The organism is Mycobacterium sp. (genome assembly GCF_050701515.1).
Classification (GTDB): Bacteria; Actinomycetota; Actinomycetes; order Mycobacteriales; family Mycobacteriaceae; genus Mycobacterium.
This window is the reverse complement of sequence record NZ_JBOGDB010000104.1, coordinates 1-53666: the sequence shown is the minus strand read 5'-3', so window position 1 is coordinate 53666 and position 53666 is coordinate 1. Positions and strand designations below refer to the sequence as shown.

The following is a 53666-nucleotide window of genomic DNA, read 5'->3' as shown; positions in this document are numbered from 1 at the left end:
CAGTGGGCGCTCGGCTATCGCGAGCCGCTCAATCCGAACGAACAGTTCAAGAAGGATGACGACGCCCTCAACGTGCGGGCCCGCGTCCTCGACATCTACTCCAAACGGGGCTTCGACAGCATCGACAAGCAGGACCTGCGCGGCCGGATGCGCTGGATGGGCCTGTACACCCAGCGCGAGCAGGGCTACGACGGCACCTGGACCGGTGATGAGAACGCCGACGTTCTGGAGGCCAAGTACTTCATGATGCGGGTGCGCTGCGACGGCGGGGCGCTGACCACCACCGCGCTGCGCACGCTCGGCGAGATCTCCACCGAGTTCGCCCGCGACACCGCCGACATCAGCGACCGCGAGAACGTGCAGTACCACTGGATCCGCATCGAGGACGTTCCCGAGATCTGGGAGCGACTCGCCGCGGTCGGCCTGCAGACCACCGAGGCCTGTGGCGACTGCCCCCGGGTGGTGCTGGGTGGGCCGCTGTCCGGCGAGTCGCTCGACGAAGTGCTGGATCCGAGCTGGGCGGTCGACGAGATCGTCCGCCGCTACATCGGCACGCCGGAATTCTCGAACCTGCCACGCAAGTACAAGACCGCGATCTCGGGCCTGCAGGACGTCGCCCACGAGGTCAACGACGTCGCGTTCATCGGCGTCAACCACCCCGAGCACGGTCCAGGGCTCGATCTGTGGGTGGGCGGTGGCCTGTCCACCAACCCGATGCTGGCCCAGCGGGTCGGCGCCTGGGTGCCGCTGGAGGAGGTACCCGACGTCTGGGAGGGCGTGACGTCGGTGTTCCGCGACTACGGCTACCGGCGACTGCGTTCGAAGGCCCGGCTGAAGTTCCTGATCAAGGACTGGGGTGTCGAGAAATTCCGCCAGGTTCTCGAAGAGGAATACCTGAGGCGCAAACTGATCGACGGCCCCGCTCCCGAGCCGGTCAAGCACCCGATCGACCACGTCGGCATCCAGAAACTCAAGAACGGGAAGAACGCCGTCGGCGTCGCCCCGATCGCGGGCCGGGTTTCCGGAACCATCCTGACCAAGGTCGCCGATCTGGCCGAGGCCGCGGGTTCTAACCGGGTGCGGTTCACGCCGTATCAGAAGCTGATCGTCCTCGACGTTCCCGACGACAAGCTCGACGAGCTGGTCGCCGGCCTGGACGCGCTGGGGCTGCCGTCGACGCCGTCGCACTGGCGCAAGAACCTGATGGCCTGCACCGGCATCGAGTACTGCAAGCTGTCGTTCGCCGAGACCCGCGGCCGCGCGCAGGTGCTGGTGCCCGAGCTGGAGAAGCGGCTGGAGGACATCAACGCCCAGCTCGACGTGCCGATCACGGTGAACATCAACGGCTGCCCCAATTCGTGCGCCCGCATTCAGGTCGCCGACATCGGATTCAAGGGCCAGATGATCGATGACGGCCACGGCGGATCGGTCGAGGGCTTCCAGGTGCATCTGGGCGGCAGCCTTGGCCTGGACAGCGGCTTCGGTCGCAAGTTGCGCCAGCACAAGGTGCTGTCGACCGAGCTGGGCGACTACATCGACCGAGTTGTTCGCAACTTCGTGAAACAACGAGAGCACGGAGAGCGTTTCGCTACGTGGGCGGTACGAGCAGACGAGGCGGACCTGAGGTGACGATGACCGAGACAGAGCTGCAGCAGCTGGCCGAGCGTGGCGCGGCCGAACTCGAGGGCGCCAACGCGGACGACCTTCTGCGCTGGACGGACGAGAACTTCGGCGGCGATTACGTGGTGGCCTCCAACATGCAGGACGCGGTGCTCGTGTCGCTGGCCGCCAAGGTACGACCCGGGGTGGACGTGCTGTTCCTGGACACCGGCTACCACTTCGTCGAGACCATCGGGACGCGCGACGCCGCCGAAGCGGTCTACGACATCAACGTGGTCAATGTGACCCCGGAGAACAGCGTCGCCAAGCAGGACGAGCTGTTCGGCAAGGACCTGTTCGCCCGCGAACCCAACGAATGCTGCCGGATGCGCAAGGTCGAGCCGCTGGGCAAGGCGTTGCGCGGATACTCCGCGTGGGTGACCGGCCTTCGTCGCGTCGAGGCGCCCACCAGGGCCAACGCGCCACTGATCAGCTGGGACAAGGCGTTCGATCTGGTGAAGATCAATCCCATCGCGGCATGGACCGATGAGGAGATGCAGGCCTACATCGACGCGAACGACATCCTGGTCAATCCCCTTGTGTTCGAAGGCTATCCGTCGATCGGATGCGCGCCCTGCACTGCCAAGCCCGCAGAGGGCGCCGACCCGCGCAGCGGCCGTTGGGCCGGTCTGACGAAGACGGAATGCGGGTTGCACGCTTCGTGAAGCCACTCGTCCTGACGGCGCACGGCAGCGCCGATCCGCGATCCCCGGTAACGGTGCACGCCGTGGCCGAGGAGATCCGCAGGCTGCGCCCCGAGCTGGACGTGCGCCCGGCGTTCTGCGAGCAGACGTCGCCGAATCTGCGTGACGTGCTCGCCCGTGCGCCCGGTGCCGTCGTCACGCCGCTGCTGCTGGCCAGCGCCTATCACGCCCGGGTGGACATCCCGGCGCTGATCGCCGATGCCGGAGCGCATGTGCTGCAGGCCGATGTGCTGGGTGAGGACGAGCGGCTGGTGCAGGTCATGCATCAGCGGCTCGCCGCGGCCAGCGTCTCGCACGACGATCCGGAACTTGGCGTGCTGGTGGTCGCCGTCGGCTCGTCATGGGACGCGGTCAACGCGCGGACGGCGCGCATCGCACCGGCGCTGGCGGCCGAAACCCGTTGGGCGGGCGCGATCACCGCATTCGCCACCGGGCCGCGACCGTCTATTGCAGCCGCCGCGCATCGGTTGCGCCGCCGTGGCGCCAACCGCCTTGTAATTGCGCCGTGGTTCCTGGCGCACGGGCGGATCACCGACCGGGTGGCGAACTTCGCGCACGCCAACGGGATTGCGATGGCCGAACCGTTGGGCGCGCACCCGTTGGTGGCCGAAACCGTGTTGGATCGCTTCGATCAGGCGCTGGCCGCCCGGTCGGCGGCCTAACCTCCCGCGTTCGTCAGCGCCTCGTCCTCGTCGGCCGTGTCGGCCTTCGGTACGTCGCCGCCGCCCGGCAGCGACGGCACCCGGGTGGCCCGAACGTAGACGGTGTCACCTTCTTTGAGGCCCAGCGCCTCGGCGTCGCCGCGGGTGATCTGCGCGGTGAACTGCGTGTTGTTCGTCGCGCTGGTGAGCTCGACGCGAACCTCGAAGCCCAGCATGACAATTCGGTCGATGCTGGCCCGGAGCACGCCGGTCTCCTGTACCGAACCGTCGCTGGCCGCGATCGCCATGTCGGGGGTGCGGCCGACGCGAATGTCGTGCGGCCGAACCAAGTTGCCGTTGAGCGACGACACCGCACCAAGGAAAGACATCACGAACGCGTTGGCCGGTTTGTCGTAAACGTCTGTCGGGGAACCGATCTGCTCGATGCTGCCCTTGTTCAGCACCGCGATCCGGTCGGCGACGTCGAGCGCTTCGGACTGGTCGTGGGTGACCAGCACGGTGGTGACGTGCACCTCGTCGTGCAGCCGGCGCAACCAGGCCCGTAGATCCTGGCGGACCTTCGCGTCCAGCGCGCCGAATGGTTCGTCGAGCAGCAGCACCTGTGGGTCGACCGCGAGCGCGCGCGCCAGCGCCATGCGCTGGCGCTGGCCGCCCGACAGCTGGTTCGGATAGCGAGTCTGGAAACCACTCAGGCCGACCACCTCGAGCAGGTTGTCCACCTTCTCCTTGACCTCGGCCTTCGGCAGCTTGCGGATGCGCAGACCGAAGCCGACGTTGTCCCGGACCGTCAGATGCTTGAACGCCGCATAGTGCTGGAACACGAAGCCGATGCCGCGCCGTTGCGGCGGAATGTGCGTCACGTCGCGGCCATTGATGGTGATCGTCCCGGTGTCGGGCTGATCCAGGCCGGCGATGGTGCGCAGCAGCGTCGACTTCCCCGACCCGCTGGGACCCAGCAGTGCGGTCAGCGAGCCGGACGGCACGTCGAAGTCGACGTTGTCCAGCGCGGCGAAGTCCCCGTAGTGCTTGTTCGCGCCCCGCACCGTGATCGCATTCGTCATGTCAGCGTTCTCCTGAGGCCTAATTGTCCGTTTTCGGGCGGCGGGCGTCGAGGACCACCTGGACGATCAGCACGATCACCGCCACCGTCATGAGCAACGTTGAGATGGCGTACGCGCCGTATTCGTAGCCGCGGTTGTGCCGATCCGACACCAACAGCGTCAGGGTCTGCGACGTCCCCGGCAGGTTGGATGACACCATGATCACGGCGCCGAACTCACCGAGGGTGCGTGCGACCGTGAGCACGACGCCGTACATCAGGCCCCACCGGATGGACGGCAGGGTGATCCGCCAGAACGTCTGCCACCAGCTGGACCCCAACGTCGCGGCGGCTTCCTCCTGGTCGGTGCCCAACTCGTGCAGCACCGGTTCGACCTCGCGAATGACGAACGGCACAGTGACGAAGATGCTGGCCAGCACGATGCCCGGAAAACCGAAGATGATCTTGAACCCGAGGTCGTTCTCCACGAACCCGAGGGCGCCTGCCGATCCCCACAACAGGATCAGAGCCACGCCCACGACGACGGGTGACACCGCGAACGGCAGGTCGATGACCGCCTGCAGCAGGGTCTTGCCGCGGAATCTATTGCGCGCCAGCACAAGCGCGGTCGGCACACCGAACAGCACATTGAGCGGTACCACAATCGCGACCACCAGCAGCGACAGGTGTAGCGCCGACACGGCGGCCGGGGTGCTGATGGACTCGAAGAACACGCCGACCCCGGGCGAGAACGTGCGCCACAGGATCAGCCCAACCGGAACGATCAGCAGCAGGAGCAGGTAGCCCAGCGCGACGTAACGGGCGAGGTAGCGAACGGCTGGCGATGGGTTCACTGCGCCAATTCCTCACGCTTGGCCGCTCGCGACCCGATGCTGCGCAGTATGAACAGCACGGCAAACGAAATCGCGAGCAGCACAATCGAGACAGCGGCGGCGCCGGTGCGGTCGTCGTTCTCGATCAACGTCCGGATCCACTGCGACGACACCTCGGTCTCGCCGGGGACGGCGCCACCGATCAGCACGACCGAGCCGTACTCCCCGATGGCGCGGGAAAACGCCAGGCCCGCACCGGAAAGCAATGACGGCAGCAACGCCGGAAGGATCACGAGGGTGAAGATGGTGCGGTTGTTGGCCCCCAACGACGCCGCGGCCTCCTCGATCTCGCGGTCCAATTCGAGCAGCACCGGCTGCACCGATCGCACCACGAACGGCAGGGTGACGAACAGCAGCGCGATGCCCACGCCCCACTTGGTGTGCTGCAGGTGGATCCCGACCGGACTGCTGGGCCCGTAGAGGGCCAGCATCACCAGGCTGGCCACAATTGTGGGCAGCGCGAACGGCAGGTCGATGATCGCGTCCACCAGCGGTTTGCCCGGGAACTCGTCTCGCGTCAGCACCCAGGCCACCAGCAGGCCGAAGAACAGGTTGATCACCGCGACCGAGAACGAGATGGTCAGCGTGACCCGGAACGACGCCAGCGACGCGTTCGACGTCACCGCGTCGACAAACTCGTGCCACCCCCCGCCTGCGGACTGCCACACGATCGCGGCCAACGGCAGCAGCACGATGATGGAAAGCCAGGTGGTCGCGACACCGACCCGCAGCGACGTGCTGCCGTATCGGCTCTTGAAAAAGCCCCGAGGCCCCTCGGGATCCAGAGCAGCTATCATCCAGTCGCCTGCTTGTAGATCTTCGCGATGCTTCCGTTGTCCTTATCGAACAACGCAGGATCGACAGCACTCCATCCGCCGAGGTCGGCGATGCTCCACAGCTTCTGCGGCGTCGGGAAATCCGTCGCGAAGTCCTCCGCAACGGACGGGTCGACCGGCCGAAACCCCGCCTGCGCCCAGATCTTCTGACCCTCGGGGGTGTAGAGGAAATTCTTCAGTGCGGTCGCCTGGTCCAGGTGGGCAGTGGAGGTCACGATGGCGACCGGGTTCTCGATCTTGAACGTCTGCGGGGGGATGACGTGCTCGACCGGCTTGCCCTGCCGCTCGACGTAGATCGCCTCGTTCTCGTAGCTGATCAGCACGTCGCCGGTGCCCTGCAGGAACTGATCGGTGGCTTCCCGTCCCGAGCTGGGGCGCGTCTTGACGTGCTCGGTCACCAGCTTGTTGACGAAATCCAGTCCGGCCTGCTGGTTCTGGCCGCCGTTGCTCTTCGCGGCGTAGGGCGCCAACAGATTCCACTTGGCCGAGCCGGAACTCAGCGGGCTCGGGGTGACGACTTCCAGCCCCGGCTGCAGCAAGTCGTCCCAATCTTTGATGTTCTTCGGGTTGCCGTCGCGGACCACCAGCGAAACCACCGACCCGAACGGGATGCCCCTGGTGACATCGGCGTTCCAGTCCTCGGCCACCTTGCCGGCCTCGACCAGGCGGGTGAGGTCCGGTTCCACCGAGAAGTTGACGATATCGGCGGGCTTGCCGTCGACGACGGAACGTGACTGGTCACCGGAGGCGCCGTAGGAAGCGGTGACCGCGACGTCATTGCCCTCCTCCGTGGCGGCGAACGCCGGAATGATCTTGCTCCAGCCCGGCTGAGGCACGGCGTAGGCGACCAGCGTCAGGGCGGTTTCGGCACCCGACTGAGGGTCGGCCCCGGGAATGTCGCTGGAGCCGCCGCCGCAGGCGGCCAGCAGGGCCGCGGTGGTGGCGAGGGCGGCGGCATGAAGCCATGTCTTGCGGATGTTCATTGGTGGCCTTTCCTTGCCGGAGAACCGATGGGTATAGGTCCCATCACGACGGCAAGGCGAAGTATCAGTACTTGAGCGCACGGAGACAGCCGCTACCGACACCAAACCGCGGACGGGTGTGGAGTCAGCGACAACAGTCGACGTCTGCAACAGCGCAATTACCCACGGCAATGAGTGCCAAGATATGGCCCTCGGTGCTGCCGGACGCTGCGTGCATGGCGCGAAGAATAACAGAGTCACCGAGTATCGCTGAGTTGGGGCTTAGCCGACTTAACGAGTAATCAGCCACATGACGATCACCAAGATCACCAGGATGACCAGCACCAACGTCACCCGTGATCGGGGCATCCCGGTCACCCGCGGTCCTGGTTTTGGCGCCGGATCCGACGCAGCAGCCGGATCCCGTTGCCCAACGCCCCGTCGAGCAGCACAGCCATCCCGTACGCCAGTGCCAACACCACCGGCATCACGACCGCGGTCTGGGCGATAAACGGCAGGCCGGAGAGCCAGAGCTCAACCCCGTCCCACCAGTTGAGGAACCCATCCACCCGGCCAGACTATTCGATGCGAAGATGGCCGAATGCCGGACGAGGCGGACAGAACCACTTGTGTCGTCGCGGGCGGCGGTCCAGCGGGAATCATGCTCGGCCTGCTACTCGCCCGCGCCGGCGTCGGTGTAACGGTGATGGAGAAGCACGCCGACTTCCTACGTGACTTTCGCGGCGACACGGTGCATGCCAGCACGTTGCGGCTACTCGACGAGCTGGGCCTGGGCGGTCAGTTCGCGCGACTGCCGCACCGGGAAATCGATACGCTCGGGTTCAAAATCCAAGGCGCACCGGTCAATATCGACCTTAGTCGGCTCCCGGGAGCGCACAAGCACATCGCGTTGGTACCGCAGTGGGACTTCCTCGAGCTGTTGGCGACAGCCGCAGAGGCCGAACCGACGTTTCGATTGCTCCGCAGCACCGAGGTGCTCGCGCCGATTCGCAGCGGGGACAGGGTGATCGGCGTCAGCTACCGGGATGCGGCGGGAGAAACCCAAACGATGCACGCCGATCTGACGGTGGCCTGCGACGGTCGCTCTTCGACCCTGCGCACGACTACGGGCCTGCAACCGCGCAGCTTTGGCGCGCCGATGGACGTGTGGTGGTTCCGGCTGCCGCGCAATCCGGAGGACCCGCACGGCCTTTCCGGTGTGCTTGGCACCGGGCACGCATGCATCGCCATCGATCGCGGCGACTACTTCCAGTGCGCGTATGTGATCCCGAAGGGCCGCGACGCCGCGCTGCGCGCCCGCGGCATCGACGAGCTTCACCGCGGGGTGGTGTCATTGGTGCCGTGGCTGGCCGGCCGGGTGGACGCGTTGACATCCTTCGACGACGTCAAACTGCTCGATGTGCAGCTCAATCGGCTGAGGCGGTGGTACGTCGACGGAATGCTGCTGATCGGGGACGCGGCGCACGCGATGTCGCCGGTGGGTGGGGTCGGCATCAACCTCGCGGTAGCCGACGCGGTCGCGGCTGCCCGGATACTCGCCGGACCGCTGCAGGCCGGACGGGTATCGAGGCGGCGGCTGGCCCGGGTCCAGGCGCGCCGGTGGGGCCCGGCCGCCCTGGCGCAGGGCGTCCAGCGCATCATTCACGCCAAGGTCATAGCGGTTGCCGTCTCCGCTGATAGAGACGTTAAACCGCCGCTGGCGGTGCGGATGGTCAGCAAAATTGCCGCGCTGCGGCGGCTCGTCGGGTACGCGATCGCAATCGGACCTTTGCCGGAGCGCGTGCCCGGGTATGCCCGCCGCTGAGTCGGCAATCCCGGACACGCCCGGCGACAAGTAGACGCCGGGGCGGTCGGGAGCCGATGATGTCCGCATGGTCCTGCAACAGACCGAACCCGCCGACGGGGCCGACGCCACGTCGTTCACCGTGACGGCACCGGTGCCGTACGCGCCGAGCGGGTCGTTGCGGAACCCGTTCCCGCCGATCGCCGATTACGCATTCCTCTCGGACTGTGAGACCACTTGCCTGATCTCGTCTGCCGGTTCGGTGGAGTGGCTGTGCGTGCCGCGCCCGGACTCGCCGAGCGTTTTCGGCGCGATTCTGGACCGCAGCGCCGGACACTTCCGGCTGGGGCCCTACGGCGTCTCGGTGCCGGCCGCCCGTCGCTACCTTCCCGGCAGCCTGATCCTGGAGACCACGTGGCAGACCCATACCGGCTGGGTGATTGTGCGCGACGCGTTGGTGATGGGCCCGTGGCATGACATCGAATCGCGGTCGCGCACCCACCGCCGCACCCCGATGGATTGGGACGCCGAGCACATCCTGCTGCGCACCGTGCGATGTGTCAGCGGCACAGTCGAACTGGTGATGAACTGCGAGGCCTCGTTCGACTATCACCGAGTGAGCGGTACCTGGGAGTACTCCGCCCAGGCATACGGCGAGGCGATCGCACGGGGGAGCAAGGATCCGGACTCGCACCCGACGATGCGGCTGACCACCAACCTGCGCATCGGGTTGGAGGGCCGCGAGGCGCGGGCGCGTACGCGAATGAAGGAAGGCGACAACGTTTTCGTCGCACTGAGCTGGTCCAAGCACCCGGTGCCGCAGACCTATGACGAGGCGGCCGACAAGATGTGGCAGACCAGTGAGTGCTGGCGGCAGTGGATCAACATCGGGGACTTCCCGGACCACCCGTGGCGGTCCTACCTGCAGCGCAGTGCGCTCACGCTGAAGGGACTGACATACTCGCCAACCGGCGCCCTGCTGGCGGCGCCGACCACATCGTTGCCGGAAACCCCGCAGGGCGAACGAAATTGGGATTACCGCTACGCGTGGGTGCGCGACTCCACATTCGCGCTGTGGGGTTTGTACACACTCGGGCTTGATCGCGAGGCCGACGACTTCTTCGCGTTCATCGCCGACGTATCCGGTGCCAACAACGGTGAACGCCATCCACTACAGGTGATGTATGCCGTTGGCGGCGAACGCAGCCTGGTCGAAGAGGAGTTGCACCACCTGTCCGGCTATGACAACGCCCGTCCGGTGCGGATCGGCAACGGTGCCTACAACCAGCGTCAGCACGACATCTGGGGCACCATGCTCGACTCGGTGTACCTGCACGCCAAGTCGCGCGAGCAGATTTCCGACACCCTGTGGCCGGTGTTGAAGCAACAGGTGGAAGAAGCGATAAAGCACTGGAAGGAACCCGACCGCGGGATCTGGGAGGTGCGCGGCGAACCGCAGCACTTCACCTCGTCGAAGATCATGTGTTGGGTGGCCCTGGATCGCGGCTCCAAGCTGGCCGAGCTTCAGGGCGAGAAGAGTTACGCCCAGCAGTGGCGCGCGATCGCCCAGGAGATCAAGGCCGACGTGCTGGCCAACGGCGTCGATTCCCGCGGCGTGCTGGTCCAGCGCTACGGCCACGACGGGCTGGACGCCTCACTGCTGCTGGCGGTGCTGACCCGGTTCCTGCCTTCCGACGACCCGCGGGTGCGCGCCACCGTGCTGGCCATCGCCGACGAGCTCACCGAGGAAGGGTTGGTGCTGCGCTACCGCGTCGAGGAGACCGACGACGGGCTCTCCGGCGAGGAGGGCACCTTCACCATCTGCTCGTTCTGGCTGGTGTCGGCGCTGGTGGAGATCGGTGAGGTGAGCCGGGCCAAGCATCTGTGCGAACGTCTGCTGTCCTTCGCCAGCCCGCTGCATCTGTACGCCGAGGAGATCGAACCACGCACCGGCAGGCACCTCGGCAACTTCCCGCAGGCGTTCACCCACCTGGCCCTGATCAACGCGGTGGTGCACGTCATCCGCGCCGAGGACGAATCGGACAGCTCCGGGGTGTTCCAGCCCGCCAACGCGCCGATGTAGGTCACACCTGTCACGTCTGCTTACGGGCGACGACGCGTTCAATCAATCCGAGCTTGAATCGTTCGGCCCGCTCGATGGTGAAGGGCCGCCGCTCGAGCTTGGACAGCGGACGGCGCAGAAAGTGCTCGCTGGCCATCGGAACCGTGACGACTTCCAGGGCACGTTGCACACCACGGGCCACCCTCGACGAGCTGGCGACATGGTCGACCAGAATCAGCCTCCCGCCGGTCCTCAGCACGCGGGTCATTTCGTCGAGCGCCGCGTCGATGTCGGGGATGGCGCACAGCCCGAATGTGCACACAACGGTGTCGAAGGTGGCGTCACCGCAGGGCAACGCATGTGCGTCGCCCTGCCGCAGGTCGACCTCGCGCCCGAGTTCGGCGGCGCGGGCGCGGGCGATTTCGAGCATCTGCTCGCTGAGGTCGATTCCGGACAGCCGTACCTCCGCTGGGTACGCGTCGAAGTTGAGCCCGGTGCCGACGGCGACCTCGAGAACGTCGCCGCTGGCTTGCGAGCAGGCCCAGCGCCGGGAATCGCCGAAGAGCGCTCTCTCCATGAACCGCATTTCGCGGTCGTACGAGCGAGACTTCTTGTCCCAATACCGATGCCACCGCTCGGTGCGAGCTTGTGTCTGAACCATCTTGTCTCCTTCTCCCACAACGTGTTCGGGCGTCTAGATATGAGTGGAAATGCGGATTCTCGGTGTGATGGCGATGCGGGCCCGCCCGCGTGGAACGTTGGTGATGTTGCGGACCCGGCCGCGTTCGAGTTTATCGCCGGCCGCAAGCACATAGCGGGTAAGGATCTCGCGCAGGACGGCGGTGCCCTCCATGATCGAAAACCCAGCGCCGATGCAGCGACGCACACCGCCACCGAAAGGCAGCCAGGTATTGGGTTCGACCTCGTTCTCGAGGAACCGGCTGGGCCGGTACGTCCAGGTGTCCGGGTAGTTGTCAGCACGTTGGTGAGCAAGCAGGATCGACGTCGTGACGACGATGCCCGCCGGTAGGTGCCAGCCACCGATGACTTGGTCGCGGGTGAGTTTGCGTGCGGCGGCGGCAATCACGGGATGCAGGCGCATGCTCTCTTTGAGAGCGGCCTCGAGGAACTTGTCGTCGTTGTCACGGGCAGCGACGTACGCCATATCCTGCAAGTCGGGATGGTTGGCAAGTTCATACAGCGTCCACGCCAACGCGGCTGCGGTGGTTTCATGCCCGGCCAGGAGCAGGGTGACCAGTTGGTCGCGAAGCTCGCTATCGGTAAGCGGTGCATCACCAGTTTCACTGCCGTCGTGTAGCAATCGGGACAACACGTCGGTGCACTCATGGAGGTCCGGCGCCAACCGGCGTTGGGAGATCTCGGCGTAGAGCAGCTTGTCGATCTCGGCTTGGTTGTCGAAGAAGCGTTTCCACGGCCCGAAGCGGTTCAGGCTCGGAATCACCCAGCCCAGTAACACGATTGGGCTGATGTCGACGATGCGGCAATCGAGGCGTGAGCTGCTCGCGGGTGCGCTCGTCGGTCACGCCGAACACGACCCGCATGATCACCTCGAGGGTCAGCGCGTTCATCCGGTCGAGCGCAGGCACTTCCGTGGCGGCAGCCCACCGGTCGACCTCGGCCCGGGCGATTTCAGCGACGAGGTCGCGGTATGCACGTAACGATGCCCCGTTGAACGCCGGCATGAGCAGGCGGCGGGCGCGAGCGCCGCCACGTCGTCGCGCAGCATCGCGGGCGCGGCGGGGCTGAACGTCGCCTCGATCAATTACCACTTCGGTGGCAAGGATGCGCTGGTCAACGAGGCCTTGGGGCAATGTTTCGGGATGTGGAATCAGAGGGTCGAGAACGCATTCGAAATGGCGGCCGGCCTGGCCGCGGGCGATCAACTCTCCGCGATTCTGCACGCCGCGATCGACTCCTTTGGCGAACTGCGGTCGTCGGTGCATGCATGCATCGAGTCGTATGCTCCCGCGTTGAGGTCGGATGAGCTGCGAGAACGGCTGGCCGCCGGATATGCCGGGGTGCGTGAGTCGGCCGTGCGCACGGCTACCCAACACATGAACGACATCGGCATGTCCGTCCCCGACAACCTCGCCGCGATCGCATCGGTGCTGATGGCAGTGTGCGACGGGTTGATGCTGCAGTGGATCGCCGATCCGGAGGCAACCCCGAACGCGGACGACACACTCGACGCGCTGGCCGCTCTCGGGGCGCTGGCATCAATTCGGTCGCAGGGCTAGCGGCACGTCAGTGCGGGCCTGATGCGACCGGCAAGCCGGCCCGTGCCCACTCCGGGAAGCCATCTTCGAGCCGCAGCGCGCGACGTCCGCGGGCGGCGAGGGCACGGACGGCCTGGTCGGCGTAGACACAGTACGGACCCCGGCAATACGCGACAATCTCGCGATCGTCGGGCAGCGCCGCCAGCAACTGCTGCAGCTCGCCCGGCGGGATCTGACGGGCACCCTCGATGTGCCCCGCGCGGAACTCCGCTTCCGGGCGCACGTCGAGCACGACGATGTCGTCGCGTCGCAATCGCTTCGCCAGCTCCGCGCGGCCGATCGTCTCCAGGCCGTCGCGGTCGCCGAGGTAGTCCGCAATCAGACGCTTCATATCGGCCAGGTAATCGACTGCGAGCGCGCTCAGCGTGGCCCACGCCTGACCGACCTCGGGACTGGTCAGGCAGTAGATGATGCGCGAACCGTCGCGACGGCTCCGGACCAGACCCGCGTGGGCCAGCTGACGCAGGTGCTGGGAGGTGTTCGCGGTGCTCTGCTCAATCGCGGCGGCCAGATCCTCCACCGACCGCTCGCCCTGCTGCAGCACATCGATGATCTCCGCGCGCCGACCACTCGCAAAGCCCTTCGCCACCGCGGCGAATCCGTCATAGAGCGCATCCTTGGCCGCCCGATCCGCCATCACCGGACCTTCCCCGAGATTCCTGTTGACTTCAGCATTCCATCGTTCTAGTGTTCAAGCAATCTATTAAACACTATAACACCGCCAGACGATCTCAAACGGCATGGACAACGGAGGACACGATGAACCGCATTCTCACGATCAGTTACGGCGCCGGCAGTTACCTTGTCTTTCTTGCCGCATTCCTCTACGCGATCGGCTTTATGGGCAACCTTGTGGTGCCCCGCAGCATCGATAACGGCGTCGCCGCGTCGATTGGGGTAGCGGTGGTCGTCAATGTGTTTCTGCTCGGGCTGTTCGCCGTGCAGCACAGTGTGATGGCGCGGCCGGCGTTCAAGCGTCAATGGACGCGGTTGGTACCCAAGACAATTGAGCGCAGCACCTATGTGCTGATATCGAGCCTGCTGCTGTTCCTGCTGTTCTGGCAGTGGCGCACGATGCCGACCGTCGTCTGGGACGTGACGTGGGCGCCGGGCCAGATCATCCTGTGGGTCCTGTTCGGACTGGGCTGGACGATGGTCCTGTTGTCGACGTTCATGATCAACCACTTCGATCTGTTCGGCGTGCGCCAGGTGTACCTGGCTTGGCGCGGCCAGCCGTACACCGAACTCGGGTTCCGCACGTCGCTGCTCTACCGCGTCGTGCGCCATCCGATCATGCTGGGCTTCTTCATCGCGTTCTGGGCCACGCCGAAGATGACCGCAGGCCATCTGCTCTTCGCCGTCGCGACAACGGGTTACATCCTGATCGCGCTGCAGCTCGAAGAGCGTGACCTCGCGGCGGCGCTCGGCGATCAGTACCACGACTATCGCCGCCGAGTCCCGATGCTCGTACCCGGGCTCCATCGGCACGGCGGCCAGGCCGTACCCGACGGCACTCCCCCACCGGCCTGATCGAAAGGGAGTCGGACATGACTGTCAACCCGACCGTTCGGAGTCGCCTTGAAGCTCAAGGCTTTTGCGGACTCGACGATGAGATGCTCGAGAGTCTGGCGCCGTGGTTGCGGTGGACGTACACCCTCGGCACACTGGTCACGGTTATCGGTGTCGCGCTGATGTCACCGGGGGTGCTATGGGTGCTCGCGGCGATCACGTCCGTCGGCATACTCCTCCCGTTTCACCCGTTCGATCTGCTCTACAACTACGGGTTTCGCTACCTGACCGGTACGGGGCCGTTCCCGAAATCGGGGCGACAACGACGATTCGTCTTCGGTGTCGCGACGGCGTGGGTGTTGGCGACCGGTTGGGCGTTTTCCCTCGGTTCCAACATCTTGGGTTTGGCGCTCGGCGCGGCGCTCATTCTGGTGGGCGCGCTGGCCAGCATCACCCACTTCTGCATTCCATCGTTCATCTACAACACTGTTCTTGGCCGGCGTCCTCAGCCGACATACGGAGGGAGGAAATGACAGTTTCCGGTATCGACTTGGTCCCACTGGTCGATGAAGGGCTGGGCAACACCGCCTATCTCGTCGACCTCGGTGACGGTCGGGCGCTGGCGGTCGACGTGAGCCGAGACCTGCGGTCCGTCCATGCGGCCGCTGCGCGGCGTGGCCTGACCGTGGCGTACGCCGCCGACACACATCTGCACGCCGACTTCCTCTCCGGCGCATACCAGCTCAGTGCGACGGGCCAAACCCGGTTGCTCGCGTCGGCGCTCGGCGACCGCGAGTTCGCCCACACCGGGCTGCACGACGGCGACGAGGTCGACCTCGGCGGCCTGCGCTTGCGCGCCCTGCTCACACCCGGCCATACCCACGAGCACCTCGCGTTTCTGTTGCTCGACGGCGACCGCGAGGTCGGAGTGTTCACCGGCGGGTCGTTGATCGTCGGGTCTGCGGCCCGCACCGACCTGGTGTCCAATGAACGCACCGAGGAGCTCACCCGGGCCCAGTACGTTTCCCTACGCCGACTGGCCGCCCTGCCCGCTCACGTCGGGGTATGGCCGACGCATGGCGCCGGGTCCTTCTGCTCGGCACCGTCCGGCGTGGAACGCACCAGCACGATCGGCCACGAACTCGCCACCAACGCGCTGCTGCGAGCGCCCGATGAAAATGCCTTCGTCGCAGAGCTTCTCGGTTCGCTGGGCAGCTATCCGCCGTATTTCCGCCGGCTCGGCGAGATCAACCGCGTCGGCCCGGCTCTGCTGGACGGCGAACCCACGCTGGCCCCGCTGAGTGTCGATGCGGTTCGGGCGCAGCTTGTCGACGGTGCTGTACTCATTGACGCACGCCCCATCGACCGGTTCGGTGCCGCGCATATACCGGGCGCCATCTCGAACCCCTTACGTTCGGTGTTCGCCAGCTGGCTGGGCTGGCTGGCGCCCGCCGAGCGTCCACTTGTGATCGTGCGCGACTCCGACCAGGACGCCGCCGAGATCGCTTGGCAAGCAGCTAAAATCGGCTACGACAACGTCGTCGGCGAACTCGACGGATCGATGGCAGCGTGGACCGCGGCCGGCCACGAAACGACCCATATCGCGTTGACTCCGCCAAACCTGCTCAACGGTCGACTTGTCCTGGACATCCGGCAAGATTCTGAATACCTCGGCGGCCACCTGCCGGGCGCCATGCACATCGAACTCGGCGAGATCGCCTCCCGGGCCGACGATCTGCCCGACCAGCCGACCGTCGTGATGTGCGGCCACGGGGAACGCTCGATGAGCGCGGCCAGCCTGCTGCAGCGAGCCGGACACCGCGATCTGGCGGTGCTCGACGGCGGCCCTCAGGACTGGGTCCGGGCCACCGGCGGTCGACTAACAACTGGCGCATGAGCACAACCCCTCCACAGCTTGGATTGCGCGCCAACCTGGCTCAATTCAGCCTGCTCGTCGCGGTCAACGCGCTCGTCGGCGGAATGGTCGGTCAGGAACAAACCGTGTTACCGCTGCTGGCCGAGCAGCACTTCCACCTGACCGGCTATACCTTCCTGCTCACCTACGTGCTGGCATTCGGGATCACCAAGGCCGCCACCAACTACTTCGCCGGCACATGGTCGGATCGATTTGGCCGAAAGCCGGTGCTGGTGGTGGGCTGGCTGATCGCGATTCCTGTTCCGCTGCTGCTGATCTGGGCGCCATCATGGAGCTGGGTCGTCGCCGCCAACGTGTTGCTGGGGATCAACCAAGGACTCACCTGGTCGACCACCGTCGTCATGAAGATCGACCTCGTGGGTCCGCGCCAACGCGGCCTGGCCATGGGTTTCAACGAAGCCGCGGGTTACGGCGCCGTGGCCCTGACCGCGGTTGTCGCCGGCTACCTCGCCGCCCACCACGGCTTGCGGCCGGCGCCGTTTCTGCTCGGCCTTTCCTACGCCCTGATCGGCCTGGGCCTGAGCGTGGTATTCGTCCGAGAGACTCGCGGGCACGCGCGCCTGGAGGCCGAGCAACACGCGGCAAGCCATGGCGGGCCGTCGAACCGGGAGATCTTCACCCGCACAAGCTTCACCGAGCCGGCCCTTTCTTCGGCCAGTCAGGCCGGTCTCGTCAACAACCTCAACTTCGGAATGTCGTGGGGCCTGTTCCCGATCTTGTTCGCTACCACCGGTATGTCCGTCGAACGCATCGGGATTCTGGTGGCGGTGTACCCGGCCGTTTGGGGGGCGGGACAAATCGTCACCGGTGCGCTGTCCGACCACTGGGGCCGCAAGCACCTCATCACGGCCGGGATGCTCACTCAGGCCGCGGCGCTAGCGCTGATCGCCAGCGTCGACGCCTTCACCGGTTGGATCGCGGCCTCCGCCCTGCTGGGCGCCGGCACCGCCATGGTCTACCCCACACTGTTGGCCGCGATCGGCGATGTGGCCCATCCGCTCTGGCGGGCCCGCGCCGTCGGGATCTACCGACTGTGGCGCGACAGCGGTTATGCCGCCGGCGCGATCGTCGGAGGCATCGCCGCCGACCTCTGGGGGCTGCGCGCCGCGGTGTGGGCCGCCGCCGCCATCACAGTGGTCTCCGGCCTTATCGTTGCCGTGCGGATGTATGAAACCCACTCGCAAGAGATGCACAGTCCCGACGAGTAGCGCACGTTCACCACCGCACCGGGAGTTCTGTCAGTCCGCCGGCCAATTCGTCGGCGCGCACCGTCAGTGCCGCCACGTCGACCGCGAGCCGCAGTGTCGGAAAGCGGGAAACCAGTTGGGAGAACACCACTCGCAGCTCTATCCGGGCCAGGGGCGCGCCGAGACAGTACCGAGCGCCGTAACCGAAGGTCACGTGGCTCGTGGCCGGTCTGTTGATGTCCACTCGTTCAGGTTTCTCGAAAACTGCCGGGTCATGGTTGGCCGCGCCGAGTTCGAGCAGCACCAGATCGCCTGCCTTGATGGTGACTCCGCCGATTTCGAAGTCTTTCCGCGCGTAGCGCGGCATCTGACCGCCGCCTCTGCGCGAAGCCCGCAGCGTTTCCTCGACCGCGTTCGGCACTAACTCCGGCACGTCGACCAGCGCCTGCCACTGGCCGGGGTTGGCCAGCAAAAGCATTGCGGTGAGACCGATTTGGACAACAGTGGTCTCGTGTCCGGCGAACAGCAATACCATCGAAAGCTCGGCGACTTCGTCGTCGGAGACGCCCTCGGTTGCGCACAGACGGGAAATCACGTCGTCGCCGGGCTCGCGCCGCTTGTCGGCGACGAGCCGCTGCCCATAGGCATACAGCTCGGCCAACCCCTGTTCGGAGCGGGTGTGGTCGCGGGTGTTGGCGGCGTCGTAGCTCCAGCCGCGGAACTGCTTGCGGTCCTCATACGGCACCCCGAGCAGCTCGCAAATGACCAGTATCGGCAGCGGCACCGCCAGGGATGCATGCAAATCGGCAGGTGGTCCATGTTGGGTGAGCTCATCGAGCAGGCGCGTGGTGAGGGTCTCGACTCTCGGGCGCAGTGCCCGCATGTGCTTCGGCGCAAAGTGCGGCTGCAGCAGGGCACGCATCCGCGCGTGGTCGGTGTGTTCGGTGGCGAAGTTGCCCAACGGCCCGCCGAACAATGCCGACTCGCCCGACCTGGCCGCGGTCTCCGGTGCGGGATGAGCGCGTCCGAGTCGATCGTCGTCGAGCAGCCGCCGGACATCCGGATGACCGGTAACCAGCCACGCCGGATCGCCCACCTCGGTGCGAATGCGGTGGACCGTGCCTTGCGCCTGCAGCTGATGTAGCCGGGGCGCGACCTGTAACGGATCCGCCTGTTCGAAGGGCAGCTGCGCGATGGTGGCCATGTCGACTCCGATGTTTAAACCAGTATAAACAAGACTAGTTGTATAGTTGCCCTTAAACAAGAGGGAGTCCGATGACGCCGCAGGCTCGGCAACATGCGACAAGTCGCCCGGAGCCAATCCGGCGGCTGGCTCGTGCCGAGCGGCGCGAGCAGATCCTCGACGCAGCCACTCGCGCCTTTGCCCGCGCGGGATTCACCGCCACTGGCCTAGATGACATCGCCACGGAAGCCGGCGTCAGCCATGTGATCCTCTACCGCCACTTCGCGTCGAAAGCCGACCTATACCGCGCGGTCCTGGACCGGGCCTGCGCTCGGCTCGCCGACACCGTGGGCATCGACGACTTTCACGAAGGCACCATTGCGCTCTTGCTGCGCGCCGCCGCAGCCGATCCGGACGGGTTCCGGCTGTTGTTCCGTCACGCGGCACGAGAGCCGGAATTCCGCGATGTGACCGACGGAATCCGCTCGGCAGCGATCGAGATCGCCCAGAGCAACCTCGCCGAGCGGATCCCGCCTGGGCCCTGGCGACAGTGGGCGGCACGACTGGTCCCTACCGTGACGCTTGAGGCGGTCATCGCCTGGCTCGACACCGGCCAACCCGACCCCGATCGCGCTGCCGACCATATCCGTCGTGCCACCGACGCAGTCATCCAAGCCGCGCGCCCCAAGAATTAGCAAGTACTCACGAACGGTTGACGCAGACTTACCGTTCGTACACACTTACTGTTATGGCAACTTCGGCGGACACGGTTCTCGACGCGCTCGGGGATCGGACCCGGCGATCCATCCTGGAGAAGCTGCTGGCCGGCCCGATCGCCGTTGGCGTGCTGGCCGATCAGCTGCCGGTGTCGCGACCGGCGGTGTCGCAACACCTCCGCGTGCTCAAGGACGCGGAGCTGGTCGTGGAGTCGGTAGCAGGCACCCGTCGTCTGTATCGCATCAACCAAGCGGGGCTGATGGCCGTGCGTGACTACTTCGACCGATTCTGGGAAACCACCCTGGACAACTTCGCGATCCTTGCGGCCGCCGAGGCCGAGGCCCAAGCCCATTCCGACGACGACAACGACAAGTGAGGAGTATCGATGAGCACCGAATCCGCCGCAGTAGTAGAGGTTGTCCGATCGGTGAGCGTACCGCTGCCACCGGCGCGGACCTTCGAATTGTTCACCACCAGAATGACGGAATTCTGGCCGAAGGAACATTCCATCGGTAGCGCAGACATCGCCGGGGTGGTCCTCGAACCCGGCACCAACGGGCGGTGGTTCGAGCGTGGTGTGGACGGCAGCGACTGCCAATGGGGCCGGGTCGCAGCGTGGGATCCGCCACGTAAAGTCGTGCTGCTGTGGCAGATCGGCGCGAACTGGCAGTTCGATCCGGATTTCGAAACCGAAGTCGAGGTGACTTTCACCGATGACGGCTCCGGTCGCACCCGCGTGGATCTGTGCCACCGCAACCTGGAGCGCTACCGCGACGCCACCGAACAGATGCGGGCGGTCTTCGACCACCCGGACGGCTGGACCGGCACGCTGAAGCGCTTTGCTGATCTGGCGAAAAGCCAAGCCAATCAACAGGACTGAGGCATCCGATGGCGTCGAGCAATCAGGAGGCATCGACGATGCAGATGGCCTGCGAGGAACGTCAAGACTTCGCCGACCTGCTCGCCGGACTGTCACCCGATCAATGGGAGCAGCCCAGCCTGTGTGAGCAGTGGCGAGTACGGGACGTCGCTGCCCACGTGCTCAGCTACGAGGAGCTCAGCCGCTGGGGCTTGGTGAAGCGTTTCGCCAAGGGCGGATTCCTGCCCCACCGCGTCAATGCCGTCGGTGTGGCAGAAAACGCCACCCGCTCACCCGAGCAGCTCACCGAGCTAGCGCGTGCCTCCATCCGTCCTCGCGGCCTGACCGCGGGTTTCGGCGGCATGATCGCGCTCGTGGACGGCATGATTCATCAGCAGGACATCCGCCGACCTCTCCGCATACCGCGCGCCATTCCTCCAGAGCGGCTGCGCGCCGTGCTGGACTATGCGCTCACCGTGCCGGCGGTGCGGGGCGCGAAGCGCTCCCGCGGCGTGCGGTTGGTCGCCACCGATCTGGACTGGAGCCACGGCAGCGGGCCCGAGGTCCGCGGGCCCGCCGAAGCGATCCTGATGGCGATGGCCGCACGACCCGACGCCCTCGAAGACCTCACCGGGCCCGGCGAATCCGCGCTCGCCAGAAACATCGGCTGAGATTAGTCTCTACCGATCGGCTGTCAAGTCCAGGTCTTCGGCCGCTTCGAACTCGTCATCGATCAGCACCACATCCCGGTCGTGCCTGTCCAGGACGGAGGCCGCGATCGACGCGCGGTAGCCGGTCGTGCAGTGCACCCACGCCTGCCCGGCGGGGAGTTCGCCGATCCGGTCGGCCAGTTCGTGAAGCGGGATGTTGACCGCGCCCGGTATGCGGGATTCGTCGAATTCGTCTGTTTGGCGCACGTCGAGGACGGTCAGCTCGTCGCGGCCGATCGCATCGGCCAGCTCGGCGAAGTCGGCCACCCGATATGTGCGCTGTTCGGCCGCGGCCCCGACGGTGTGGATATCTGCGGCACCGGCGATGACGTCGACACCGATCCGGATGAGTTCGCGTCGTGCCTCTGCGATTTGATCGTCGTCTTCTCCGATCAGCGTCAGCGGTGTACCCCAGGGATGCAGCCAGCCGAGATATGTCACGAACGATCCGGACATTTCGAATCCGAAGCTGCCCGTCAAGTGTCCGGCGGCGAACGCGACGCGATGGCGAAGGTCGACGACCCACTCCCCTGCTTCAAGGCGGCGATGGAGCTCATCGGCTTCGATGACCTTGGGCATCGAAAGGTCGACGGCCGCAGGACCATTGGTGTTGATCACGCCCATGTGTGCGTAGTAATCGGGGTATGCCGACAGGCCGGCCAGCAAGTCATCGACGAAGTTCTGCTCGTCCTTGGTCAACGCCGGGTTGGTGTCGCGTTGATGCCCGATCGTGGACGAGTCCTCGGTAACGGGCGTGGCGGAGCAGAAGCTCCCAAAGCCGTGGGTCGGGTATACCTCCGCGTCGGCCGGGAGCACGTCGGCAAGGCGCCGGACGGAGTGATACTGCGCCCGCGTCAAGGCCACCGTGTCATCGGCGCCGAGCAGGTCGGTACGGCCGGAACTGCCATACAGCATGGAGCCACCGGTGAAAACCCCCACGGTGGTGCCCGATGCGTCGCGCAACTCATAGCTGACGTGGTGATGGGTGTGGCCGGGAGTATGTATGACCCGCAGCGTGATTGGGCCGGCGTCGATGGTGTCGCCGTCGCGGACTCTGCGTGCCCCATAGCCGAGGTCGTCCCCGGCGGGCACCACGTATTCGGTACCCAGCGACCGCGACAGCTCGAGCCCACCCGTCACGTAGTCGTTGTGGATATGGGTTTCCAGCACGTGCGTGATGCGGGCGTCGCCGACGACCTCGAGCACGCGGTCGATGTCACGCTGCGGATCGATGACCACCGCCGTGTCGCCTTCGGTCACGACGTAGCTGCGGTCGCCAAGCCCGGACGTCTCGATGATCGATACCTGCATAATGCCGAAGCCTCGCTACTTCTTGGCGGCCTTGGTGACCATGTCGACGGCAATGGCGGCGGCTTCGTCGATGATGATGTATCCGCAGGCCCAGGTTTCGGCGGTGAGGTTCGAGGCCACCGCAAGGGCGTGCTGGCATTCCCACCCGTCGGCATCTTCCTGCTTCGTCATCTGGGTGATCACACTGTCCTCGGCAGTGACGTCCTCGATCTCCCACAGCGAGCTGGAACTCTCGGTGTCGACCGAGATCGAGGACCCCGAACATTTTTCCCATATCGACTTGACCTTGTCGAAGAGCCCCCGCGCATCTTCGGCCGACGGGTAGAGCACGGCGGTCTGCTCGACCCAGTGATCGTTGTCGTCCTCGGGTTCGCGGGCGACCTGATCCCGCATGGCCGTCCAGCCGCTGTCGGCATAGACCGGCTCCTGGGCACCGAAGATCGTGGCGAGGCAATCGGGATCGGACACCTGCTCGGAGTAGTCCGTCATGTCGTCCAGCTCGCCGCTGACCTTCATCTGGGTTGAGCCCATGATGCCGTTGACCACACCGATCGACAGCAGCGCGCCGTCCAGCGCCGACTCGTCCAGCGGCGGCACATCGACCGGCACCGCGTTCTGGTCGCGCACCGCCGAACCGGCGACGGTGCTCACGCACCCGGAGAGCAGTACCGAGGCCGCCAGCACACCGCCGATGGCCCGAAAGGCCCGTCCCGTCGCGATCACCCCGTCATTGTGGACGACCGGCTGCCGAAACGGGGTTTGACAACACAATTGCGGGCTAGGCGATTACTTCTTTGCCTTGTCGCCGCCGCCGTCGGTCGACAATGCCGCGACGAAGGCCTCCTGCGGCACGTCCACCCGCCCGATGGTCTTCATCCGCTTCTTGCCTTCCTTTTGCTTCTCCAGCAGCTTGCGTTTGCGGGTGATGTCGCCGCCGTAGCACTTGGAAAGCACATCCTTGCGGATGGCGCGAATGTTCTCCCGGGCAATGATTTTCGAGCCGATGGCGGCCTGCACGGGCACCTCGAACTGCTGCCGCGGAATCAGCTCCTTGAGCCTTCCCGTCATCTTGCGGCCGTATTCGGCGGCCTCGTCACGGTGCACGATGGCGCTGAATGCGTCGACCGCCTCACCCTGCAGCAGGATGTCGACCTTGACCAGGTCCGCTTCCTGTTCGCCCGCATCCTCGTAGTCGAGGCTGGCATAGCCGCGGGTGCGCGACTTCAGCGAGTCGAAGAAATCGAAGATGATCTCGCCGAGCGGCATGGTGTAACGCAGCTCGACGCGCTCTGGTGAGAGGTAGTCCATGCCGCCGAGCTCGCCGCGCCGGGACTGGCAGAGCTCCATGATCGTGCCGATGAACTCGCTGGGCGCGATGATGGTGGTCTTGTCCACCGGCTCGAAGACGGTGCGGATCTTGCCGGTCGGCCAGTCGGACGGATTGGTGACGACCTTTTCGGTGCCGTCGTCCAGCACCACCCGGTAGACAACGTTCGGCGAAGTGGAGATGAGGTCCAGGTCGAATTCGCGTTCCAGTCGCTCGCGGGAGATCTCCATGTGCAGTAGGCCCAGGAATCCGCAACGGAATCCGAACCCGAGCGCCACCGACGTCTCCGGCTCGTAGGTCAGCGCGGCGTCATTGAGCTGCAATCGGTCCAGCGCGTCACGCAGGTCGGGGTAGTCGGAACCGTCGACCGGATACAGCCCGGAGTACACCATCGGCTTGGGTTCGCGGTAGCCGGTCAACGCCTCGGTGGCGCCGTGGCGTGCCGTAGTCACGGTGTCGCCGACCTTCGACTGCCGGACGTCCTTGACGCCGGTGATGAGGTAGCCCACCTCGCCGACGCCGAGGCCGTCGGCGGGTTTCGGTTCGGGTGAGACGATGCCGACCTCGAGCAGCTCGTGGGTGGCGCCGGTCGACATCATCTTGATCCGCTCGCGCGGGGTGATCTTGCCGTCGATGACGCGCACATAGGTGACCACGCCACGGTAAGTGTCGTAGACCGAGTCGAAGTTCATCGCCCGCGTCGGCGCATCCGGTTCGCCGGTCGGCGGCGGCACCTGACCTACCACGTGGTCGAGCAGGTCGGCGACGCCGTCGCCCGTTTTTCCGGAAACCCGCAGCACGTCGGTGGGTTCGCAGCCGATGATGTGAGCGATTTCCGCGGCGTAACGGTCTGGGTCGGCGGCGGGCAGGTCGATCTTGTTCAGCACCGGGATGATGGCGAGGTCGCGGTCCAGCGCCAGATACAGGTTGGCCAGCGTCTGCGCCTCGATGCCCTGGGCGGCGTCCACCAGCAGCACCGCGCCCTCGCAGGCCTCCAACGCGCGCGACACCTCGTAGGTGAAGTCGACATGGCCGGGCGTGTCGATGAGATGCAAAACATAATCGGAAGTACCGGCCTCACCCTTTACCCGCCACGGCAGGCGCACGTTCTGGGCCTTGATGGTGATGCCACGCTCCCGCTCGATATCCATCCGATCCAGGTACTGCGCCCGCATCGACCGTTCGTCGACGACACCGGTGAGCTGCAGCATTCGGTCGGCCAGCGTCGACTTGCCGTGGTCGATGTGGGCGATGATGCAGAAGTTCCGAATCTGCGCCGGCGCCGTGAAGGTCTGGTCGGCCAAACTGCTGATGGGAATCTCCTGGTCAGGATTTGTCTAGCGGGCGTGCGAGGCCCTTCCAGGGTATCGAGCGACGCTGAGCGCGACACAATCGCGCGCGGCCCGCTTCACCTATGCTGCGAACATGGCGTCGCAGTGGAAGACGTTGCAGCAATTCGCGGAGAACCTGGTGTTCAACGAGGCGCCGAAGTTCATCCGGCAGTTCCAGCCGCCCGAGGGGCTGCAGCGCGGCATCCAGCAAGGCATCAAGATGGGCCTCGACGCCATCACCGGCACCACCGACGAATCGACCGCCATCACGACCGGCCGCCCGGTGACCAAGAACAGCGTTCCCACCGCGCAACGCGCCCGCAAGCTGGTGTACGCGCCGGATCTGGACGGGCGCGCGGATCCCGGCGAGGTGGTGTGGACCTGGGTGGTTTACGAGGACGATCCAGCGCGGGGTAAGGATCGCCCGGTGTTAGTGGTCGGCCGCGACCGTCGCACCCTGCTCGGCCTGATGCTGTCCAGTCAGGAGCACCACCGCGACGACCGCGATTGGGTCGCCATCGGTTCGGGCAGTTGGGATTACGAAGAACGCGCGAGCTGGGTGTGCCTGGATCGGGTGCTGGATGTGCCCGAGGAGAGCATTCGCCGGGAAGGGGCGATCCTGCAACGCGAGACCTTCGAGATCGTCGCCGGCCGGCTGCGCGCCGAATACTCGTGGAGCTGATCTACCTCGGGTCCCGCCACATCGCCCACATGGTGGGTCCGCCATCGGGAATCTTGATCTCGCCGGTGACCTCGAAGCCGAACCGGCCGTAGTACGGGACCAGGTCCGATTTGGTGGCTTCCAGGTAGGCCGGCGCATGCTCGGCGTCGCAGCGATCCAGGCGCGAGCGCATCAGGGCCTGCCCGAAGCCCGCGCCGCGGACCGAGGGATCGCTGCCGATCACCATCAGATACCAGTGCGGTTCCTCGGGATGGTTCTCCTCCATGACCTCCATGACGGTCTGTGACGCCTGGGAGCGAGATCGGAATGCCCACATCATGGCGGGCATCATCACAAGCTGTTCCCAGCGCGACGACTTCCGCTGGCCGGGCGGATCCCACAGCGTCGCGGCCCCGAAGTCCCCGCCGCGACTAGCAACTTCGGAAGCGCCACGAGAAAGGAAGTGATGCCTGGTCAAGGTCGCGAACATCCGGGGCAGCGCCTTTGTCCTGGCCTTGTCCTCGGGCAGCATCCACATCATCACCGGGTCGTCGTAGAACGCCCGCGCCAGCACACCGGCCACCTCCCGGACGTCGGCCTTCCGGGCGGGCCGCACACCGATGTCAGCCACGGGTGATGTAGTCCTGCAGCTGCTGCTGCTCGGTCTCCAGCTCCTCCATCCGCTGCTTCACCACGTCGCCGATGCTGACGATCCCGACCAGCCGGTCGTTCTCCAGCACCGGGATGTGCCGCACCCGCTTGTTGGTCATCAGCGCGCTGAGGTGGTCGACCGTGTCGCTTGGTGCGCAGGTCGCCACGAATGTCGTCATGATCTCGGACACCGGCAGGGTCAGCAGGCCGGCGCCATGTTCGTGCAGTTTGCGCACCACGTCGCGCTCCGAGACGATGCCAGCCAGGCCATCGGGCGAAACCACCACCATGGCGCCGATGTTGTGCACCGCAAGCTCGGTGAGCAGCCCCGAGACCGAGGTCTCCGGGGTGATCGTCGCAACCGAGGCGCCCTTGGTCCGCAACACGTCCGCGATTCGCATCCTCGCCTCCATCGTGAGCCAGTTCACACCAGGTTATGTCGAAGTCGGTCACTGCGAAAGCGACTTCATTGTTTGTGACGAAAGCGCCACACCCGGCGAACGAGGCGGTAGGTATTACGCCATGATCGAAGTCACCCTGCTCGGCACCGGCAGCCCCATTCCCGACGCAAACCGTGCCGGGCCGTCCACGCTTGTGCGCGCCGGCGGGCAGACGTTTCTCGTCGACTGCGGGCGCGGCGTGCAGCAGCGGGCCGCCGCCGTCGGTGTGGGCGCCAACGGCCTGACGGCGCTGCTGCTCACGCACCTGCACAGCGATCACATCGCCGATCTCGGCGACGTGATCATCACCCGATGGGTGACGACGTTCGTCCCCGACCCGCCGCCGCTGCCGATCATCGGTCCGCCGGGCACCGCCGAGGTCGTCGACGCCACGCTGAAGGCATTCGGGTACGACATCGGTTACCGGATCGCACATCACGCCGACCTGACCGGGCCGCCGCCGGTCGAGGTGCACGAGTACACCGACGGCTCGGTCTGGGACCGCGACGGCGTGCGGATCCGGGTGGCGCCGACCGATCACCGGCCGGTGGCTCCGACGATCGGGTTCCGGGTCGAACACGCGGACGCGTCGGTGGTGCTGGCCGGCGACACCGTGCCGTGCACCAGCCTCGACGGGCTGGCCGCCGGCGCGGGCGCGCTCGTGCACACCGTGATCCGCAAGGACCAGATCGAGGCCCTGGGCCAGCAGCGCATCCGCGACATCTGCGACTACCACTCTTCGGTCGAGGAGGCCGCCGCCACCGCCACCCGCGCCGGCGTGGGCATCCTCATCCTCACCCACTACGTGCCCGGCATCGCGCCAGGTCAGGAAGACGATTGGCGCGCGTTGGCCGCCTCCGCGTTCAACCGGCAGATCGAACTGGGCGACGACCTGCATCGCGTCGAGGTGCACCCGGGCGTGAGCGTCACCCGGTCAGGTGGGTAGCGGGCCCAACTCTTAGGCCAGCCGGGTGATTTCGACGACGACGTCGAGGTCGGTCGACCCCTCACCGGAATAGATGCCCTTCAGTGGCGTCACATCCGAATAGTCGCGGCCCACACCGACACTGATGTACTGCTCGTTGATCTCGGCGTCGTTCGTGGGGTCGTAGTTCCACCATCCACCGGTCCAGGCCTGGATCCACGCGTGGCTCTGGCCGTCGATGGTGTCTCCGACCACGGCTTTGCGGTTGGGATGCAAGTACCCCGAGACATACCGTGACGGAATTCCCATGCTGCGCATCAGGATCAACGACAAGTGGGCGAAGTCCTGGCAGACGCCCTTGCCTTCGCGCAGCGCGTCCAGACCCGACGAATGCACACCGGTGGTTCCCGCGACATAGTTCAGCTCACTGTGCACCCAATGAGCGGCGGCGACGACGGCTTCCTGCGGATCGTGGTATTTGGCGATGCGCTCGCCGACGCGTCCGATTCGCTTGCTCTGCGGTGTGTAGTGGGTGGCGCTGAGCACCTCGTCGAACCGGTCAGCCATGGATTCGGTGTGCAGATCGTCCCAACCGACCTTTGCCTCGGGAAGCTCTCCCGTGTCGGTCTCCACGACCGACGACGAGGTGACCTCCAACTCGGTGTGCGGTGCGTGTAGGTCGAAGGCGGTCACCGCGGTGCCCCAGTAGTCGACGTAGCGGTAGGAGCGCGTCGCGGGAACGGTCTCGACCCGGTTGAGGATGACGTTCTGCCGGGAATCGGACCGCGGCGTCAGGCGGCACTCGTTGAACGATGCGGTCACCGGTGACTTGTAGGCATAGCCCGTCGAGTGCACAACCCGCATGCGCCACATCAGTGCTGTTCCTCGCGCGAGACGCTCGTCATTAAATCTCACCCTCCTCGATGACCAGCGAGCCATTGCGACCGGCATCGTGCCAAGCCACCCAGGGTGCGGAGTGAAAGTATTGCAGCGCCAAAGCTTCGCCGACTTCATGGCAGGTCCGCTGCAGCCCGGCGAGGTGCTGCTCGAGCGATTCCAGAAGTGGCCCGGGGCGGAGGAACTCCAGTTCGCTGCGGGCCCGTCCGAGCAGCCGCTGCGCTTCGGCGGTGGCGCCGAGCCGGTCGTGCGGCCGATTCATGAGTTCGTCGAGGCTGTGTTCGGCCAGTCGCAGCGAATAGAAGACGGACCGTGGGAACAGGCGGTCCAGCAGCATGAACTCGACGACCCGGCCGGCGTCGAGCGCGCCGCGGTAGGTGCGCAGATAGCTGTCGTGCGCACCGGCGGATCGCAGCAGCGTGACCCACGCGGGCGAGGATGCGCTGTCGCCAACCCGGGACAGCAGCAGCCGCACGGTCATGTCCACCCGCTCGATCGCACCGCCGAGCACCATGAACCGGTAACCGTCGTCTCGCGACAGCGTCGAGTCCGCCAGCCCGGCGAACATTGCCGCACGACCCTCGACGAACGACAGGAATTCGTGTGGCCCAAGCCGTTTGGCGGCGCGCTCGCGCTCGGCCAGCGAGTTGTATGTGCTGTTGAGGCACTCCCAAATCTCGGTTGATGTGACTTCGCGTGCACCGCGGGCATTCTCGCGGGCGGCCGAGATCGAGTCGACGATCGAACAGCCCCCGTGGTTGTCCCGGCTGAACGCGACCAGGTCGGTCAGTGACCACACGTCCAGCTCGTGTTCGGGTGCATCGATGCCCAACACCCGCAGCAGTGTTCGCGACGCCTGGTCCGGATCGACGCTGGAATCTTCGAGGAGTTGGTGAACGGTGACATCGAGGATGCGCGCGGTGTCGTCGGCACGCTCGACGTAGCGGCCGATCCAGTACAGCGATTCGGCGTTGCGCGCCAACATCATCGTCTCCTCTTCGCGCGAGCGCTCATCGGAAGTCCATCAGCCGCCTGCTGTTGCTGTTGCTGGCTCTGCTGCAGACCCGGTGAGTGCACCTGCGACTGCTGTTGCTGCTGCGCAGACGTCGACCGCTCCTTGTCCTTGTCGGCCTTGGGCCCCTTGGGCGCCTTGGGTAGAGACCGCACCACCTCGGCGGCGCCCAGTTCGCGGTCGGCGACCGACGCCCGCGACGCCAGCACCCAGGTGTCCTTGGAGCCGCCGCCCTGGCTGGAATTGACCACCAGCGATCCTTCCGGTAGCGCGACCCGGGTCAGCCCGCCCGGCAGCACCCACACATCGTCGCCGTCGTTGACCGCGAACGGCCGCAGGTCGACATGGCGGGGTGCGAGCCGGTCGTCGATCTGGGTCGGCACCGTTGACAGTTGCACCACCGGCTGCGCGATCCAGCCGCGCGGATCGTTGCGAATCTTCTTGCAGATCGCGGCCAGTTCCTTCTCCGACGCCGCCGGGCCGAACACGATGCCGTAGCCGCCGGAGCCCTCGACCGGCTTGACGACCAACTCGTCGACCCGGTCCAGCACCTCCTCGCGCTCGTCGTCCAGCCAGCAGCGGAACGTATCGACGTTCGCCAGCAGCGGCTTCTCGCCCAGGTAGTACTCGATGATCGCCGGGACATAGGTGTAGACCAGCTTGTCGTCGCCGACGCCGTTGCCCACCGCACTGGAGATCACCACGTTGCCCGCCCGCGCCGCGTTGAGCAGGCCGGCGACCCCGAGCACCGAGTCGGGACGGAACTGCATCGGGTCGAGAAACGCGTCGTCGATCCGGCGGTAGATGACGTCGACCTGTCGTTCACCCTCGGTGGTTCGCACGTACACGGTGTTGTCGCGGCAGAACAGGTCGCGTCCCTCCACGAGTTCGACGCCCATCTGCCGGGCCAGCAGCGAGTGCTCGAAGTAGGCCGCGTTGTAGACGCCGGGAGTGAGCACGACGACCGTCGGGTCGGCCTCGTTTGACGCCGCCGCGTTGCGCAGCGCCCGCAGCAGGTGCGACGAGTAGTCGCCGACCGCGCGCACCCGGTGGGTGGCGAACAGGTTCGGGAAGACGCGCGCCATCGTGCGCCGGTTCTCCATCACATAGGAGACCCCGGACGGCGAGCGCAGGTTGTCCTCCAGCACCCGGAAGCTGCCCTGCTCATCGCGGACGAGGTCGATGCCCGCGACGTGGATACGGACCCCGTTGGGCGGAACGATGCCCGCGGCCTCGCGGTGGAAGTGCTCGCAGGAGGTGACCAGCCGGCGCGGGATGACCTCGTCACGCAGGATCTCCTGGTCGCCGTAGATGTCGTCGAGGTAATGCTCCAGCGCCTTGACCCGCTGGGTAATGCCACGATCAAGCCGCGACCATTCGGCGGCAGAGATCACCCGCGGCACGAGATCCAGCGGAAACGGACGCTCCTGGCCGGACAGCGAGAACGTGATGCCCTGATCGATGAACGCGCGGCCCAGTGCTTCGGCGCGGGCTTCCAATTCGGAGGCATCCGACGGGGCAAGCTCGGCGTAGATGCCTTTGTACGGGCCGCGGACGTTGCCCTGCGCGTCGAACATCTCGTCGAACGCGCCGGAGTAGGTACCCAGGTTGTTATAGCCGTCGAAGATCCGCTCGTAGGTGGTGGCCGGCTGCGGTTTGCGGGCCGACCGAACGGTTTCGGCCGGCAGGCTTCGAAGGCTCACTCATGCCATGCTGCACCACCTCGGCCGTTTAGGCAGGCCAGTGGGCTTCTCTTTTGGGAGATCGGCGACCGCGCTGGTAACCTGAACAGTCGCTGCAGCTGCCGGGCACTGGCAGACCTCAGGGCAATCCAACCGAGATTTACGAAGGAACTAGCGCGTGGCCAACATAAAGTCGCAGGAAAAGCGCATCCGCACCAACGAGCGCGCCCGACTGCGCAACCAGTCGGTGAAGTCGTCGCTTCGCACGGCTGCGCGCGCGTTCCGTGAGGCTGCCGAGGCCGGCGACAAGAAGAAGGCCGCCGAGTTGCTGGTGTCGACCAATCGCAAGCTGGACCAGGCCGCCAGCAAGGGCGTGATCCACAAGAATCAGGCGGCGAACAAGAAGTCGGCGCTGACGCGCACCCTCAACAAGCTCTGAGCGGTTAGCGGGCCCCGTCCGCAACCAGCTCGGCCACCTTCCGGACCGCCGCTTCCAGCGCGTAATCGGCGTCTGCCGCGGCACCCTTGACGTCGGCGTTCAGCGTCGCCACCAATTGCATCGCCTTCGCGACCGACTCCCGCGACCAGCGGCGCGCCTGCTTCTGCGCCTTCTGCACCCGCCACGGCGGCATACCCAGCTCGGCCGCCAGCCGGTACGGGTCACCCGACAGCGGCCCGACCCTCGCAATGGTGTGCACCGCCTCGGCCAGCGCATCGGCCAATACGACTTGCGGCTCGCCGCTCATCATCGCCCAGCGCAGCGCCTCGGCGGCGCCCGCGATGTCACCCACAACGGCCTTGTCGGCGATGTCGAACCCCTTCACCTCGGCCTTGCCGCTGTAGTAGCGGCGCACCGCGGCGGGGTCCACCCGCCCGTCGGTGTCGGCGGTCAGCTGTGAGCACACCGACGCGAGTTCACGGATGTCGGAGCCGACGGCGTCGAGCACGGCGGTGACGGTGTCGTCGGAGACCTTGACCCGCAGCGCGCGGAACTCGGCGCGGACGAAATCCGCCCGCCCGGAGGCTTTGACGATCCGGGCGCACGGGTGTATCTGCGCGCCGAGGTCCTTGAGCTGACCGGCCAGCGCTTTGGCCCGCCCACCGCCGGAGTGCACGACGACGAGGATCGTGCCCTGCGGCAGCTCCGCCGCGGCCGTCGCGATGAGGGCAACCGCCTCCTTGCCGGCTTCGGCGGCGGCTTCCAACACCACCACCCGCTCGTCGGCGAACAGCGAAGGACTCAGCAGCTCGGCCAGCTCGCTGGTGCTGACCTCGCCGGCCCGCATCCGGTTCACCGGCACGTCGTCGGTGCCCGCCTGTTTGCGGGCGGCACCAAGGACGTCCGCTACCGCCCGCTCGACAAGAAATTCCTCGTCCCCAAGAACCAGGTGCAATCCCGGAAGCGATTGGCTCACCACCCGATGGTGTCATGGCTGGCCGACAGTCCCGACACCGTCCAGCCCAACAGGCACACCGCCACACCGCACAACCCGAGCCGGACCCAGCGCCACCGCCACAGCATGACGGCGGCCAGCCCGGCCCCGGCGACCGTGAACGCGCCGAGTGGCCCGGCGGGGACCGGCACGGATGCGCCGGGAACGCCCGCGGCCCAGTGGGCGACCTTCAACAACCACCACAGCTCGGGTCCGGTGAACCGGATCAGCAGCTCGGCGCCGGCCGGCCACAACGCGGACAGTGCCGCGGCCGCGGTGCCGACCACGGTGATCGGGATGATGACGGCAGTCACCGCCAAGTTGGCGGCCACCGCCACCACACTGACGGTGCCGGAGATGGCGGCGACGAGTGGCGCCGTGACGAGTTGCGCGGCCACGGCAACGCTGACCGCATCGGCCAGCGGCTTGGGCCAGCCCCGGCCCACCAGTCGCCGTGACCACGCCGGCGCAATCACGATCAAGGCGGCGGTCGCCGACACCGACAAGGCGAAGCCGACATCAACGGCAAGCTCCGGCGCTGCGATCATCAACACGATGACCGTCGCCGACAGAGCGGGAAGCGCCTGCCGGCGGCGATGCGACAGCATCGCCAGTAGCGTGATGCCGCCCATCACCGCCGCGCGCAACACACTCGCCGACGGTTGCACGACGACGACGAATACGATCAGCGCCACCGCGGCCAATGCGACGGCCACCCGCGGGCCGACCAACCCGGCCGACAACAGCACCGCCCCGCAGACAATCGTCACGTTGGCTCCGGATACCGCGGTGAGATGGGTCAGCCCCGATGCCCGGAACTCCGCCGTCGTCTGGCTGGTCAGCGCCGAGGTGTCGCCGAGCACCAGGGCGGGCAGCATCGCCGCCTGGACGGTGGGCAGAGCCGAGCGCGCCGCGTCGGTGAACGTGGTCCGCACCCGGTGCGCCGCCCGCTGTATCCCGGCCGCCTCGCCCAACGTCGGCTCGCCGGTTGCCGACAACACCGCGACGGTGAGATCGCGCCGGCTCGGCCTGGTGATGCGGGCGGTGAATGCGGCCGGTTGCCCCGCGGTCAGCTCACCGAATCCCAGGACGGACGTGAAAACCACCACCCGGCCCGACATTTCATCGGGGCCAACGAACCGCAGCGAACCGCGAAACATCATCCGGCCACCGCCCAGCGACCGTGGCGACTCGCTCGGCGTGACGATGACGGCGGCGACCGTGCCATAGCGGTCGACGATCGGATGGTGGCGCAGGTCGTCAACGCGAAGTTGCACCGCGACGGCGAAGCCGAGTCCGGCCAACAAGACGCCGACCGTGCCGGCGCCCGCCGTCCGCACCGCGGCACCGAGCCCTCGGCCACCGCTACCACAGGCCGCCGCACCGACCGTGACGGCCATCGCCACCAGCAGCGCGACGATGACGCCGCCGACCGGCCAGAGGATTCCGGCGGCGGTGACGGCCCAGCTGGTCAGCGCCGCCGGTACCAGACGCAGGTCCAGCCGAAGCCCGCGCCGGTCTACGGCGGTCACACATGGACCTGGGCGCGTAGCTTCTCCAGGCGCGCGGGACCGATGCCGTCGACATCGGCGAGTTGGTCGACGCTGGTGAACGGTCCGTTGGCGTCCCGCCAGGCGATGATGGCCTCGGCGGTCACCGGGCCGACACCGGGCAGGGTGTCGAGCTGCTCGAAGGTCGCGGCGTTCAAGTCCACCAAACCTTCTGGCGGCGCGGCACTTCCGTTGGCTGTGGACGGGCTCGGCGCAGCGCCCGATTCGGACTTGACGGAGCTGCCCATCGAGGTCGGCTCCCCGGGCGGTGCGGCGATGCCGACGATGATCTGCTCGCCGTCGGTGACGCGGCGCGCCATGTTCAGACCGATCATGTCGGCGCCGTCAAGCGCGCCTCCGGCGGCGGCGAGCGCGTCCGCGATCCGCGCGCCCGGTGTCAACGTCACCAGGCCGGGCTTGTGTACCAGGCCCACCACACTCACCACGACCGGCTCGTCTGGTTTTCCGGTGGCCGCGCTCGGCGTCGGACTTGCCGACGAAACCATTTGCACGGGCGGCAATTTCGCTGACACCACGGGTGGCGGTTTGTCCCGAACCACGGTGAAGACAGTGACAAGAATCGCGATCACACCGACGATTCCCAGCGCGATGACGCCGGCGCGGCCGGGATCGGCGCGGATGGCCGCCAGCCACTCCGGCCGGTCACCGGCCTTGGCCTCGGGCAGCCAACGCGACAACGAGGTAGCGGGGTTGTCGTCGTCGCCGTCCTTGCTCATATCGAGTTCTTCACCGAGCCGGCGGTGCAGCAGCTCGGCGGGCGGTTCGGTTGCCATGCCCCCGACGGTAGGCACGGCGGCCGTCCAGACTGAACCAACGAGCGGCGGGCAGCGCAGGCTGTGGATCAACTCCCGACTGTGGAGCCACCCAATTAGGGTCTACCGCATGAGCACATCTACTTCCGACCGGCCGCTTCGGGTGATCCAGTGGACCACCGGAAACATCGGGCGCCGGTCGCTGCACGCCATCATCGGCCGGCCCGACATGGAGCTGGTCGGCGTCTACGCGCACGGCGCCGACAAGGTCGGGGTGGATGCCGCCGAACTGTCGGGCTGGCCCGAGCCCACCGGAGTGACGGCCACCAACGACATCGATGCGCTGATCGACTTGAGGCCGGACGCCTGCTGCTACAACCCGCTGTGGCCCGACATCGACGAGCTGACTCGGCTACTGGAGTCCGGCGTCAACGTCTGCTCCAGCGCTGCCTGGATCACCGGCGGCAAACAGACCCCCGAGGACCTCGATCACATCCGAAAGGCCTGCGAAAAGGGCAATTCGACGATCTTCGGCAGTGGCGCTCATCCGGGCATGACCAACATGGTCGGCATGGTGCTCAGCGGGTCTTGTGAGCGGGTCGACGAGATCAGGATCACCGAGTCGGTGGACTGCTCCACTTATGAGTCGGCCGGCACCCAAACGGCGATGGGCTTCTCCCAGGACCCCGATACCCCCGGCCTGGCCGAGGGCGTCCGGCGGGAAAGCGAGGTGTTCGCCGAGTCGGCGGCGATGATGGCCGACGCCATCGGCGCAAAGCTGGACCGGATGACGTTCGACGTCACCTTCACCCCCGCCACCGGCCACACCGATCTCGGCTTCATGCAGATCCCCAAGGGCACGGTGGGCGGTGTCTACGGTTATCACCGCGGCTGGGTCGGCGACAAGAACGTGGTCAGTGTGGGCTTCAACTGGACCATGGGTGATCACGTGACACCGCCCAAGCCGCTCGAGCACGGTCACGTCATCCAGGTCTTCGGGCTGCCCAATATGCGCACGGTGCTGCACTGTCTGCCGCCGAAGGACTGGACCGAGCCCGGCTTCATGGGCCTGGGCATGATCTATACCGCCCTGCCGGTGACCAACGCCGTCCCGGCGGTTGTCGCGGCGACGCCCGGCATCGTGACGCTGGCGGACCTGCCGCCGGTCACCGGCCGCGCCGCGTGCTGATTACCTTCGCGGTCACGAGTCTTCCAGCAGTTGTACGCACACGCCGACCGCTCCGCCGCCGACGTGGATGGAGAGAACCGGTCCCATGTCGCTGACCGTCAGCCGCTCAACCTGGGGCAATCGCGTCGTCAGCGCCGCGGCTACCTCGTCGCCGGCGTCATGGTTGTCGACATGGTGCACCGCGATTGCCGCTCGCCTCTCGCCCACGATGTCCGCGACTTGGTCGATCATCGCCGCATGCGCCTTCGTCACGGTGCGGATCCGCTGAGCCAGCACCAAACGGCCGTCCACGTCAAGGCACAACAGCGGTTTCAACGACAGCGCCGTACCCAACCACGACGCCCCCCGGCCGATTCGGCCGCTGCGCCGCAGATTATCCAGCCGGTGCACCACGATGAACGCGTCCCCGCGCGGGACGGCCGAACGAGCCGCGGCTTCAACGGCATCCAGGTCGTCGCCGGACGCCGACGACCGCGCCGCGGCCAGTGCCACGAAGCCCACACCCATCGCCGCCGACCTGGAGTTGACCAACCGCACAGCCGGGCCGAACTCACGGGCGGCCTGCACCGCCGAGCTGAAGGTGCTCGACAACGCTGCCGAAATGTGCACCGCGACCACTCCGTCGGCGTCGCTGTCGTGCAGCGCCTGGCGGTAGGTGTCGGCCAGCTCTGCAGGCGTGGCGCCCGCGGTGGTTACATTGGGGCGTTCGTGAATGTCATAAGGCACGGTATCCACGCCGTCGCGCAGGTCGCTTCCGTCGACCAGTACGTGCAGCGGTACCTGCCGAATCTCCCACTGCTTCAACTCATCCGGCTGCAGGCGCGACGACGAATCGGTCACCACCACGACGGCCATGGCTACCCCCGCGAATCCTGTTGAGAAACGCCGGCCTCCTGCAGGCCCTTCAGCATCAGCTCGGCAACCGCCTGATGCGCCTCGAAATTCCAGTGGATACCGTCGGGATTGGCTCGGCCGCCGATGATGTGCTCGCCCACAGCGGCTTTCAGGTCGACCAGCGGAATATCATGCTGCTCCGCCCATTCGGTGATTGCTTTCACCGTGCCGGCTCGGCCATGATGCGCCTTGCCGTAGGTCTCGGCAACGTGTACCGACGGCAACGAGGCGACGATCGGAATGCCCGGCCGATTGAAATCGATTGCTCCACGGGTCATTTCGAGGTATTCAGCCGAAAGCTGTGGCGGCAGCGCCGCCCGTGCGACCGGCGAGAACCTGGGTTGCACCCAGCCGTAGCCGTCACGCGCCCAGCGCCGAAGCCACGACGGGCGCACATAGCGGATGAGTTCGCGCAGCGCGGTCGGCAGCGGCGAGGGCAGTGAATCCATGCCGCCGGTCGCGAAGATGACCGCCCCGGCCCGCGGCAGGGCGGCCCAGGCACGTGGGTCCTGCGTCGCGGCCCACCACACATCGCGGCAGGTCCAGCCGATCCGGCCGATCAGCTCGAGTTCCCAACCCAGGTGATTGGCAACGATATTGGGCCAGATGCGCGGATCATCTGATGGCAACCCTCCGCTGGGGCCGTAATACGACAGCGAGTCGCAAAAGATGAGGAGGGCCGTGCGCCGCTTCTCAAAGGACATCGTTGGCGACCTGTGCCGAGGCGTTCCACACGTCGAGCCGCCACCGAACCTCGTCGAGTTCCGCTTCGGTAGCCCCATCTGTCTGACGGTGACCCGATAGCTGCACCCAGCTGGCGTTGCCCATTCCACCCAGTGCGGGCCAGTTGTCCACCGGTAGCTTCAGCAGCGCCGCGGTGAGCGCGGCGATCAGCCCGCCATGTGCCACCAGCACCACCGGCCGCTCCGGTTCGTCGGTCCCCCATTCGCGTTGTTCGGCCACCAATTCCGCGATCAGCGGCATGGCGCGCGCCGCGACGTCGACCCGGCTCTCCCCGCCGTGCGGCGCCCACCGGGCGTCGTTCCGCCACGCCAGCCGCGCTCCCGGCGCGGCCGTGTCAACCTCGACATGGGTCATCCCCTGCCAGTCCCCGAGATGCGTCTCGCGCAGCCGGGTGTCGACGATCACCGGCAGACCGGACCGCTCGCCGAGGGTCACCGCGGTGTCCAGCGCGCGTCGCAGATCAGACGAGAGGATCAACAGCGGTTGCCGCTTGGCCAGCACCTCGGCCGCGGCGACGGCCTCATCGCGTCCGAGGTCGCTCAGCTCGGTGTCGAGCTGACCCTGCATGCGGCTGCCGGCGTTGAACTCGGTCTGACCATGCCGCAGCATCACCAGGCGGCGGACTCTCATCACGCCGACTCCCCCGAGTCCAGTTCAACGGGAACCACCGGACAGTCCCGCCACAACCGGTCCAGCGCATAGAAATTGCGTTCGTCCTGATGCTGGATGTGCACCACGATGTCGACGTAGTCCAGCAGCGTCCACCGGCCTTCCCGGGCGCCCTCTCGGCGCGCCGGCTTGTAGCCGGCGATCCGCATCTTCTCCTCGACCTCGTCGACGACGGCGTTGACCTGACGCTCGTTGGTGGCCGAAGCGATAACGAAGCAGTCGGTGATCACCAGCTGGCCGGACACGTCGATCACCACGACGTCGTCGGCGAGTTTGGCCGAGGCCGCCCGTGCGGCAACCGTCGCCATCTCGACGGCGTCCTCGGTGGCGGTCATCGCTGCTGGTCCTGCATCGCCAGGGCGGGGCTACGGTACAGGCCGCGCTTGGACACGTACTGCACCACGCCGTCGGGCACCAGGTACCAGATCGGACGGTTCTCCTCGGCGCGCTTGCGGCAGTCACTCGAGGAGATCGCCAGGGCAGGCACCTCGACCAGCGTGAGCGCGCCCTCGGGCAGCTCCTTGAGCGCCTTCTCGATGTGCTTTCCGTCCAGCTCGTAGCCGGGCCGGCTCACCGCGACGAACCGGGCCGTGGCGAACATGTCCTCCCAGTTCTGCCACGACAGGATCGTCGCCAACGCGTCGGCACCGGTGATGAAGTACAGGTCGGCGTCCGGGTTGAGCGCTTGCAGATCGCCCAGCGTGTCCTTGGTGTAGGTGGGCCCGCCGCGGTCGATGTCGACCCGGCTGACCGAGAACCGGGGATTGGCGGCGGTGGCGATCACCGTCATCAGATAGTGGTCTTCGGCGGCGGTGACATCGCGATGGTGTTTCTGCCACGGCTGACCGGTCGGCACGAACACCACTTCGTCGAGACCGAACAGATCGGCCACCTCGCTGGCGGCGACCAGGTGGCCGTTGTGGATGGGATCAAACGTCCCGCCCATCACACCCAGCCTGCGTCGATTAGCCACGTTTAGGCAGCTTACGGGAGGGCCGGCGGTTACCTAGACGGGCAACAGCTGGTCAACCGTGTCCGTCGACTGTGCGGTTTCGTACGCAACACGCCGTTGGTGTGTACAAATCCGCACACTCACCACGTCTTGGGGCACCCGCGCGCGATGAGGGCCGCGCCGACGCGGCTGACTATGACGCTCGGACTTCTGTACAGCATGCCGCTCGTCACCCTGATGTCCTGCCAACCGAGCTCAGGTAATCGCGTGTATCGCTCGACGTCCCAGGTCCGCTGTTTTGGATCGGTCCAGTGATGCGCACCCTCGAAGTCGACACCGACGAGGAATTCGGGCCATCCCATGTCGATGCGGGCGATGACAACTCCGTACTCGTCAAGGACAGGAATCTGGGTCTGCGGCGCCGGAAAGCCGGCCCGGATCAACAACAGACGCGTCAGCGATTCGTAGGGTGACTCGGCGCCACCGTCGACCAACGGCATTGTCCGATGCAGCTGCCGTAGGCCGCGCACGCCGGGGTGTAGTTCGGCCACCGCCTCGACGTCGCCGACCTTGACGTCGGTCGCGTTCATCAGGGCGTCGATGCGCTGAACAGCGGGTTCGAGCGCGAGGCGCCTGCCGATATCGAAAGCGGTGCGGGCAGCCGTCGTCACCTTCGCGGCGTTGAGCAACTGTGTGTCGCCGGTCGCGAGCTCGTCGGTATGAATGATCATCATCGGTGGTGCACGCCTGTTTTCGTGGACAAGCTCGGCGGGTAGTCCCGGCTCGATCCATTTCGCGCCCAACAGCGCGGCTGCAGACAACCCGGCGACGACGCCTCGTCGGCGAGACCACAACCATGCGGCCCGAGATCGTTGGACTGCCGAGAGGTCAACGCCTCGCGGTACGTACACCCCGGGATAGATCGGTGCTGACACCGTCGCGACCGTGCCGATTCGTACGCCGTCACGGCATGTCCCGTACGAAACCGCACAGTGAGCCGGGCGAAGGGCCGGCGGTTACCTAGACGGGCAAAAGCTGGTCGATCACCACCGCCAGCTGCTTGGCCGACCGGCATTCGTGCATGGTGATCACGTCCTGATAGCGCGGCACCGCCGAGTCGCCACTGCCCCACAGGTGCCTGGGCTCCGGGTTGAGCCAGTGCGCGTGCCGGCTCGCGGTGACCATGTGCTCCAGCAGGTCCGTTTCCGGGTTGCGGTAATTGTTGCGTCCGTCGCCGAGCACCAGCAGCGAGCTGCGCGGCGACAGCACGTTCGGGTACTTGTCCAGGAACGAGACGAACGCGTTGCCGTAGTCGGAGTGGCCGTCACGGGTGTACACGCCCGCTTCGCGGGTGATGCGCTGCACCGCGACGGCCAGGTCGGCGTCGGGGCCGAACAGCTCGGTGACCTCGTCGGTGGTGTCGATGAACGCAAAGACGCGAACGCGGGAGAACTGCTGCCGCAACGCGTGCACCAGCAGCAGCGTGAAGTGGCTGAAGCCGGCCACCGAGCCGGAGACGTCGCACAGCACCACCAGCTCGGGCCGGGCCGGGTGCGGCTTCTTCAGCACCACGTCGATCGGGACGCCACCGGTCGACATCGACTTGCGCAGCGTCTTGCGCAGGTCGATCTCGCCGGCCCGGGACCGGCGGCGACGCGCGGCCAGCCGGGTGGCCAGGGTGCGCGCCAGCGGGGCAACCACTCGGCGCATCTGACGAAGCTGGTCACCGGACGCGCGCAGGAATTCGACGTTCTCGGCCAGCTGCGGTATGCCGTACATCTGCACATGGTCGCGGCCCAGCTGTTCGGCGGTGCGGCGCTTGGTCTCCGCTTCCACCATCTTGCGCAGTTGCGAGATACGCTGCGCAGCAATTGCTTTGGCGATCTGCTCCTGGGTCGGTGTGGGTTCGTCGCCGTAGGGCGCCAGCAACCCGGCCAGCAGCCGTCCCTCGAGGTCGTCCAGGGCCATCGCCTTGAGCGCCTGATACGACGAGTACGACGGGCCACGGCTGGAGCTGTAGCGGCCGTAGGCCTCGACAATCTGCGCGATCATCGCCGCCAGCCGCTCGTCGAGGTTCTCCAGGTCGGGGTTGTCCGCCAACAGGTCGAGCAACGCCGCCCGCATCGCCTCGACGTCCTCGGGCGGGAGACCGTCGGGCGCACCGCTGTCATCGTCGTCATCCAGCACCGTCTTCGATCCGAGTGCGGCCGGGAACCACAGGTCGAACATGGCGTCGTAGGTGTCGCGGTGGTCGGGGCGGCGCAGCACCGCGCACGCGATGCCCTCGCGCAGCACCTCCCGGTCGCCGAGTCCCAGAGTGGCCATTACCCGGCCGGCGTCGACGGTTTCCGATGGCCCCACCGAAATCCCCTGCCCGCGCAGGGCTTCCACGAACTCCACCAGGTGCCCCGGGATGCCGTTTGGCGCCAGTGGTTGCGGCGGGCGGGTGCGACGGACGGCCATCAGTTCAGCCTCAGCTCCCCGCTGGCACGCTGATTATCGGACTGGTGCTTGAGCACCACCCCGAGGGTGGCCGCGATGGTCTCGTCGCTGATGGTGTCCAGCCCGAGCGCCAGCACGGTGCGCCCCCAGTCGATGGTTTCGGCCACCGACGGCAGCTTCTTCAGCTGCATGCCGCGCAGCACGCCGATGATGCGCACCAGTTCGTCGGCCAGGTGCTCGGGCAGTTCGGGCACCCGCGACAGCAGGATGCGGCGCTCCAGGTCGGGATCGGGGAAGTCGATGTGCAGGAACAGGCAACGCCGCTTGAGCGCCTCCGACAGCTCGCGGGTGGCGTTGGAGGTGAGCAGGACGAACGGCGCGCGCTCGGCGGTGATGGTGCCCAGCTCGGGGACCGTCACCGCGAAATCGCTGAGCACCTCGAGCAGCAGACCCTCGATTTCGATGTCGGCCTTGTCGGTCTCGTCGACCAGCAGCACGGTGGGCTCGCTGCGGCGGATGGCGGTCAGCAGCGGACGCGACAACAGGAACTCTTCGGAGAAGACGTCGGTCTTGGTTTGGTCCCAATCGCCGGACCCGGCCTGGATCCGCAGGATCTGCTTGGCGTGGTTCCACTCGTAGAGCGCGCGGGCCTCGTCGACACCCTCGTAGCACTGCAGCCGCACCAGGCCCGAGCCGGTGGCCTGCGCGACCGCGCGGGCCAATTCGGTCTTGCCGACGCCGGCCGGGCCCTCCACCAACAGCGGCTTACCCAGCCGGTCGGCGAGGAACACCGCGGTGGCCGTTGCGGTGTCGGGCAGATAGCCGGTTTCGGACAGCCGTCGGGCCACATCGTCGATGTCTGCGAACAGCGGTACCGGGCGCGCGGGGACGCTCACTGTGTTGCTCCTGTCATCAGGCAGGTCGGGTGTGCCCGTCGCCGAACACGATCCACTTGGTTGAAGTCAATTCTGGTAGACCCATCGGTCCGCGAGCGTGCAGCTTTTGGGTGGAGATGCCGATCTCGGCGCCGAAGCCGAACTGCTCGCCGTCGGTGAACGCCGTCGAAGCGTTGACCATCACCGCTGCCGCGTCGACTCGTTCGGTGAACCGTTGCGCCGCAGCGTGGTTCGTCGTCACGATGGCTTCGGTGTGGCCGGTGCCGTATTCGTTGACGTGGTCGATCGCGGCGTCCAGCCCGTCCACCACGGCCAGCGCGATGTCCATCGACAGGAACTCGGCACGCAGATCGTCCTCGTCGGGGTCGGTGTGCACGGTGACGCCGGCATCCTGCAGCGCGCGCATCAATCGGGGCAGCGCGCGGTCGGCGATCGCCGCGTCGACCAGCAGTGACTCGGCGGCATTGCACACGCTGGGGCGGCGGGTCTTGGAGTTCAGCAGAATTCGTTCGGCGACATCCAGATCGGCCGACTCATGCACGTACACATGGCAATTGCCGACTCCGGTCTCGATGGTCGGCACCATTGCGTCGCGCACCACCGCATCGATCAGCCCGGCCCCACCGCGCGGGATCACCACGTCGACAAGGCCGCGCGCCTGGATCAGATGGGTGACGCTGGCACGGTCGTCGGCCGGCAGCAGTTGCACCGCATCCTCGGGCAGCTGCTCGGCCAGCAGCGCGGTCCGCAACGCCAATACCAGTGCCGCATTGGAGCGCACCGCGGACGAACTGCCGCGCAACAGCACGGCATTGCCGGACTTCAGCGTCAGTCCGAACGCGTCCACGGTGACGTTGGGCCGGCCCTCGTAGACCATGCCGACCACACCGAGCGGTACCCGCTGCTGGCGCAGCTGCAGGCCGTTCGGCAGGGTGCGGCCGCGCACCAGTTCGCCGATCGGATCGGGCAGACCGGCGACCTGACGCAGGCCTTGGGCGATGCCGTCGACACGCTGCGGGTTGAGCGCGAGGCGGTCCAGCATGGCGGCCGGTGTCCCCGCGGCGCGGGCGGCCTCCAGGTCCTCCTCGTTGGCGGCGAGGATGTCGTGCATGCGCGCGAGCACGGCGTCGGCGGCCGCATGCAGGGCGCGGTCCTTGGTCTCCGTGTTCAGCGTGGCCAGAGTGCGGGCGGCCACGCGGGCCCGGCGCGCGGCGTCGTGCACCTGCGCGCGCAAGTCGCGAAGCGGCGGTGCTTGCAAACTCATTATTCCAGCGTATCGAACCTGAGTGGGGCGCTGACGGGCGCGCTGGTCTAACTTTTGACTATGGCGGCGCGGGTGTGCGTGGTGGGCAGCGTCAACACGGACCAGGTCTTCAACGTCGCCGCCTTGCCCCATCCGGGCGAAACGGTGTTGGCCTCCTCGGTGCACTCGATTCCCGGCGGTAAGGGCGGTAATCAGGCGGTGGCCGCCGCGCGCGCCGGAGCGCACGTGCAACTCGTCGCGGCCCTGGGCGACGACCCGGCGGCCGACCAGCTGCGGGCCCACCTGCAGGCCAACCGGGTCGGTGTGGACGCGGTCGTCCGCGCGCCCGGGCCCAGCGGATCGGCGGTCATCGTGGTCGACGCCGCCGCCGAGAACACCATCGTCGTCGCGCCGGGCGCCAATGCCCTGCTGACCGTGGACTCCCCCGCGGTCCAGGCCGTCGTCGCCGACAGCGACGTGTTGCTGCTGCAGCTGGAGATCCCGGTCGCCACGGCCGTCGCCGCCGCGCAGTTGGCCCGAAACGCCGGTGCCGTCGTGATCGTCAACGCGTCACCGCCAGGTGCGGCAACACATGACCTGACTGCGCTGGCCGAGCTGGCCGACGTCGTCGTGGTCAACGAATCAGAGGCGCGTGACTGGCATTGGCCGGTACGCCATCTGGTGATCACCCGGGGTGCGCGCGGCGCCAGCTATCTCGGCGACGACGAGCGCTTCGACGTGCCGGCACCAGCAGTCGACGCCGTCGACACCACCGGCGCGGGCGATGTGTTCGCCGGTGTGCTGGCCGCGGGATGGCCGACCGGTCACGAAGAGGCGCTGTGGCGCGCCTGCGCGGCGGGTGCGCTGGCGACGCTGGTATTGGGGGCGGGTGACTGCGCGCCGTTCGCCGACGCGATTGACGGCGCCGTCGCCACCAGGTAGGCGTAGGTCCCATGCCGACAACTGACCCCAGCCCGCGCCCGCCCGACGGTGATTGGCTGGGCTCGCAGTTCTTGACCTTCACGCGCGAAGGGCCGTTCGCAATATGCACGCTGGACCGGCCGGAGGCGCGCAACGCGATGACGCCGGCGATGTACTTCGGCATCAGGTACGCGGTCGGTCGCGTCGAGGCCGACCCGGATCTGGCCGGCCTGCTGATCACCGGCACCGGCGACGTTTTCGCCCCCGGCGGCGACATGGGCGGCGGCGGCAGGGAAGACGGGGACAACTGGCTCACCTTCGGGGCAGCGCTCGGAATGGATGTCACACCGTTCGAGAAGCTGCGCCAGTCGGTAAAACCGGTGGTCTCGGCGGTCAACGGGCTGTGTCAGGGCGGCGGGCTGCAGATCGCCCTGTGCAGCGACATGGCCGTGGTCAGCGACCGCGCGACGTTCCGGGTGCCCGAGCTGTTCCGGGGTATTGCCGATACCTACTACAGCCAGATGCTGGCCCGCCTGATCGGCCCGGTCCGCACCCGCGACCTGATGCTGACCGGCCGGACACTGAGTGCCCAGGAGGCAGCGGATTGGGGCATGGTCGCCCGGGTGGTGCCACACGACGAATTGCCGGCCGCCGCCCGCGACGTGCTGGCCCAGTGCTGTCGGACCGCGCCGGCCGCCAGGAGTGTGGTGAAGGCCAGCCTGGACAACTACCTGGGACTATTCGACCGGATCGGCATGCAGGCCTCCTACAGCGGCGCGGAGGCGGCCGAGGGCTACCGGGCGTTCAAGGAGCGACGGTCGCCGGACTGGGTGCATCCCGAGCTGCGGCTCGACGGCCGGATCTGAGCGGATAGTTCACCCTTCCCTGAATACAGAATCTGATGTACTGTTCCGGTCATGCAGACGGTGACCCACAGCGACGCCCTGTCCCGGTTCGGATGCGCGCTGTCCGATCCCACCCGCGCCGAGATCCTGCTGATGCTGCGCGACGCGCCCGGCTACCCCTCCGAGCTAGCCGACAAGATCGGGGTGTCCCGGCAGATCCTGTCCAATCACCTGGCCTGCCTGCGCGGCTGCGGCCTGGTGGTCGCCGAGCCCGAGGGCCGGCGCAGCCGCTACGAACTGGCCGACGACCGGATCGGTCACGCCCTCGGCGATCTGCTCGGCCTGGTGCTCACCGTCGATCCGGCCTGCTGCCCGGCCGCCGAAGCCGACGCCTGCTGCTGATGACCGCCGCACAACCGCTTGCGCGCCGCGATGTTCTCGCGCGCCGCATTCGATGGTTGGTCGTCGCAACCATCACCTACAACATTGTCGAAGCGGTGGTGGCGTTGGCCGAGGGCACGCGGGTGTCGTCGTCGGCGCTGATCGGCTTCGGTTTGGATTCGGTGATCGAGGTGGCATCGGCGGCCGCGGTTGCGTGGCAGTTCTCCGCAAGAGATCCCGAAACCCGGGAGAAGGCGGCACTGCGGTTCATCGCGTTCTCGTTCTTCGCGCTGGCGGCCTACGTCACCGTCGATGCCGTGATTTCACTGCTGGGCGTGGGCGAGGCCAGGCCATCAGCGGTCGGCATCGGCCTGGCCGCCGCCAGCCTGGTGGTGATGCCGGTGCTGTCCTGGGCGCAACGACGGACCGGCCGCGAATTCGGATCCGTTTCGGCCGTTGCGGATTCCAAGCAGACGCTGTTGTGCACGTACTTGTCCGCCGCCCTGCTCGCCGGCCTGCTACTCAACGCCCTGCTGGGCTGGGCGTGGGCCGATCCGCTCGCCGCGATCATCATCGCCGGGATCGCCGTGCGGGAAGGCATCGACGCGTGGCGCGGCGACACATGTTGTCAGTGAAAGGAATCATCATGCCCGTTGTCTCCCTTGTGCTTTTCGCCCTCTTCGGCTTGCTCGGATTCGGTTGGCGAAGCTGGCTACAACGTCGTCGCACCGGATCGACCGGTTTCCGCGGGGTCAGCGGCCGCGTCGGTTCGGTGGAATGGTTCGCCGGCGTGGGCTTCGTGGCCGCGCTGACCGCGGCGCTCGCCGCGCCGGCCCTGCAGCTGGTTGACGTGGTCTCTCCGCTGAACAACCTGGCGGCCAACTGGATTCACATCGTTGGGATCGTGCTGGCGGTGGTGGGCATCGCCGCCGCGGTCTACGCGCAGATCGACATGGGCGACTCGTGGCGGATCGGCGTAGATCCCACCGAGACGACGACGTTGGTCCGCAAGGGTGTGTTCGGACTGGTGCGCAACCCGATCTTCACCGCGATGCTGATATTCGGGCTGGGCATCGCGCTGATCACGCCGAACGTAGTGGCGATCGTCGGTTTCGCGCTATTGGTCGTGACGATCGAGGTCCAGGTGCGCGTCGTCGAGGAGCCTTACCTGTTGACGAAGCACGGTGAGATCTACCGCGACTACACCGCCAGTGTCGGCCGCTTCGTCCCCGGCGTGGGAACCACCCGCTAGCCGCGCAGCACGTCGTGCATGATCGCCAGTTCCCCACCCGTCTCCAGATGGGCCGCCGACTGGTTGAGTACCAGTCGACTTCGGTTCGGCGACAACAGGTTCGATCGGAAGTGGTGTGGCCTTCCGTCGGCGAAGTTGAGCCGGTTGACCCGCAGCAACGCCGAGCCGATCGCGGTGTCGAGCAACCGGGCATTCCGAGGTCCGGCTACTTCGGCGGTGATCTCGTATTGGGTTCGGTCCAGCACTATCCCGGCATGTGACAGCAGGCGGTGCAGCGGTGCCCGGGACAGTGCCGCTTCGGTGATCACCTCGGCCAGATCGGCCGGCAGCCATGCCTCGGTGACCGTCAGCGGTTCACCGGTCCGACGTTCGCGACGCAATCGGAGGACACGCAGGCACTGCTCGGACGAGCCGAGTTGGTCGGCGATGACACGCGGCACGGGCCTGACGTCCAAGTCGATCACGTCGACCTCGGTCTCGAATTGGGTCTTGTCAGGGTCCGAACTTGGAGCTTGAGCCGATGATGGAATACGTTCGCGTACAAAGGATCCCACGCCCTGACGCCGCTCGATCAGCCCCGCGTCCGCCAGGTGGGCCAAGGCACGACGGACGGTGATGCGGGAGACTCCGAATTGATCACAGAGCACTTGCTCGGTGGGCAACGAGTCTCCAGGAGCGAGGGCGCCGTGTGCGATTTCGTCGTGCAACACAAGGAAAACCTGACGATGAAGTGGTACGCCGGCCCCTGCCGTCAGCTCCCCCGGGCCGGCCCGGACCTCGTGCAGTCCCATCAGACATAACAGCTTAGGACCGCCGACGGCATCATGGGCCCCAAGATGACAAGGAAATGAATTTCCGCCTGAGCTGCGCTTCTGCCGTCGCAGGCTAGCGTGGAATCCATGGCCCCCAAGCAGACGAACAGCAAGCAAGGCAACGGATGGCTATGGATGCCGTTGATCTTCGGCCTGGTCATCGGCGTGACCGTGGCGGCGATGACCGATCAGTGGTGGTGGTCGACCGTCGGAGCGCTGGCCGGGGCGGCCTACGGCGGGGTCAGCGCCGGCAAGCTGCGCGGGTTCGGATCCAGAGGGTCCGACGGCTAGCAGCTCAGTCCTCAGGTACTTCACGTTCGATCTCATCCAGCCAGGTTCTGGCGGACATGTCCGAGGGCGCCCGCCAGTCGCCGCGCGGAGACAACGATCCGCCGTGCGATACCTTGGGCCCGTTCGGGATTGCCGACCTCTTGAACTGGGCGAACGAGTAGTAACGCTGCACGAATACCTGGAGCCAGTGCCGAATCTCCTTGAGCGAGTACGCAGGCCGCTTGTCCTCGGGGTATCCGGCGGGCCAGTCGCCGCGCTTGGGGTCGCTCCAGGCATGCCAGGCCAGAAAGGTGATCTTCGACGGCCGGAAGCCGTACCGCAGCACGTGAAACAGGGAGAAGTCCTGCAGCACGTACGGCCCGACCTTGTCTTCGCTGCTCTGGATCTCCTCGTCTTCCCCGGTGGGAATCAGCTCCGGGCTGATCTCGGTGTCCAGCACCGACCGCAGCACCTCGTTCACCCGGTCGTCAAACTGGCCCGATGAGACCACCCAGCGGATCAGGTGCTGAATCAGCGTCTTGGGCACGCCACCGTTCACGTTGTAATGCGACATCTGGTCGCCGACACCGTAAGTCGACCAGCCCAGCGCCAACTCGGACAGATCGCCGGTGCCGAGCACGATTCCGCCGCGCTGGTTGGCGATGCGGAAGAGATAGTCGGTACGCAGGCCGGCCTGCACGTTCTCGAAGGTGACGTCGTAGACCTCCTCGCCGCGCCCGAAGGGGTGGCCGATTTCGGTCAGCATCAGCTTTGCGGTGTCGCTGATGTCGATCTCCTCGAACGTGACGCCCAAGGCATCGGCGAGCCGGATCGCGTTGCCCTTGGTGCGTTCACCGGTGGCAAAGCCCGGCAGTGTGAACGCCAGAATGTCGCTGCGCGGGCGGTTTTCCCGATCCATGGCCCGGGCGGCCACGATCAGCGCATGTGTCGAGTCCAGGCCGCCGGACACACCGATAACCACCTTCGGGAAGTTTAGTGCGCGTAGCCGCTGCTCCAGGCCGGCCACCTGGATGTTGTACGCCTCGTAGCAATCCTGTTGCAGTCGTGTCTGATCCGCGGGCACAAACGGGAACCGCTCCACCTCGCGGCGCAGACCGATATCCCCACTCGGCGGGTCGAGCTGAAATTCGATGCGCCGGAATGACTCCGCGGCGATGTCATGGTGCACCCGGTTGTCGTCGAAGGTGCCCATCCGCAGCCGCTCCGAGCGCAGCAGCTCGGTGTCGACATCCGCGACGGAGCGGCGCTCACCCCGCGGGAAGCGCTCCGAGTCGGCAAGCAGCACCCCGTTTTCCCAGATCATGGTCTGGCCGTCCCAGGCCAGATCGGTGGTCGACTCGCCTTCACCTGCCGCGGCGTACACGTAGGCCGCCAGGCAGCGCGACGACGCCGAGCGGGCCAGCAGGCAGCGGTCCTCGGCGCGGCCGATGGTGATCGGGCTGCCGGACAGGTTCGCGATCACCGTGCCGCCCGCCAGCGCGGCCTGCGCGCTGGGCGGTATCGGCACGAACATGTCCTCACAGATCTCGACGTGGAGGACGAAGCCGGGCAGATCGGCAGCGGCGAAAAGCAGGTCGGGGCCGAACGGAACCGCGGCGCCGGTCGCTCCCCCACCCATCCGGATCACACCGCGCACGTTGTCGCCCGCGGCCATCTGACGACTTTCGTAGAACTCGCGGTAGGTCGGCAGATACGACTTGGGCACCACGCCCAGCACCCGGCCCCGGTGGATCACCACGGCGGTGTTGTAGATGCGGTGGTGGTAGCGCAGCGGCGCGCCTACCACGAGCACCGGCAGCAGCTCGGCCGAGGCCACCACGACGTCGAGCAACGCGTCCTCCACCGCGTCCAGCAGCGCGTCCTGCATCAGGATGTCCTCGATCGAGTAACCCGACAGCGTCAGCTCGGGAAACACCGCCAAACCGACACCGTCGTCGTGGCAGGCCCGGGCCAGCCGCAGCACCGATTCGGCGTTGGCCGCGGGCTCCCCGATGGTGGTGTGCAGGGTGCAGGCGGCCACGCGCACGAAGCCCTGGCCATAGGCGGAGTAGAAGTCCATCGCCCTCCATTGTCGCCCGTCAAGTGTCAAGATCGGGTGACGGGGTATCAACGATTGGTGAGCGACACCGCTGTACTCGTCATCGACATGCTCAACGCCTACCGGCACGAGGACGCCGAATCGCTGACGCCGCACGTCGAAACCATCATCGATCCGCTGGCCACGCTGGTCGCCGAAGCGGGCAGCCGCGAAGACGTCGACTTGATCTACGTCAACGACAACTACGGTGATTTCACTGCGGAGTTCCGCGATCTCGTGCGATCGGCACTGGAGGGCGAGCGACCGGACCTGGTGCAGCCGATCGTCCCGCAAGAGGGCTGCCGGATGCTGACCAAGGTGCGGCACAGTGCGTTCTATTCGACCGCGCTGGGGTACCTGCTCGGCCAATTGGAACCGCAGCGAGTAATTCTGACCGGACAGGTGACCGAGCAGTGCATTCTCTATACCGCATTGGACGCCTATGTCCGTCACTTCCCGGTGACCGTGCCTGCCGATGCCGTCGCCCATATCGATCCCGAGCTGAGCGACGCCGCGCTGACGATGATGGAGCGCAACATGAGCGCGAAGATCGTCGGCGCGGCGGAATGCCTCCGCAGGCACTGACGAACTGATCGCCTACCCTCGAAGGCGTGCAGGCCCCCGAACTCGTCGCCCTGCTGCAGGGCCGCCGGGTCGCCGTGCTCACCGGTGCGGGCATGTCCACCGACTCCGGCATTCCCGACTACCGCGGCCCGGATTCGCCCCCGAGCAATCCGATGACGATCCGGCAGTTCACCTCCGACCCGGTGTTTCGGCAGCGCTATTGGGCACGCAACCACATCGGCTGGCGGCACATGGATGACACGCTGCCCAACGCCGGTCATCGCGCGCTGGCCGCGCTCGAGCAGGCCGGCGTGGTGATCGGGGTGATCACCCAGAATGTCGACCGGCTGCACACCAAGGCCGGCAGCCGTACGGTGGTCGACCTGCATGGCAGCTACGCCCGAGTGGTCTGCCTGGACTGCGGAGCAGCCATGGCCCGCGCAGCGCTGGCTGAGCTGCTGGAAGCGGCCAACCCCGGCTTCCTCGAACGCGCGGCGGCCGTCGGCGGGATCGCGGTCGCGCCGGATGCCGATGCCGTCGTCGACGACACCGCGTCATTCGTGATCGTCGACTGCGCGAGCTGTGCCGGCATGCTCAAGCCAGACATCGTCTACTTCGGCGAGAACGTTCCGAAAGACCGTGTGGAACAGGGCTATTCGCTGGTCGACCGCGCGGACGCGCTGTTGGTCGCCGGGTCGTCATTGACCGTCTACTCGGGATATCGGTTCGTCCGGCACGCCGCCGCGCTGGGCATCCCGATCGCCATCATCAACCGCGGCCGCACCCGCGGCGACGACCTGGCCACCGCGAAGATCGACGGCGGCTGCTCACCCACGCTCGCGCTACTGGCCGACGAACTACCGGCCGTCGCGATTTCGGCGTGATAACTAGCGCGCAGCGCAGGAAATCACGCCGAAATCGCCTAGACGGCGACCAGATCGTCGGCGTGCACCACTGGGCGGCGCATCTCGGCGGGCAGTTCGGACGTCGAACGGCCCAGCATCGTCGCCAGTTCGGCGGCGTCGTAGGCGACCACGCCGCGGGCGACCATGGTCTCGTCCGGCGCGCGGAGTTCGACGACGTCACCGCCGAAGAATCGGCCGGACAGCGCGGTGATGCCGGCGGGCAACAGCGATCGCCGCTGCCGTACCACCGCGCGCACCGCACCGTCGTCGAGGGTCAACGCGCCCGCCGATTCGGCCGCGTAGCGCACCCAGAACCGGCGTGCGGACATGCGTTCCGGCCGGGGCGCGAAGACGGTGCCCACCGATGCGTCGACCAGCGCGGTGGCGGCGTCCGACGCCGCGGCCAACAGCACCGGCACGCCGGCGTCGGATGCCAGCAGCGCCGCGGACAACTTCGACGCCATCCCCCCGGTGCCCAGGTGGCTGCCACGTCCGGCCACCACGCCATCGAGGTCGGCCGGCCCGCCGACCTCGGCGATGAAGCGGGCTCGCCCTGTTTCGCGCGCTTTTCGCGGGTCCGAGTCGTACAGGCCATCGATATCGGACAGCAACACCAGCGCATCCGCACCGACCAGGTGTGCCACCAGCGCCGAAAGCCGGTCGTTGTCGCCGAACCGGATTTCGTTGGTGGCCACCGTGTCGTTCTCGTTGACGATCGCGACCGCGTGCAGCGCGCGCAGCCGGTCCAGGGTCCGTTGGGCGTTGGTGTGCTGTACCCGCATCGAGATGTCGTGCGCGGTCAGCAGCACCTGCCCCACGGTCCGGTTGTACTTGGCGAACGCCGTGCTCCACGAGTTCACCAAGGCCACCTGGCCGACGCTGGCCGCGGCCTGCTTGGTGGCCAGGTCGCCGGGTCGCTTGCTCAGCCGGAGCGGCTCGATACCCGCGGCGATGGCGCCCGACGAGACGATGACGACGTCCGAGCCGGCCTCCATCCGGGCCTCGATGGCGTCGGCGAGCGTGGCCAGCCGGCTGGCGTCGAAGACCCCGGACGGTGTGGTCAGGGCGGTGCTGCCGACCTTGACGACGACGCTGCGGGCGGTGCGGACGGCCTCCCGATGCACGCTGGTCATGAATCACCGCCTCGACTGCGGCGCTCGCGGCGGGCGGCCTTGCGCTCGGCGGCCGAGGTCCGGTCGGTCTGTTCCAACCGGGTGTCGGTGCCGCGTCCGGACAACGGCATGTCGACGCCGGCCGGCGTCTGCGGCTCCCAATCGAACGTCACGTCACCGATGGTGACCGCGCAGCCGGGCCGGGCACCCAGCCGCAGCAGTTCGTCCTCGACGCCAAGGCGGGCCAGCCGGTCGCCGAGATAGCCGACGGCCTCGTCGTTGCCGAAATCGGTTTGCGCGACCCAGCGTTCGGGCCGCACCCCATGAACAACGAAGCCGCCCCGGCCGTCGGGTTCGATGGTGAAGCCGCTCTCATCCACCGGAATCGGCCGGATCACCGGGCGCCGCGGCACAATCTCCGGCTGCGACGCCTCATACGCTGACACCATGTCCCACAGGGCGAAG

General features: G+C 66.8%; 60 protein-coding genes and 2 pseudogenes (1 of these 62 running past the window's edge). 28 read left to right on the top strand and 34 right to left on the bottom strand.

Annotated elements, in window-relative coordinates; all coding sequences use genetic code 11:
- The 3 genes in view from ACRDU5_RS09190 to ACRDU5_RS09180 are tightly spaced (at most 2 nt apart) and all read left to right on the top strand, a layout consistent with a single transcriptional unit that may run on beyond the window.
- Positions 1–1629 carry the 3' portion of a nitrite/sulfite reductase gene (locus tag ACRDU5_RS09190; protein ID WP_526614169.1) on the top strand. The gene continues 42 nt to the left of window position 1, outside the view, so only the last 1629 of its 1671 coding nucleotides appear in the window; its start codon lies off the left edge, out of view; it ends in the stop codon at positions 1627–1629.
- A 2-nt stretch (positions 1630–1631) separates the two neighbouring features.
- Positions 1632–2324, top strand: a complete 693-nt coding sequence (locus tag ACRDU5_RS09185; RefSeq protein ID WP_526614168.1) for a phosphoadenylyl-sulfate reductase — start codon at positions 1632–1634, stop codon at positions 2322–2324.
- Positions 2303–3025, top strand: coding sequence for a sirohydrochlorin chelatase (locus ACRDU5_RS09180; RefSeq protein WP_526614167.1), 723 nt, complete (start codon positions 2303–2305; stop codon positions 3023–3025). The genes ACRDU5_RS09185 and ACRDU5_RS09180 overlap by 22 nt, the downstream gene beginning before the upstream one ends.
- Here ACRDU5_RS09180 and ACRDU5_RS09175 read toward each other — a convergent pair.
- The 6 genes from ACRDU5_RS09175 to ACRDU5_RS09150 all read right to left on the bottom strand — a co-directional run bounded on the left by ACRDU5_RS09175 (position 3022) and on the right by ACRDU5_RS09150 (position 7324).
- Positions 3022–4086, bottom strand: a complete 1065-nt coding sequence (locus ACRDU5_RS09175) for a sulfate/molybdate ABC transporter ATP-binding protein (RefSeq protein WP_526614166.1) — start codon at positions 4084–4086, stop codon at positions 3022–3024. The two genes, ACRDU5_RS09180 and ACRDU5_RS09175, sit on opposite strands and share 4 nt — an antisense overlap.
- A 19-nt stretch (positions 4087–4105) precedes the next feature.
- Positions 4106–4918 carry a sulfate ABC transporter permease subunit CysW gene (gene cysW / locus ACRDU5_RS09170; RefSeq protein WP_526614165.1) on the bottom strand — a complete coding sequence of 271 codons (813 nt, stop codon included), beginning with the start codon at positions 4916–4918 and terminating at the stop codon, positions 4106–4108.
- On the bottom strand, positions 4915–5754 hold the full coding sequence (gene cysT, locus ACRDU5_RS09165; RefSeq protein WP_526614164.1) for a sulfate ABC transporter permease subunit CysT: 840 nt from the start codon (positions 5752–5754) through the stop codon (positions 4915–4917). Before cysT ends, cysW begins: the two co-directional genes overlap by 4 nt.
- Positions 5751–6776 carry a sulfate ABC transporter substrate-binding protein gene (locus ACRDU5_RS09160; RefSeq protein ID WP_526614163.1) on the bottom strand — a complete coding sequence of 342 codons (1026 nt, stop codon included), beginning with the start codon at positions 6774–6776 and terminating at the stop codon, positions 5751–5753. The genes cysT and ACRDU5_RS09160 overlap by 4 nt, the downstream gene beginning before the upstream one ends.
- 124 nt (positions 6777–6900) lie before the next feature.
- Entirely contained in the window at positions 6901–6993 is a 93-nt protein-coding gene (locus ACRDU5_RS09155; protein WP_526614162.1) for an Ms4533A family Cys-rich leader peptide, read from the bottom strand.
- A gap of 136 nt (positions 6994–7129) precedes the next feature.
- Entirely contained in the window at positions 7130–7324 is a 195-nt protein-coding gene (locus tag ACRDU5_RS09150; protein ID WP_526614161.1) for a hypothetical protein, read from the bottom strand.
- Positions 7325–7356: 32 nt separating this feature from the next.
- Between ACRDU5_RS09150 and ACRDU5_RS09145 the strand changes: the two genes are divergently transcribed.
- Positions 7357–8580, top strand: coding sequence for an FAD-dependent oxidoreductase (locus ACRDU5_RS09145; RefSeq protein WP_526614160.1), 1224 nt, complete (start codon positions 7357–7359; stop codon positions 8578–8580).
- A gap of 67 nt (positions 8581–8647) precedes the next feature.
- Positions 8648–10642 carry a glycoside hydrolase family 15 protein gene (locus ACRDU5_RS09140; RefSeq protein WP_526614159.1) on the top strand — a complete coding sequence of 665 codons (1995 nt, stop codon included), beginning with the start codon at positions 8648–8650 and terminating at the stop codon, positions 10640–10642.
- Between the two features lie 10 nt (positions 10643–10652).
- On the opposite strand, the gene ACRDU5_RS09135 is transcribed toward ACRDU5_RS09140, so the two are convergent.
- A complete protein-coding gene (locus tag ACRDU5_RS09135) occupies positions 10653–11282 on the bottom strand; it encodes a methyltransferase domain-containing protein (protein ID WP_526614158.1) in 630 nt (209 codons plus the stop codon).
- Between the two features lie 33 nt (positions 11283–11315).
- Positions 11316–12098, bottom strand: a complete 783-nt coding sequence (locus tag ACRDU5_RS09130) for a cytochrome P450 (protein WP_526614157.1) — start codon at positions 12096–12098, stop codon at positions 11316–11318.
- Between the two features lie 10 nt (positions 12099–12108).
- Between ACRDU5_RS09130 and ACRDU5_RS09125 the strand changes: the two genes are divergently transcribed.
- The 3 genes and pseudogenes from ACRDU5_RS09125 (at position 12109) to ACRDU5_RS09115 (ending at position 12879) form a co-directional block, all read left to right on the top strand.
- Positions 12109–12300 carry a hypothetical protein gene (locus tag ACRDU5_RS09125; RefSeq protein WP_526614156.1) on the top strand — a complete coding sequence of 64 codons (192 nt, stop codon included), beginning with the start codon at positions 12109–12111 and terminating at the stop codon, positions 12298–12300.
- A gap of 57 nt (positions 12301–12357) precedes the next feature.
- Positions 12358–12432 (top strand): annotated as a pseudogene (locus ACRDU5_RS09120) (TetR family transcriptional regulator); the annotation flags it as partial.
- Positions 12433–12462: 30 nt separating this feature from the next.
- Positions 12463–12879 carry a TetR family transcriptional regulator C-terminal domain-containing protein gene (locus ACRDU5_RS09115; protein ID WP_526614155.1) on the top strand — a complete coding sequence of 139 codons (417 nt, stop codon included), beginning with the start codon at positions 12463–12465 and terminating at the stop codon, positions 12877–12879.
- A gap of 7 nt (positions 12880–12886) precedes the next feature.
- Here ACRDU5_RS09115 and ACRDU5_RS09110 read toward each other — a convergent pair whose 3' ends face one another.
- Positions 12887–13555 carry an ArsR/SmtB family transcription factor gene (locus ACRDU5_RS09110; RefSeq protein ID WP_526614154.1) on the bottom strand — a complete coding sequence of 223 codons (669 nt, stop codon included), beginning with the start codon at positions 13553–13555 and terminating at the stop codon, positions 12887–12889.
- 122 nt (positions 13556–13677) lie between these two features.
- On the opposite strand from ACRDU5_RS09110, the gene mddA reads away from it, so the two are divergent.
- From mddA to ACRDU5_RS09090, 4 genes are read left to right on the top strand one after another with little or no spacing between them, the layout of a single operon-like run.
- Complete coding sequence (gene mddA / locus ACRDU5_RS09105) at positions 13678–14448, top strand: methanethiol S-methyltransferase (RefSeq protein ID WP_526614153.1); 771 nt, start codon at positions 13678–13680, stop codon at positions 14446–14448.
- Positions 14449–14465: 17 nt separating this feature from the next.
- On the top strand, positions 14466–14960 hold the full coding sequence (locus ACRDU5_RS09100) for a DUF4395 family protein (protein ID WP_526614152.1): 495 nt from the start codon (positions 14466–14468) through the stop codon (positions 14958–14960).
- On the top strand, positions 14957–16324 hold the full coding sequence (locus tag ACRDU5_RS09095) for a rhodanese-like domain-containing protein (RefSeq protein ID WP_526614151.1): 1368 nt from the start codon (positions 14957–14959) through the stop codon (positions 16322–16324). Before ACRDU5_RS09100 ends, ACRDU5_RS09095 begins: the two co-directional genes overlap by 4 nt.
- Positions 16321–17571 carry an MFS transporter gene (locus ACRDU5_RS09090; protein ID WP_526614150.1) on the top strand — a complete coding sequence of 417 codons (1251 nt, stop codon included), beginning with the start codon at positions 16321–16323 and terminating at the stop codon, positions 17569–17571. Before ACRDU5_RS09095 ends, ACRDU5_RS09090 begins: the two co-directional genes overlap by 4 nt.
- 7 nt (positions 17572–17578) lie before the next feature.
- Here the strand turns inward: ACRDU5_RS09090 and ACRDU5_RS09085 are convergent, their stop codons facing one another.
- Positions 17579–18754 carry a cytochrome P450 gene (locus tag ACRDU5_RS09085; RefSeq protein WP_526614149.1) on the bottom strand — a complete coding sequence of 392 codons (1176 nt, stop codon included), beginning with the start codon at positions 18752–18754 and terminating at the stop codon, positions 17579–17581.
- 71 nt (positions 18755–18825) lie between these two features.
- Here ACRDU5_RS09085 and ACRDU5_RS09080 point away from each other — a divergent pair, with 71 nt between their 5' ends.
- From ACRDU5_RS09080 to ACRDU5_RS09065, 4 genes are read left to right on the top strand one after another with little or no spacing between them, the layout of a single operon-like run.
- On the top strand, positions 18826–19428 hold the full coding sequence (locus tag ACRDU5_RS09080; protein ID WP_526614148.1) for a TetR/AcrR family transcriptional regulator: 603 nt from the start codon (positions 18826–18828) through the stop codon (positions 19426–19428).
- Positions 19429–19481: 53 nt separating this feature from the next.
- Positions 19482–19826, top strand: a complete 345-nt coding sequence (locus tag ACRDU5_RS09075) for an ArsR/SmtB family transcription factor (RefSeq protein ID WP_526614147.1) — start codon at positions 19482–19484, stop codon at positions 19824–19826.
- Positions 19827–19835: 9 nt separating this feature from the next.
- Positions 19836–20330, top strand: a complete 495-nt coding sequence (locus tag ACRDU5_RS09070) for an SRPBCC family protein (protein WP_526614146.1) — start codon at positions 19836–19838, stop codon at positions 20328–20330.
- A 38-nt stretch (positions 20331–20368) separates the two neighbouring features.
- Positions 20369–20980 carry a maleylpyruvate isomerase family mycothiol-dependent enzyme gene (locus ACRDU5_RS09065; RefSeq protein ID WP_526614180.1) on the top strand — a complete coding sequence of 204 codons (612 nt, stop codon included), beginning with the start codon at positions 20369–20371 and terminating at the stop codon, positions 20978–20980.
- A 9-nt stretch (positions 20981–20989) separates the two neighbouring features.
- On the opposite strand, the gene ACRDU5_RS09060 is transcribed toward ACRDU5_RS09065, so the two are convergent.
- From ACRDU5_RS09060 to lepA, 3 genes and pseudogenes are all read right to left on the bottom strand, one after another.
- Positions 20990–22330: an MBL fold metallo-hydrolase gene (locus ACRDU5_RS09060; protein ID WP_526614145.1), complete on the bottom strand. Its 1341-nt coding sequence runs from the start codon at positions 22328–22330 to the stop codon at positions 20990–20992.
- Positions 22331–22345: 15 nt separating this feature from the next.
- A complete protein-coding gene (locus ACRDU5_RS09055; protein ID WP_526614144.1) occupies positions 22346–23053 on the bottom strand; it encodes a sensor domain-containing protein in 708 nt (235 codons plus the stop codon).
- Between the two features lie 63 nt (positions 23054–23116).
- Positions 23117–25047, bottom strand: a pseudogene (gene lepA / locus ACRDU5_RS09050) (translation elongation factor 4).
- A 35-nt stretch (positions 25048–25082) separates the two neighbouring features.
- On the opposite strand from lepA, the gene ACRDU5_RS09045 reads away from it, so the two are divergent.
- Positions 25083–25670, top strand: coding sequence for a type II toxin-antitoxin system PemK/MazF family toxin (locus tag ACRDU5_RS09045; RefSeq protein ID WP_526614143.1), 588 nt, complete (start codon positions 25083–25085; stop codon positions 25668–25670).
- A 1-nt stretch (position 25671) separates the two neighbouring features.
- Here the strand turns inward: ACRDU5_RS09045 and ACRDU5_RS09040 are convergent, their stop codons facing one another.
- A complete protein-coding gene (locus tag ACRDU5_RS09040) occupies positions 25672–26280 on the bottom strand; it encodes a GNAT family N-acetyltransferase (protein WP_526614142.1) in 609 nt (202 codons plus the stop codon).
- Positions 26273–26701 (bottom strand): CBS domain-containing protein, encoded by a 429-nt coding sequence (locus ACRDU5_RS09035; RefSeq protein WP_526614141.1) that lies wholly within the window; start codon positions 26699–26701, stop codon positions 26273–26275. Before ACRDU5_RS09035 ends, ACRDU5_RS09040 begins: the two co-directional genes overlap by 8 nt.
- 121 nt (positions 26702–26822) lie before the next feature.
- Between ACRDU5_RS09035 and ACRDU5_RS09030 the strand changes: the two genes are divergently transcribed.
- On the top strand, positions 26823–27686 hold the full coding sequence (locus ACRDU5_RS09030; RefSeq protein ID WP_526614140.1) for a ribonuclease Z: 864 nt from the start codon (positions 26823–26825) through the stop codon (positions 27684–27686).
- A gap of 12 nt (positions 27687–27698) precedes the next feature.
- On the opposite strand, the gene ACRDU5_RS09025 is transcribed toward ACRDU5_RS09030, so the two are convergent.
- Genes ACRDU5_RS09025 through ACRDU5_RS09015 form a run of 3 tightly spaced genes read right to left on the bottom strand, consistent with a single transcriptional unit; the run spans position 27699 to position 31151 of the window.
- On the bottom strand, positions 27699–28538 hold the full coding sequence (locus ACRDU5_RS09025; protein ID WP_526614139.1) for a transglutaminase-like domain-containing protein: 840 nt from the start codon (positions 28536–28538) through the stop codon (positions 27699–27701).
- A 31-nt stretch (positions 28539–28569) separates the two neighbouring features.
- The gene (locus ACRDU5_RS09020; RefSeq protein WP_526614138.1) at positions 28570–29547 is read right to left on the bottom strand and encodes an alpha-E domain-containing protein; all 978 of its coding nucleotides are present in this window, start codon (positions 29545–29547) and stop codon (positions 28570–28572) included.
- Entirely contained in the window at positions 29547–31151 is a 1605-nt protein-coding gene (locus ACRDU5_RS09015) for a circularly permuted type 2 ATP-grasp protein (RefSeq protein ID WP_526614179.1), read from the bottom strand. Before ACRDU5_RS09015 ends, ACRDU5_RS09020 begins: the two co-directional genes overlap by 1 nt.
- A 283-nt stretch (positions 31152–31434) precedes the next feature.
- On the opposite strand from ACRDU5_RS09015, the gene rpsT reads away from it, so the two are divergent.
- Positions 31435–31695, top strand: coding sequence for a 30S ribosomal protein S20 (gene rpsT / locus ACRDU5_RS09010; protein WP_526614137.1), 261 nt, complete (start codon positions 31435–31437; stop codon positions 31693–31695).
- Between the two features lie 4 nt (positions 31696–31699).
- On the opposite strand, the gene holA is transcribed toward rpsT, so the two are convergent.
- Genes holA through ACRDU5_RS08995 form a run of 3 tightly spaced genes read right to left on the bottom strand, consistent with a single transcriptional unit; the run spans position 31700 to position 35033 of the window.
- Complete coding sequence (holA, locus tag ACRDU5_RS09005; RefSeq protein ID WP_526614136.1) at positions 31700–32671, bottom strand: DNA polymerase III subunit delta; 972 nt, start codon at positions 32669–32671, stop codon at positions 31700–31702.
- Entirely contained in the window at positions 32668–34221 is a 1554-nt protein-coding gene (locus ACRDU5_RS09000; protein ID WP_526614135.1) for a ComEC/Rec2 family competence protein, read from the bottom strand. The genes holA and ACRDU5_RS09000 overlap by 4 nt, the downstream gene beginning before the upstream one ends.
- Positions 34218–35033 (bottom strand): ComEA family DNA-binding protein, encoded by an 816-nt coding sequence (locus ACRDU5_RS08995; protein ID WP_526614134.1) that lies wholly within the window; start codon positions 35031–35033, stop codon positions 34218–34220. The genes ACRDU5_RS09000 and ACRDU5_RS08995 overlap by 4 nt, the downstream gene beginning before the upstream one ends.
- Positions 35034–35142: 109 nt before the next feature.
- Here ACRDU5_RS08995 and ACRDU5_RS08990 point away from each other — a divergent pair, with 109 nt between their 5' ends.
- Entirely contained in the window at positions 35143–36201 is a 1059-nt protein-coding gene (locus tag ACRDU5_RS08990) for an NAD(P)H-dependent amine dehydrogenase family protein (protein WP_526614133.1), read from the top strand.
- Between the two features lie 12 nt (positions 36202–36213).
- Here the strand turns inward: ACRDU5_RS08990 and ACRDU5_RS08985 are convergent, their stop codons facing one another.
- From ACRDU5_RS08985 to ACRDU5_RS08945, 9 genes are all read right to left on the bottom strand, one after another.
- Complete coding sequence (locus tag ACRDU5_RS08985; protein WP_526614132.1) at positions 36214–37056, bottom strand: DegV family protein; 843 nt, start codon at positions 37054–37056, stop codon at positions 36214–36216.
- A 2-nt stretch (positions 37057–37058) separates the two neighbouring features.
- A complete protein-coding gene (gene octT / locus ACRDU5_RS08980) occupies positions 37059–37799 on the bottom strand; it encodes a diglucosylglycerate octanoyltransferase (protein WP_526614131.1) in 741 nt (246 codons plus the stop codon).
- The gene (gene gpgP / locus ACRDU5_RS08975) at positions 37789–38469 is read right to left on the bottom strand and encodes a glucosyl-3-phosphoglycerate phosphatase (RefSeq protein ID WP_526614130.1); all 681 of its coding nucleotides are present in this window, start codon (positions 38467–38469) and stop codon (positions 37789–37791) included. Before gpgP ends, octT begins: the two co-directional genes overlap by 11 nt.
- Positions 38469–38843 carry a ribosome silencing factor gene (rsfS, locus tag ACRDU5_RS08970; protein ID WP_526614129.1) on the bottom strand — a complete coding sequence of 125 codons (375 nt, stop codon included), beginning with the start codon at positions 38841–38843 and terminating at the stop codon, positions 38469–38471. Before rsfS ends, gpgP begins: the two co-directional genes overlap by 1 nt.
- Positions 38840–39481 (bottom strand): nicotinate-nucleotide adenylyltransferase, encoded by a 642-nt coding sequence (nadD, locus tag ACRDU5_RS08965; protein WP_526614128.1) that lies wholly within the window; start codon positions 39479–39481, stop codon positions 38840–38842. The genes rsfS and nadD overlap by 4 nt, the downstream gene beginning before the upstream one ends.
- A 119-nt stretch (positions 39482–39600) precedes the next feature.
- Positions 39601–40281 (bottom strand): putative endonuclease domain-containing protein, encoded by a 681-nt coding sequence (locus tag ACRDU5_RS08960; protein ID WP_526614127.1) that lies wholly within the window; start codon positions 40279–40281, stop codon positions 39601–39603.
- A gap of 199 nt (positions 40282–40480) precedes the next feature.
- The gene (locus ACRDU5_RS08955; RefSeq protein ID WP_526614126.1) at positions 40481–41923 is read right to left on the bottom strand and encodes a vWA domain-containing protein; all 1443 of its coding nucleotides are present in this window, start codon (positions 41921–41923) and stop codon (positions 40481–40483) included.
- A complete protein-coding gene (locus ACRDU5_RS08950; RefSeq protein ID WP_526614125.1) occupies positions 41923–42798 on the bottom strand; it encodes an AAA family ATPase in 876 nt (291 codons plus the stop codon). Before ACRDU5_RS08950 ends, ACRDU5_RS08955 begins: the two co-directional genes overlap by 1 nt.
- A 16-nt stretch (positions 42799–42814) precedes the next feature.
- The gene (locus ACRDU5_RS08945) at positions 42815–44062 is read right to left on the bottom strand and encodes a glutamate-5-semialdehyde dehydrogenase (protein ID WP_526614124.1); all 1248 of its coding nucleotides are present in this window, start codon (positions 44060–44062) and stop codon (positions 42815–42817) included.
- 60 nt (positions 44063–44122) lie between these two features.
- Here ACRDU5_RS08945 and ACRDU5_RS08940 point away from each other — a divergent pair, with 60 nt between their 5' ends.
- The 5 genes from ACRDU5_RS08940 to ACRDU5_RS08920 are packed head-to-tail and all read left to right on the top strand — an operon-like array spanning position 44123 to position 47440.
- Positions 44123–44983, top strand: a complete 861-nt coding sequence (locus ACRDU5_RS08940; protein WP_526614123.1) for a ribokinase — start codon at positions 44123–44125, stop codon at positions 44981–44983.
- Between the two features lie 11 nt (positions 44984–44994).
- Positions 44995–45828 carry an enoyl-CoA hydratase/isomerase family protein gene (locus tag ACRDU5_RS08935; RefSeq protein ID WP_526614122.1) on the top strand — a complete coding sequence of 278 codons (834 nt, stop codon included), beginning with the start codon at positions 44995–44997 and terminating at the stop codon, positions 45826–45828.
- 51 nt (positions 45829–45879) lie between these two features.
- A complete protein-coding gene (locus tag ACRDU5_RS08930) occupies positions 45880–46209 on the top strand; it encodes an ArsR/SmtB family transcription factor (RefSeq protein ID WP_526614121.1) in 330 nt (109 codons plus the stop codon).
- Positions 46209–46823, top strand: coding sequence for a cation efflux transmembrane domain-containing protein (locus tag ACRDU5_RS08925; RefSeq protein ID WP_526614120.1), 615 nt, complete (start codon positions 46209–46211; stop codon positions 46821–46823). The genes ACRDU5_RS08930 and ACRDU5_RS08925 overlap by 1 nt, the downstream gene beginning before the upstream one ends.
- An 11-nt stretch (positions 46824–46834) precedes the next feature.
- A complete protein-coding gene (locus ACRDU5_RS08920) occupies positions 46835–47440 on the top strand; it encodes a methyltransferase family protein (protein WP_526614119.1) in 606 nt (201 codons plus the stop codon).
- Here the strand turns inward: ACRDU5_RS08920 and ACRDU5_RS08915 are convergent.
- Complete coding sequence (locus ACRDU5_RS08915; RefSeq protein ID WP_526614118.1) at positions 47437–48231, bottom strand: GntR family transcriptional regulator; 795 nt, start codon at positions 48229–48231, stop codon at positions 47437–47439. The two genes, ACRDU5_RS08920 and ACRDU5_RS08915, sit on opposite strands and share 4 nt — an antisense overlap.
- 108 nt (positions 48232–48339) lie before the next feature.
- Between ACRDU5_RS08915 and ACRDU5_RS08910 the strand changes: the two genes are divergently transcribed.
- A complete protein-coding gene (locus ACRDU5_RS08910; RefSeq protein ID WP_526614117.1) occupies positions 48340–48543 on the top strand; it encodes a hypothetical protein in 204 nt (67 codons plus the stop codon).
- A gap of 4 nt (positions 48544–48547) precedes the next feature.
- Here ACRDU5_RS08910 and ACRDU5_RS08905 read toward each other — a convergent pair whose 3' ends face one another.
- Entirely contained in the window at positions 48548–50602 is a 2055-nt protein-coding gene (locus tag ACRDU5_RS08905; protein WP_526614116.1) for an NAD(+) synthase, read from the bottom strand.
- Between the two features lie 57 nt (positions 50603–50659).
- On the opposite strand from ACRDU5_RS08905, the gene ACRDU5_RS08900 reads away from it, so the two are divergent.
- Both ACRDU5_RS08900 and ACRDU5_RS08895 read left to right on the top strand, forming a co-directional pair.
- Positions 50660–51205 carry a cysteine hydrolase family protein gene (locus ACRDU5_RS08900; protein WP_526614115.1) on the top strand — a complete coding sequence of 182 codons (546 nt, stop codon included), beginning with the start codon at positions 50660–50662 and terminating at the stop codon, positions 51203–51205.
- A 26-nt stretch (positions 51206–51231) separates the two neighbouring features.
- Positions 51232–52068 (top strand): NAD-dependent protein deacetylase, encoded by an 837-nt coding sequence (locus ACRDU5_RS08895; protein ID WP_526614114.1) that lies wholly within the window; start codon positions 51232–51234, stop codon positions 52066–52068.
- Between the two features lie 38 nt (positions 52069–52106).
- Here the strand turns inward: ACRDU5_RS08895 and proB are convergent, their stop codons facing one another.
- Together proB and cgtA are read right to left on the bottom strand one after the other, a co-directional pair.
- Complete coding sequence (gene proB, locus ACRDU5_RS08890; protein ID WP_526614113.1) at positions 52107–53222, bottom strand: glutamate 5-kinase; 1116 nt, start codon at positions 53220–53222, stop codon at positions 52107–52109.
- Positions 53219–53666 (bottom strand): Obg family GTPase CgtA (gene cgtA, locus ACRDU5_RS08885; RefSeq protein WP_526614112.1); only part of this gene is annotated, 448 nt, incomplete at its 5' end. The genes cgtA and proB, both read right to left, overlap by 4 nt.

What these genes read in the sequence shown, in the direction of transcription:
- ACRDU5_RS09185 (WP_526614168.1), top strand. Translation starts at nt 1,632, where the DNA reads ATGACCGAGACAGAGCTGCAGCAGCTGGCCGAGCGTGGCGCGGCCGAA.
- ACRDU5_RS09180 (WP_526614167.1), top strand. Translation starts at nt 2,303, where the DNA reads ATGCGGGTTGCACGCTTCGTGAAGCCACTCGTCCTGACGGCGCACGGC.
- ACRDU5_RS09175 (WP_526614166.1), bottom strand. Translation starts at nt 4,086, where the DNA reads ATGACGAATGCGATCACGGTGCGGGGCGCGAACAAGCACTACGGGGAC.
- cysT (WP_526614164.1), bottom strand. Translation starts at nt 5,754, where the DNA reads ATGATAGCTGCTCTGGATCCCGAGGGGCCTCGGGGCTTTTTCAAGAGC.
- ACRDU5_RS09160 (WP_526614163.1), bottom strand. Translation starts at nt 6,776, where the DNA reads ATGAACATCCGCAAGACATGGCTTCATGCCGCCGCCCTCGCCACCACC.
- ACRDU5_RS09155 (WP_526614162.1), bottom strand. Translation starts at nt 6,993, where the DNA reads ATGCACGCAGCGTCCGGCAGCACCGAGGGCCATATCTTGGCACTCATT.
- ACRDU5_RS09145 (WP_526614160.1), top strand. Translation starts at nt 7,357, where the DNA reads ATGCCGGACGAGGCGGACAGAACCACTTGTGTCGTCGCGGGCGGCGGT.
- ACRDU5_RS09140 (WP_526614159.1), top strand. Translation starts at nt 8,648, where the DNA reads ATGGTCCTGCAACAGACCGAACCCGCCGACGGGGCCGACGCCACGTCG.
- ACRDU5_RS09135 (WP_526614158.1), bottom strand. Translation starts at nt 11,282, where the DNA reads ATGGTTCAGACACAAGCTCGCACCGAGCGGTGGCATCGGTATTGGGAC.
- ACRDU5_RS09125 (WP_526614156.1), top strand. Translation starts at nt 12,109, where the DNA reads ATGTCGACGATGCGGCAATCGAGGCGTGAGCTGCTCGCGGGTGCGCTC.
- ACRDU5_RS09115 (WP_526614155.1), top strand. Translation starts at nt 12,463, where the DNA reads ATGTGGAATCAGAGGGTCGAGAACGCATTCGAAATGGCGGCCGGCCTG.
- ACRDU5_RS09110 (WP_526614154.1), bottom strand. Translation starts at nt 13,555, where the DNA reads ATGGCGGATCGGGCGGCCAAGGATGCGCTCTATGACGGATTCGCCGCG.
- mddA (WP_526614153.1), top strand. Translation starts at nt 13,678, where the DNA reads ATGAACCGCATTCTCACGATCAGTTACGGCGCCGGCAGTTACCTTGTC.
- ACRDU5_RS09100 (WP_526614152.1), top strand. Translation starts at nt 14,466, where the DNA reads ATGACTGTCAACCCGACCGTTCGGAGTCGCCTTGAAGCTCAAGGCTTT.
- ACRDU5_RS09095 (WP_526614151.1), top strand. Translation starts at nt 14,957, where the DNA reads ATGACAGTTTCCGGTATCGACTTGGTCCCACTGGTCGATGAAGGGCTG.
- ACRDU5_RS09090 (WP_526614150.1), top strand. Translation starts at nt 16,321, where the DNA reads ATGAGCACAACCCCTCCACAGCTTGGATTGCGCGCCAACCTGGCTCAA.
- ACRDU5_RS09085 (WP_526614149.1), bottom strand. Translation starts at nt 18,754, where the DNA reads ATGGCCACCATCGCGCAGCTGCCCTTCGAACAGGCGGATCCGTTACAG.
- ACRDU5_RS09080 (WP_526614148.1), top strand. Translation starts at nt 18,826, where the DNA reads ATGACGCCGCAGGCTCGGCAACATGCGACAAGTCGCCCGGAGCCAATC.
- ACRDU5_RS09075 (WP_526614147.1), top strand. Translation starts at nt 19,482, where the DNA reads ATGGCAACTTCGGCGGACACGGTTCTCGACGCGCTCGGGGATCGGACC.
- ACRDU5_RS09070 (WP_526614146.1), top strand. Translation starts at nt 19,836, where the DNA reads ATGAGCACCGAATCCGCCGCAGTAGTAGAGGTTGTCCGATCGGTGAGC.
- ACRDU5_RS09065 (WP_526614180.1), top strand. Translation starts at nt 20,369, where the DNA reads ATGCAGATGGCCTGCGAGGAACGTCAAGACTTCGCCGACCTGCTCGCC.
- ACRDU5_RS09060 (WP_526614145.1), bottom strand. Translation starts at nt 22,330, where the DNA reads ATGCAGGTATCGATCATCGAGACGTCCGGGCTTGGCGACCGCAGCTAC.
- ACRDU5_RS09045 (WP_526614143.1), top strand. Translation starts at nt 25,083, where the DNA reads ATGGCGTCGCAGTGGAAGACGTTGCAGCAATTCGCGGAGAACCTGGTG.
- ACRDU5_RS09035 (WP_526614141.1), bottom strand. Translation starts at nt 26,701, where the DNA reads ATGCGAATCGCGGACGTGTTGCGGACCAAGGGCGCCTCGGTTGCGACG.
- ACRDU5_RS09030 (WP_526614140.1), top strand. Translation starts at nt 26,823, where the DNA reads ATGATCGAAGTCACCCTGCTCGGCACCGGCAGCCCCATTCCCGACGCA.
- ACRDU5_RS09025 (WP_526614139.1), bottom strand. Translation starts at nt 28,538, where the DNA reads ATGTGGCGCATGCGGGTTGTGCACTCGACGGGCTATGCCTACAAGTCA.
- ACRDU5_RS09020 (WP_526614138.1), bottom strand. Translation starts at nt 29,547, where the DNA reads ATGTTGGCGCGCAACGCCGAATCGCTGTACTGGATCGGCCGCTACGTC.
- ACRDU5_RS09015 (WP_526614179.1), bottom strand. Translation starts at nt 31,151, where the DNA reads ATGTTCGACGCGCAGGGCAACGTCCGCGGCCCGTACAAAGGCATCTAC.
- ACRDU5_RS08995 (WP_526614134.1), bottom strand. Translation starts at nt 35,033, where the DNA reads ATGGCAACCGAACCGCCCGCCGAGCTGCTGCACCGCCGGCTCGGTGAA.
- ACRDU5_RS08990 (WP_526614133.1), top strand. Translation starts at nt 35,143, where the DNA reads ATGAGCACATCTACTTCCGACCGGCCGCTTCGGGTGATCCAGTGGACC.
- ACRDU5_RS08985 (WP_526614132.1), bottom strand. Translation starts at nt 37,056, where the DNA reads ATGGCCGTCGTGGTGGTGACCGATTCGTCGTCGCGCCTGCAGCCGGAT.
- octT (WP_526614131.1), bottom strand. Translation starts at nt 37,799, where the DNA reads ATGTCCTTTGAGAAGCGGCGCACGGCCCTCCTCATCTTTTGCGACTCG.
- gpgP (WP_526614130.1), bottom strand. Translation starts at nt 38,469, where the DNA reads ATGAGAGTCCGCCGCCTGGTGATGCTGCGGCATGGTCAGACCGAGTTC.
- rsfS (WP_526614129.1), bottom strand. Translation starts at nt 38,843, where the DNA reads ATGACCGCCACCGAGGACGCCGTCGAGATGGCGACGGTTGCCGCACGG.
- ACRDU5_RS08955 (WP_526614126.1), bottom strand. Translation starts at nt 41,923, where the DNA reads ATGGCCGTCCGTCGCACCCGCCCGCCGCAACCACTGGCGCCAAACGGC.
- ACRDU5_RS08945 (WP_526614124.1), bottom strand. Translation starts at nt 44,062, where the DNA reads ATGAGTTTGCAAGCACCGCCGCTTCGCGACTTGCGCGCGCAGGTGCAC.
- ACRDU5_RS08940 (WP_526614123.1), top strand. Translation starts at nt 44,123, where the DNA reads ATGGCGGCGCGGGTGTGCGTGGTGGGCAGCGTCAACACGGACCAGGTC.
- ACRDU5_RS08935 (WP_526614122.1), top strand. Translation starts at nt 44,995, where the DNA reads ATGCCGACAACTGACCCCAGCCCGCGCCCGCCCGACGGTGATTGGCTG.
- ACRDU5_RS08930 (WP_526614121.1), top strand. Translation starts at nt 45,880, where the DNA reads ATGCAGACGGTGACCCACAGCGACGCCCTGTCCCGGTTCGGATGCGCG.
- ACRDU5_RS08925 (WP_526614120.1), top strand. Translation starts at nt 46,209, where the DNA reads ATGACCGCCGCACAACCGCTTGCGCGCCGCGATGTTCTCGCGCGCCGC.
- ACRDU5_RS08920 (WP_526614119.1), top strand. Translation starts at nt 46,835, where the DNA reads ATGCCCGTTGTCTCCCTTGTGCTTTTCGCCCTCTTCGGCTTGCTCGGA.
- ACRDU5_RS08915 (WP_526614118.1), bottom strand. Translation starts at nt 48,231, where the DNA reads ATGGGACTGCACGAGGTCCGGGCCGGCCCGGGGGAGCTGACGGCAGGG.
- ACRDU5_RS08910 (WP_526614117.1), top strand. Translation starts at nt 48,340, where the DNA reads ATGGCCCCCAAGCAGACGAACAGCAAGCAAGGCAACGGATGGCTATGG.
- ACRDU5_RS08905 (WP_526614116.1), bottom strand. Translation starts at nt 50,602, where the DNA reads ATGGACTTCTACTCCGCCTATGGCCAGGGCTTCGTGCGCGTGGCCGCC.
- proB (WP_526614113.1), bottom strand. Translation starts at nt 53,222, where the DNA reads ATGACCAGCGTGCATCGGGAGGCCGTCCGCACCGCCCGCAGCGTCGTC.